Source organism: Bifidobacterium colobi (assembly GCF_018555455.1).
GTDB lineage: Bacteria > Actinomycetota > Actinomycetes > Actinomycetales > Bifidobacteriaceae > Bifidobacterium > Bifidobacterium colobi.
Window position 1 is genome coordinate 1 of the sequence record NZ_JAFEJU010000003.1, and the last position, 57,671, is coordinate 57,671.

Below are 57,671 nucleotides of genomic sequence, written 5' to 3' on the forward strand. Positions count from 1 at the left end.
GCCCACGCCTTAGACAACGCAATCGTCAACGCCATCGAAATCCATGAAATCGATAAACAGCAACCACGCCACGCGAAATCTCGGCCATTCTGACCGACCTAAAACACCACAAAAGTTCCTATAACCCCACTATGCAGCAGCGTCAGACTGCCGAATAGTGCGACGCAAGTCGAGCAGAACGCAAAAGGCCGGCGCTTCAAGCACCGGCCTTATCTGTGGAGCTAGGGGGATTCGAACCCCCGACCCTCTCCATGCCATGGAGATGCGCTACCAGCTGCGCTATAGCCCCGAATGGGTAGACTCATCAGTCATGAATCTGAAGGAAATCATCAACACTGGCCATTGATAACCTCTTCGTGGAGCTAGGGGGATTCGAACCCCCGACCCTCTCCATGCCATGGAGATGCGCTACCAGCTGCGCTATAGCCCCGTTTTCAGTTGTTGACCCGTCGTTCGGACCTCGTATACATTACGACAGAATGAACTATCCGGCAAATCGGCGTGTCGCCAAATGACATTCATGTGATTTGGCGTACGCCGAACCGGATAGTTTTCCTGTATTTTCTTGTGTTTTCAGCGTTCTTTTTCCCATTCATCCGTATCGGCGATGGCCGGACCATGGTTGTAATCCAGCAGCCGCCAACGCGTGGGCTGTCCCTCGATATCCATGGGAACAAGACGCACCCAATGCGCATTACGCATGGAGAGCAGTGAAGCAAAGGTCGGATCGACAGTGCTCAACCCCAGCAAGGTTTGCAGAGTTTGGGAGATCCAAGCTCCATGAGAGAACACAAACAAATCAGTATCCATGCCGGCACGGGTGGACCAATCCTGCAACGCTTCAACGCCGCGTCTGCCTACATGCTCCTTGGCTTCAGCGTGGTACTTCATCTCACCGCCACGATGCTCCATCCATGAACGAAAATCCTCCGGATAACGTTCAGCCAGTTCGCTGACCGCATGTCCATCCCAGTCGCCGAAACTCCGTTCGCGTACACGAACGTCGTCATGGACTTCGGCACCGCCGAGCGCATCAGCGAATGCCTGTGCAGTGGCATGCGCACGAATCAGATCGGAGCATACGATGATGCGGCGATCGGTTTCCGGTCTACGATCCACATAGAGGTCCTTCAGCGCGGCTGCGGTCTGCTTGACCTGCCACTCGCCTACTGCGTCGAGCGGAATATCAACTTGCCCCTGAAGCTTGTGCGCGGCGTTGTACGACGTGCGTCCATGCCGTACAAGGAAAATGGAGCGTACATGTTGCGTTGTCATGAGATACGTCCTTACGTTCGAAGAGGCTCTCTATGCTGCACTCAGTGCAGCACTGGTTGCATGCAAACGCGGCGGGGTGACTTTTCACCGCCGCCGCGTAGGTTTGCTTAATCGACCAAATCGTCGGCGGCATGGTCATGCGCCGCCGTTTCTGGATGCTCGAGTTGCAAATCGATGGACTCGCAATCCTTCCACAGCCGTTCAAGGCCATAGAATTCGCGAGCCTCATCGTGCATCACATGGATGACGAAGTCACCGTAATCGAGCAGCACCCATTGGCCTTCGGTCAGGCCTTCGCGCGAGCGAGCCTGCCGTCCACCGCATTTGAGGTACAGGTCTTTTTCGATTTCCTCGGCCACGGCCAGCACCTGGCGTTCGTTGGATGCGCCTGCAATCATCATGATGTCGGTGATGCCAAGCAGGTCGGCGACGTCGAATGCCACGATATCAGTGGCTTTGATGCGATCGGCGGCTGCGGCAGCCACGCGCACGGCGTTGATGGAATCCTGGAGTGCCGGCATTGATCAGCGCTCCCAGGCGGGCTTCCAGCCCTCGACGTTGTGCTGCGTGTTCTCGGAGTAGACCATCGTGTCGCTGGGCACGGTATGGCGGACCACGGAGCCTGCGCCGGTGGTGACGTTATCGCCCACCTCAACCGGGGCAACGAACAGGTTGCCGGCACCCACGTGGCAGTCGGAACCGATGACGGTGCGGTTCTTGTGCACGCCATCATAGTTGGCGGTGATGGTACCGCCGCCGATGTTGGTGTGGTCGCCGAGCTGGGCGTCGCCCACGTAGCTCAGGTGCGGCACCTTGGTGCCGTTACCGATGTGGGCCTTCTTCATTTCCACGAATGCGCCGGCCTTGGCGTCCTCGCCGAACTCATTGCCCGGACGCAGGTACGTCCACGGGCCGATGTTCGTGCGTGCGCCGATATGGGATTCCTGTACGCGGGAACGCTCGACCACGGCCTCGGCATCCACCGTGGCGTCGATCAGTGTGGTGTACGGGCCAACGACCGCGTCTTCGCCGATTACCGTATGGCCCTGCAGGAAGGAACCGGGCAGAATCGTGGCGTCGCGACCGATCTCAACGTCATCCTCAATCCATGTGGTTTCCGGATCCAAGATGGTGACGCCCTCACGCATCCAACGTTCGCAGACGCGACGGTTGTAGGTCTTGGACAGTGCGGCAAGTTGCACGCGATCGTTGACACCTTCCACGGTCAGCGGATCCGGAGCGGCGAACGCGCCCACCTTACCGGAGGCCTTGGCGGTTTCCAGTGCGTCGGTCAGATAGAACTCGCCCTGGGCGTTGTTGGACTTCAAGCCCGCAATGGCTTCAGCGAGTACGGAAGCCTCGAAGACGTAGACGGAGGTGTTCACCTCCTGCACGGCAAGTTCGCTGCGGTTGGCATCCTTCTGTTCGACGATGCGCAGCACATTGCCTTCACGGTCGCGGATGATACGGCCGTAGCCGGTCGGATCGTCAAGAATCGTGGTGAGTACGGTGGCGCCGTCACCTGAAGCATTATGGAACTCGACCAGCTTACGCAGCGTCTCACTGTCCAGCAGCGGCATGTCGGATGCGGCAATCAGGACCGGACCGTTCAGCTCGCCGGCTTCGGCAAGCTGGGCCATCGCACACTGCACGGCGCGACCGGTGCCGGGAATGTCATCCTGATTGACGATGGTCACATGCTCGTCGTAGGAGCGGGCGGCAGCTGCCACACGCTCAGCCTGGAAGTGCACCACCACGGCAAGGGTGTCGGGGTTCAGAGCCGCAACAGAGTTCATCACCCTGTTCAGGAAAGTCTTGCCGGCAAAGGTGTGCAGCACCTTCGGCTTGTTGGAACGCATACGAGTTCCCTCGCCAGCGGCGAGGATAATGGCTGCTGATAATGCCATAAGTGAGTATTCCCTTCGATTCGGAATAACTGATGCTCTTGCAAACAATCTAAAACAATAGACGGAAAAACAATTGACGGCCACTCGAATGTCGAGTAGCCGTCAATACCATGGTGGCTCGTTTACGGGTGATCGAACGAAAAAATGAACATGAGAAAACCCATGAACACAAGAAACCCGCCTAGCATAGAGGCAAGGATGATGAACACAACCGTTATCCAATCGCTCCACTGCCGTCGGGGCGGAGTTCCCGGGTAGGTAGGTAAACCTTCCTGTGGCGGTTGCGCACTGACCTGTGGCAGTTGCGCACTGACCTGAGGCAGTTGCGCACTGGCCTGTGGCGGTTGCGCACTGACCTGAGGTATTTGCGCCTTGTTGGCCTCTGGAGATTGCGCCCTGACCTCTGGACGGAAAGGTGACGGGCGCCCTTCCACCTCATGCCTACGGCCTTGCCGCCCCTGCGCCCATTTCACGGTGCTTATTACAGCAGGAACGGCCAATACAACTACAAGCAGCAACTGCATCATGATGATCAATGACACGTTGCTCCCCTTCCTGAATGCCGGATCATTGTATACTACTCGGATCCAATATCAAAGATACGACCAGCGTTGCCACGCATGCCAGAAATGTCAAGATTCCACGCACAACACGCCGCTGATGTTTCCATTCCGGCCTTTTTTCGAGTGCCCGATCCAACCAGGAAATCAGAATCGTCGCCGGCAAAAGCACTATAAGCATGGCCAGCCAATCCACGCGTGTAAGCTTCACATGCGCATGCACATGCGTGACCAGCAGCAGAATCATAAGGCTCTTCCCCTATCACGAGCCACCTCTTGACCCTGTAATGGTACGACCAACCCGGAATCATAATCCATAGGAGCCCCGCATGTTCAACGGCCGCATTGGCCGGCGTGTACCTGTTCGGCGGCTTGGTCGGACGCGTCCGTGATCGTGTACTCGGGGAAATCGCCGATATTCTTCTGCAGGTTCGTCCGGTCGCCGCCCAGATATTTCAACGCGTAACTGTTGGCCAGGGCGTCGCTGCTCACGCCGAGCGGCGGATTGGTGGTACGGCAGCGTTTATAGACGAACGCGTGGCCGAGCTCGTGACGGATCACATCCGGATAGTCCGATCGCGTGATCGTCCGCTGCCAGTCGCTTCGATTCCGGTTCATGAAAATCAGGTCGGGTACGGCCGCGCAGTATGAAGCCACGGTGGTGGAATCATCGCCGTCGGAGTCCCTGCAATAGTTGTAGATTTGCTGGTAGTCGTAGTTCAGGGTGAGTCCGGCGGCCTGGGCCAGCCGTTCGCCGGCCTCAAGCCATGTGCCGTCCGCCCCAGCCTGCACGTCCGCGTTCCTGACCTGCTCCTCCAGCGTGTCCACGTCGACGCTTTTCGGCGCTTTTCCGTCGGACTCGTACACGCTGCCGTCGGAGCGGGTGATTTTGACGTTGACCTCCAGATCCTCATGGTTCCGGAACTTGGATTCCAGGGTGTTCACCTCGTTGATGCGCGTCCGGTAGATGTCGTCCAGTTCCGCCTTGCTGGTGGTCATTTCGCAGCCCATGCGCACGGCGGCCCTGCGGTCGGTGAGGATGAGCATGAAATCCTTCACATAGTTCCCGGAATCCTCGTCGGCAGGCAGGTCGAGACTGGTGAAGATCGTGCCCTGGTCGATCATCCGCTGGTATTCGGTGTACTTGTCCTCGACGAGTTTCGAATACGCGACGTATTGGGCGGAGTCCGTGCAGGGAATGATGTCCGCATACCAAGCGGTGTCGGGATTCACCGAGTTTCGCAGGTTCTGCCGGATGCCGTTGACCGCGGTCGCACCGAACACGAGGCCGACGACGAGCAGGATGGTCAGGACCACGGCGATGATGATGCCCGCGTGGCTGCGTTTCGGAGGCCGGTATGGCGGCATGGGTGATCCCACGTATTGGGGTCGCATCCCGTATGGAGCCTGGTAGGGGTTGGCTCCGGGCCGCCCATACTGGGGTTGCGGCCGGTATGGTGGCATGGGATTCCCGTATGGACCGGTCATGGCTTCTCCTTCCGGCCGCTTGACCAATCGCGCACGGATTGCGCGCATGCCGAGCTGCTCGTCGTCGAGTCCGGCCGGATGCGGGATGGCGATGGCCTCGGGGACGGCCCCGTCCACGCGTACGGTCGGTAGTTGATATCAATCATATGCGCATCTTCGCACATAAGCCGCTCATGCTTGGACTGAAATATGGAAAAAAAGCGCGGGGCCTCAGCCGGACCCCGCGCCCTCGTGATGCCGTACGCCCCCGACTTCCAGGAGCTGCGGCTGGCGCTTCCGGGGATGAACCCCGGGCGCCGGATTTCGCTCCCCCACCTGGACTCGAACCAAGACAAAGGGTTCCAAAGACCCGTGTGCTGCCATTACACCATGGGGGAATCGTGGGCGTATTGCAACCCACAAGTGTTCATTTATACCACATGTTCGGCATTTGTCGAATGGCACCGACATGTCGTGCCGCAGTCAACACACGCTCGTGCGTTGCATACTGCGGTTTCAGTGGCATTCAAACACACGCCGGGATCCGGCGCGTCACGCGAACAGGAAGCCTTGCCCGTGATGCTCCGGATACGTGTCGAACAGTTCGGCCACCGAACCATCCTCGAACACGGCACGGATGGCGCTGGCCAGCAGCGGCGCGATGGATAGCACGGTCAGGCCATCCCAGCGCTTCTCCTGCGGAATCGGCACGGTATCGGTCAACACCACTTCGCGTGCGCCGCAGTTCTTCAGACGCTCCACGGCGGGGCCGGACAGCACGCCATGCGTAGCGACCACGGTCACCGACTTCGCGCCGGCATCCTGCAGCACATGGCATGCGCCGGCGATGGTACCTGCGGTATCAATCAAATCGTCGACCAGCACGCAGTCCTTGCCCTTGACATCGCCCACCACACGGTTGGCGACAGCCTGGTTCGGACGGGTGATGTCACGAGTCTTGTGCACGAAGGCCAGCGGGCCGCCGCCTAAACGCTGTGCCCACTGCTCGGCCACGCGAATACGACCGGCATCCGGGGACACCACGGCAACGTTATCCAACTGGCCCTGGAAACGGTCACGGATGTAATCGACCAGTACCGGCATGGCGATGAGATGATCGACCGGGCCGTCGAAGAAGCCCTGGGACTGCGCGGCGTGCAGATCGACCGACATGATGCGGTCGGCGCCGGCAGTCTTGAGCAAATCGAAAATCAGACGGCAGGAAATAGGTTCACGGCCGCGATGCTTCTTATCCTGACGCGAATAGCCGACCAGCGGGCATACCGCGGTAATGGAGCGGGCAGACGCACGCTTCAGCGCATCGATCATGATGAGCTGTTCCATAATCGCCTTATTAATCGGCTGATAGTGGCTTTGCAGTACGAAGACGTCAGCGCCTCGCACCGATTCGGTGTAGCGCACGTACATCTCGCCGTTGGCGAAGTCGTATGCCGTGGTCTCCAGCAAATCAATGCCGAGCTGCTGTGCAACATCTTCGGCCAGTTTCGGATGGATTCTTCCCGTAACGAGAATCAGGTTCTTATCAGGCTTTCCTTCAAGGACTGCGCTCACCATTACTCCCAACGTGTGGTCTCGCTGATGCAAATCACAAGCATAGCTGCTCTTCACGACTGTGGTACACATTGGCGTTGCCTGCCGTTCACTTCACGCTGTGAACGGCAGGCAACGCACCGCTATTCGTAACGGCAGGCAGTCGACGGGAAATCGGCCAGCCACCCAGTCAGTGCTTGCCGGCAATCCAATCGGCGATGGTTTTCTTGACGGTTTGCGCATACAAGTCGGATCCAGCGCTTGGGTGGATGCCATCCGAGCCCAACACTTGTGGATTGGCGCTGACTGCAGCATCCCAGTCCACCAGTATTACGTTGCCGCTATGCTGCGCGGCATAATCCGCCAATACCTGATTGGTGGGGCCAATCCATGAGCGATCTCCGTGCGCGTTCACCAGCACCATCACGCGGTCCGGACCCAACTGGTTGTAGATGTCGTCCAATTGCGCGCTGTTCGCTGCGGTATTAGTGCCCAAACCGACTAAGACCCACTTGCGCAGCGAGCCGGATGCCACATCCGTACGGATAATGCTTGCACCCGCAATCATCGATCGCGATACGGCTGCATCAATCTGGATGTTGGGAAACACATTGGATAATCCTTGCGAAGACGCGAGCATCACCGAATCTCCCACAGCAGTAATCTCATCGCCGGTAGGCATAGTGTACTTCGGCTTGGGAGGCTGAGGCACAGTGCCACGCAGCAAATCTCCGGTCCGCTGTTGCTCCTTTTCCAACTGACGAGCCTGGCTCTCCAACTGGAGTTGCATGGCTGTTTTCGTGGGCGCGTTCATCACTCCATGCACGCAGCCGAATACTGAAGCCACCAGCAGTACGTCCACGATAACCGCACGGATGATGTGGCCGACTGTTGGATTATGGATTGGCAACACCACGAACAGTGCCGACCTCGTGCCGGCCGGCTTCTCCACCAACAGCCACGACATGGTTGTGGCCGCAGCAGTCAGTATTGCGGTCATCACCAACGGCCATGGTCCTGGCACCGGTATCAATTGAGGCGCCAGCGCAAGGGATATGATCCACAACGGCCAATGCCATACATAGATGCCATACGAGTATTTGCCGAGTCCTGCGAGTGGGCGGAACACCATCAGATCCTGCATCCAGGAATCCTGACAAATGGTTCCTGCAATCAGCAGTATCGCGAGCGCACTGGCGATCAAGGTGCCGCCGCGGAAAGCGAAGTCATCCTGCTTGCCTGCGATGGTCAACGCGACCAAAGCAATCAGACTCAGGAATGCAAACACCGGAGCGACCGCGCGATAGATGCTTACGCGCAGCGACTGCACCATCTGCGGTACTGCGATGGGAATGACGCTGCCGTCCGGCGATGGCACTGTGTGAATCGTCTGCGGAATTCGAGGGTGACGCTGTTCGTACATCACCATCAGCCAGGCCAAGGCGATACCGAGCATCAGACCGAAACTATGCGTATCGGTGCCGAAGTACACACGAGTAGGGTCATTGCCAGGCTGGTAAAGCAGCCACATCGCGCCACCGCTGGCCGCAGCCAACAGGAGCGGCAGCATCAACGGCAACAGCATCGATGCTCGGGCGCGCTGAATGAGCCACATGATCCATACGATAAGCGGCACGATCACATAGAACTGCATCAGTACGCCGATGAACCACAGGTGTCGGAACACTTGCGGTTGCATCTGATCAAAATAGCTTTGCCCACTGGCGATGGCATACCAGTTGTAGCACCCCAGCAGAACGGTAATGAGCTGATTGCGAATGCCTACCAGAATATCGCGGTCGAGCAGCCATCCGATGGTCACTATCATCGGCACAAGCAGGAACAGTGCCGGATACAAGCGGGCTGCGCGTTTGGGAATATACCGCTCAAGATTGAGGGAGCCTGTGTCGAACAGCGAGCGCAGCAAGCTCACGCCAATCAGAAAGCCGGACACCGTGAAAAACACGTCGACCCCATAAAAGCCACCCGGCAACAGCTGCTGCTGCGTGTGGTAAAGCACTATGGCAATAATCGCCAAACCTTTGATGCCGTTAAGCCCCACATAACGACTATGAACCGCTGATGACACTGATTTCGTCTCTTGTTTCTTGCTCTCTCAACAAAAATTCCGCTAGGTATTACACCAATAGGAGCGGACAGTGCCGCTTGCGCAGAACACTGTCCAGAGAGCATCGTCAAGTTACTGCTTGTGATATAGGCTCACGCGTTCATATTTCGGCTCACAGCACACGTTGATGCCGAGTTTGCGGTACAGCGCCTCGTCCGTGGACGAGATGATGACGGAGAAGAAGGCATCGCAGCCGCGCAACTGTTCGAGTCCTGCGATGACTCGTGCTGCCACCGGCTTGGTGGCGCTGGTGATTGAGAGCGCGATGAGCGTCTCATCCGAATGCAAGCGTCGGTTCGCACTGTTGAGGTGCTCTGTTTTCAATTGGCAAATTGGTTCGATTGCCGTATCGTCGATGACTTGCTCGGCATCGTCCACTCCGGTGACCGCCTTCAACGCGTGCATGAGCAGTGCGCTGGCGGCACCCAGCAGATCACCGGTTTTGCCGGTGACTACACGCCCGTCCGGCAGCACCATGGCTCCAGCCGGAGCGCCTGTGGCAGCCTCTTTTTCGAGGGCTGCGGCGCGTGCCGGAGAAAGATCCGGAGTGACCGCGGCCTTGTTCATGATTGAACGCAACCGTTCCACTTGTTCCTCGCCGGCACCGGTGCGCTTGAATCGCACCGCGGCATCGAAGTATCGACGTACGATTTCCAAGCGTGCCGCTTCCCGGCATGCCTCGTCGTCCACGATGGCGTAGCCGGCCATGTTGACGCCCATGTCGGTGGGGCTCTGGTACGGGCTCTGCCCCATGATGCGTTCCATCATGGCTTTGAGCACTGGGAACGCCTCAACGTCACGGTTGTAGTTGACGGTGGTGGTGCCGTAAGCCTCAAGATGGAAGGAATCGATGATGTTCGCATCGTCAAGGTCCACGGTGGCGGCTTCGTAGGCGATGTTCACCGGATGGTTGAGCGGCAGGTTCCAGATGGGGAACGTTTCGAATTTCGCGTATCCGGCTTCGATGCCGCGCTGATGCTCGTGGTAGAGCTGGGACAGGCAGGTGGCGAGTTTGCCGGAACCCGGGCCTGGAGCGGTGACTACGACGAGCGGTCGGCTGGTTTCCACGTAATCGTTCTTACCGTAGCCTTCAGCCGACACAATATGTTCGATGTCATGCGGGTATCCGGCGATCGGATAATGCAGGTAGCATGTGACGCCCAACTGGGCGAGACGGTGACGATACGCATCCGCGGCCGGCTGCCCCGCATACTGGGTGATTACCACGGAACCCACGTACAGGCCGTGGGAGCGGAACACGTCGATGAGACGCAGCACGTCTTCGTCATACGGGATGCCGAGATCACCACGCATTTTGGCTTTTTCGATATGGTTCGCGTTGATGGCGATGACGATCTCCACATCGTCCGCCATGCTTTTGAGCATCTGGAACTTCACATCCGGTTCAAAGCCCGGCAACACGCGTGACGCATGGTAATCATCAAACAGCTTGCCACCGAATTCCAAGTACAGTTTGCCACCGAACTGGGCGATGCGCTTGCGAATATTATCGGACTGCAGCTCAATATATTTCTGGTTGTCGAAGCCCTGACGCATAAGGCGACTATCCCTTTCCGAACATCGTCATAAACGCAAGAATTATACCGGAGTCCAAGGAACAACGGGCGCTAGTTTTTGTGTGCAAGAAGCACTTCTTACGAAAAACGAACCATCATCTGATGCGCCGACTCATACAGTGCGTAGCCATCGTTTGATTGCCGCCTGAGGACCAATGAAAAAAGCTATAAGACTTAGGCAATGGAGACAATGGCACCAAAGACGACCATCTCTACGCGAAAGGCTTGTGCTGGGAGGACATGTCACTGGTCGGGCGGGCGCTTGGACACATTCCAGCAAAGTCAAAACCCCTATTGTTGGCTTGTTGACTTCACTGAAGGCAGTCACCGAAGCCCGCAGGCCAGCTTATGGATCATTGAACTCGATAAAAGAGCCTCATCGAAGTTACAGACCACGGCGTGCCCGAACAACTTCGCTAGGAGCTCTCAGCGAAGGCAAAAGGGCAGTCCCGCTCCCGATGCCATCACGCAGATCCTCGCAGCAATGCGCAGCGAAGTCATGCGGCCATAATCTGAGGCAATCGCATCAAAATAGCCAAGATAAAAATAAGAGCTATTCTCAATCATTGTCTGAGCATCAGTATTAAGCCCCTCAGCAAAGGCAGGAGGGCGAAACCTGTCCGAACTGCATCACACTGTCGACTGACGCCGGCTGCCTGATGCAGTCAAATGCTCACTCTGTGCACAGATCCCATCTCAATGTGCTCAAGCTCATCTCTCAGAGAAGCCGAACGGGCACAACATGGTATCTCGGCATTATTACGACGATGCCGTTATCCACGGGAAGTGTTCCATCCGCGGATAACGGCATCTACTAACGCTCCATCAGAGCATTTCAGTTGAATAATCGAATGATGTGTGTGCCCTCTAGGCGCACCGAAGGAAGCGGTACAAAGGTACCGCGACTGAGGAGCAACGACGAGGACACTCCATCATTCGATTATTCCCATTCGATGGTTGCCGGGGGCTTGGAAGTGCAGTCCAGCACCACGCGGTTGATCTGGCGGCATTCGTTGGTGATGCGCGTGGAGATGGTGGCGAGCACGTCGTACGGAACGCGAGCCCAATCGGCGGTCATGGCATCCTCGGAGGACACCGGACGAAGAACAATTGGGGAACCGTAGGTGCGTTCGTCGCCTTGGACGCCGACGGAGTGCACGTCGGCGAGCAGCACGACTGGGCACTGCCATATATCACGGTCGAGGCCGGCCTTGGTGAGCTCTTCACGGGCGATGGCATCGGCTTCACGAAGCAGGTCGAGACGGTCCTTGGTGATTTCACCGATGATGCGGATGCCGAGACCCGGGCCGGGGAACGGCTGGCGCCAGACGATTTCATCCGGCAGACCGAGCTCGGTGCCGATGGCACGTACCTCATCCTTGAAGAGGGTACGCAGCGGTTCGATGAGCTGGAACTTGATGTCCTTGGGCAGACCGCCGACGTTGTGGTGGGACTTGATGTTGGCTGCGCCATCACCGCCGCCGGATTCCACAACATCCGGGTAGAGGGTGCCCTGAACGAGGAACTTGACTTCCTTGCCGCGGGCGCCGGCTTCCTCGAGCACCTGCTGCTGAGCCTTTTCGAAGGTGCGAATGAACTTCTCGCCGATGATCTTGCGCTTGCGTTCGGGCTCGCTAACGCCCTTCAAAGCGGTGAGGAAGTCGTCGGCGGCGTCGACGGTGATCAGACGGATGCCGGTGGCTTCGACGAAGTCATGCTTGACCTGCTCGACTTCGCCCTTCCTGAGCAGACCATGGTCGACGAACACACAGGTGAGCTGGTCGCCGATGGCCTTGTGCACCAGAGCTGCAGCGACTGCGGAATCCACACCGCCGGACAGGCCGCAAATCACTTCTGCGTCGCCGACCTTCTCACGAATCTTCTTGACCTGATCTTCGATGATGGACGATGCATCCCAATCATTGGGCAGAGCTGCGCAGCGGTGCAGGAAGTTCTCGATGAGCTGCTGGCCAAGCGGAGAGTGCTTGACTTCCGGGTGCCACTGCACACCGTAGAGCTTGCGGGATTCATCCGCCATGGCGGCAACCGGGGCGCCTTCCGTGTGGGCCAGCACTTCGAAGCCTTCGGGGGCTTCTTCAACGGCCACACCGTGGCTCATCCACGTGGTCTGTTCGGCCGGGGAACCGTCGAGAATGCCTGCTGCATTATCAACGGTGGCTTCGGTCTTGCCGTACTCACCGAGAGCGGCCTTGTCCACTTTGCCGCCAAGTTCATAAGCCATGACCTGGAAGCCGTAGCAGATGCCAAGCACCGGAACACCAGCATTGAAGACCTTAGTATCTATAGAGGGGGCGCCGGGCTCGAATACGGAAGCCGGACCGCCGGAAAGGATGATCGCCTTTGGATCCTTGGCCAGAATCTCGTCGGCCGGCATGGAATGCGGCACGAGTTCGGAGTAGACTCCAGCCTCGCGGACTCGGCGAGCGATGAGCTGGGCGTACTGGGCGCCGAAATCGACGACAAGCACAGGACCATTTGCCATTGAATTCCCCTAACGTTCATTGAAGCTTTACGTGGGTTGAACATGCACGATTATCACTGGTCAATACGACAACACCGACACGCTTGAATAATGTGCGAAAAACAAACATCTCACACGCCTTCACATTCCCAACACGCCGGTTTATATCACTGCAAAACGAACGTAAAACATCCAACAAAATACTATGTTTTGGCGGAATATCGCGGTTTTTGCAGTATGCAGGCAAAAAACTAATGTTGACAAAGTTAAGGCTTAAACGCACAAATACTGAAATTTCCGCAACAATTTCGAACACACCCGCAAGAAATCGTTCAAAAGTCGTGTTGTCCTCGTACCATGACGAGTGATTGGGAACGGAAACCCTTGGTACCGCAAGGAACCAGGCCCGCGACCGAACAGAAATAATCAATCGCACGATTACCGTGCAGGAGTACAGGAGTACACATGACGAGTCCTGTTATTGGCACCCCTTGGAAGAAGCTCAACGCTCCGGTTTCCGAGGAAGCCCTCGAAGGTGTTGACAAGTACTGGCGCGTTGCCAACTACCTTTCCATCGGCCAGATTTATCTGCGTTCCAACCCGCTGATGAAGGAGCCCTTCACTCGCGAAGATGTGAAGCACCGTCTGGTCGGCCACTGGGGCACCACCCCTGGCCTGAACTTCCTCATCGGCCACATCAACCGCTTCATCGCTGACCACGGCCAGAACACCGTGATCATCATGGGCCCGGGCCACGGTGGCCCGGCCGGTACCTCCCAGTCCTACCTGGACGGTACCTACACCGAGACCTTCCCGAAGATCACCAAGGATGAGGCTGGTCTGCAGAAGTTCTTCCGTCAGTTCTCCTACCCGGGCGGCATCCCGTCCCACTTCGCTCCGGAGACCCCGGGCTCCATCCACGAAGGTGGTGAGCTGGGCTACGCTCTGTCCCACGCTTACGGCGCCATCATGGACAACCCGAGCCTGTTCGTCCCGGCCATCGTCGGCGACGGCGAAGCTGAGACCGGCCCGCTGGCTACCGGCTGGCAGTCCAACAAGCTCGTGAACCCGCGCACCGATGGTATCGTGCTGCCGATCCTGCACCTCAACGGCTACAAGATCGCCAACCCGACCATCCTGTCCCGCATTTCCGACGAAGAGCTGCACGAGTTCTTCCACGGCATGGGCTACGAGCCGTACGAGTTCGTCGCTGGCTTCGACGATGAGGACCACATGTCCATCCACCGTCGCTTCGCCGAGCTGTGGGAGACCATCTGGGACGAGATCTGCGACATCAAGGCAACCGCCCAGACCGACAACGTGCATCGTCCGTTCTACCCGATGCTGATCTTCCGCACCCCGAAGGGCTGGACCTGCCCGAAGTACATCGACGGCAAGAAGACCGAGGGCTCCTGGCGTTCTCACCAGGTGCCGCTGGCTTCCGCCCGCGATACCGAGGCTCACTTCGAAGTCCTGAAGAACTGGCTGGAGTCCTACAAGCCGGAAGAGCTGTTCGACGAGAACGGCGCCGTCAAGGACGATGTCCTGGCCTTCATGCCGAAGGGCGAGCTGCGTATCGGTGCTAACCCGAACGCCAACGGTGGTCTGATCCGCGACGACCTGAAGCTGCCGAACCTCGAAGACTACGCCGTCAAGGAAGTCGAGAAGTACGGCCACGGCTGGGGCCAGCTCGAAGCCACCCGTCGTCTCGGTGTCTACACCCGCGACATCATCAAGAACAACATGCACGACTTCCGCATCTTCGGACCGGATGAGACTGCTTCCAACCGTCTGCAGGCTTCCTACGAAGTCACCAACAAGCAGTGGGACGCTGGCTACATCTCCGATGAGGTCGACGAGCACATGCACGTCTCCGGCCAGGTTGTCGAGCAGCTGTCCGAGCACCAGATGGAAGGCTTCCTCGAGGGCTACCTGCTGACCGGTCGCCACGGCATCTGGAGCTCCTACGAGTCCTTCGTCCACGTGATCGACTCCATGCTGAACCAGCACGCCAAGTGGCTTGAGGCTACCGTCCGTGAGATTCCGTGGCGCAAGCCGATCGCTTCCATGAACCTGCTGGTCTCCTCCCACGTTTGGCGTCAGGACCACAACGGCTTCTCTCACCAGGATCCGGGTGTCACCTCCCTGCTGCTGAACAAGTGCTTCCACAACGATCACGTCATCGGCATCTACTTCGCCACCGATGCGAACATGCTGCTGGCCATCGCCGAGAAGTGCTACAAGTCCACCAACAAGATCAACGCCATCATCGCTGGTAAGCAGCCGGCTGCCACCTGGCTGTCCCTCGACGAGGCTCGCGCTGAGCTCGAGAAGGGCGCTGCCGCTTGGGATTGGGCTTCCACCGCTAAGACCAACGACGAAGCTGAGATCGTGCTTGCCGCTGCCGGCGATGTCCCGACTCAGGAGATCATGGCTGCTTCCGACAAGCTGAAGGCCATGGGCATCAAGTTCAAGGTCGTCAACGTGGTTGACCTGCTCGCTCTGCAGTCCGCCAAGGAGAACGACGAGGCCCTGTCCGATGAAGAGTTCGCTGACATCTTCACCGCCGACAAGCCGGTCCTGTTCGCTTACCACTCCTACGCTCACGACGTGCGTGGCCTGATCTACGATCGCCCGAACCACGACAACTTCAACGTCCACGGCTACGAGGAAGAGGGCTCCACCACTACCCCGTACGACATGGTTCGCGTGAACGAGATCGATCGTTACGAGCTGACCGCTGAGGCTCTGCGCATGATCGACGCCGACAAGTACGCCGACAAGATCAACGAGCTCGAGGCCTTCCGTCAGGAAGCCTTCCAGTTCGCAGTCGACAACGGCTACGATCACCCGGACTACACCGACTGGGTGTACTCCGGCCTCAACACCTCCGAGAAGGGTGCTGTCACCGCTACCGCCGCAACCGCTGGCGACAACGAGTGATGTCACTTCACTGAGGTTGAGCCTAACGGCTTAGCGTGAAAAAGGGCTTGGGATTCGTCCCAAGCCCTTTTTGTATGCGCATCACAACGGCATATGAGGACTTGACAAGAATTTACGCACGGTTCATGCAACGAAAACCAAGGCAAACGCCGGTACAATATTACTTGGTCCCAATCATGTTGATCAAAGGAGACAGACCAAAGTGACTGTAACCCGCGTTTACATCGCCAGTCCCGAAGGCGCTAATGGCCGCAACGTCGTGGCCTACGGCGTGCTCAATGCACTGACCTCAAAATACAAGACCATCGTGTTCCGCCCTGCCGTGTCCAATCACGATGATTTCACTCCCGTGCTGCTGTCCGCATCCAACGCCGGTCTCGGCGTAGCGCTCTCCACCGGCCTAGATGTCCATACGGTTCGCGCCGATAAGGAAACCGCTCGCGGCGACATCATCGGTGCTTTCAACGATGCCATGGACGTCGCCCGCGCGGATGCCGCTCTGATTGTTGGCACTGATAAGTCTCATGTCAATGATCCGACCAGCTACGAATTCAACGCCAACGTGGCCGCCGATCTCAAAGCCGGTGTGTTCCTCGCCGTATGCACCATCGATCGGTGGCCGCATGAGCTCGATGAAACCGTCAAACTGTCCATCGATGGCATGCAGGCAGCCGGAAACCGTGTGCTGGGCATCTTCGTCACCGGATGCGAAACCCGTCATTCAGTTTCCGTCAAGGAAACGCTTGCCAAGTATGGTTTGCCGGTTTGGACGCTGCCGCAGGTCTCGTTCACCGATGAATCCAACAAGACGCTCGCTTTGGATACTTTCCGCAAGTATGCACCCACCGAGGAAGTACTCGCCGCTCTGGACGTGGACTTCAACCCGCCCACTACCCCGTACTCCTTCCAGTTCGGATTGCTCGGCAAAGCCAAGAGCAACAAGAAGACCATCGTGTTGCCGGAAGGTGAGGAAGACCGAATCATTAAGGCTGCCGATTATCTGCTTGAGCGCGAAATCGTCAACCTGATCATCGTAGGCGACAAGGAATCGATTCTTGCCCGCGGCAAGGAACTGGGCTTGAAGTACCTTGAGCGTGCACGCTTCCAGGCTATGGATGATGAGAATATCCTGAAGCCGATGATTGGCAAACTCTGTGAGCTCAGGGCCAAGAAGGGCATGACCGAGGAACAGGCTCGTAAGCAATTGGCGGATGCCAGCTACTTCGGCACGATGCTCGTGGTGCTGGGTTACGCGGATGGTTTGGTCTCCGGTTCGGTGAACTCCACCGCTAACACAGTACGCCCGGCATTGCAGGTCATTAAGACGAAGCCTGGCCAGAAGCTGGTTTCCGGTGCCTTCCTGATGTGCTTCAAGGACCATGTGGCCGTCTTCGCCGACTGCGCCATCAACCTGAATCCGGATGCCGAGCAGCTTTCCGAAATCGCGCTGCAATCCGCCGAAACCGCCAAGGCATTTGGTCTTGATCCGAAGGTCGGTATGCTTTCCTACTCCACGCTCGGCTCTGGCAAGGGCCCGGATGTGGATGTAGTGGAGGAAGCCACCAAGTTGCTGAAGGAAAAGGCTCCCGATCTGCCGGTGGTTGGTTCCATCCAGTTCGATGCCGCCTGGTCCCCCACTGTGGCGGCTACCAAGGCCAAGGGCAATGAGGTGGCCGGACACGTCAACGTGTTCGTGTTCCCGGACCTGTGTGCCGGCAACATCGCGTACAAGGCGGTGCAGCGTTCCTCCGGAGCTCTTGCCATCGGCCCTGTGCTGCAAGGTTTGAACAGGCCGGTCAACGATTTGTCCCGTGGTGCCTTGGTGCAGGACATCATCAACACCATCGCTCTGACCGCCATTGAAGCCCAGTAGCACTGGTAACCACTGTCATTAGCCATTATGCGGCTCTTCATGTATCGAAGAGCCGCATTTTGTAGCAAGTAGCGAGTAATCTAATCAACGGTAACCCGTGTCTCACGGGAACATTCAATTCACAATGGAGGATGCCCACAATGGCGAAAACCGTCCTTGTCATCAATTCCGGTTCCAGCTCTATCAAGTACCAGCTGGTTGATCTTGAATCCGGCGAAGGCCTGGCTTCCGGCCTGGTCGAGAAGATCGGCGAACCGATCGACGGCCACTACAAGCACGAGTACAACGGCGAAAAGCATGAGCTTGAAGAGCCGATTCACGACCACGAGCAGGGTCTGAAGCGCGTTCTCGGCTTCTTCGAGGAGTATGGCCCGAAGCTGTCCGACGCAGGCATCGTCGCTGTTGGCCACCGTGTGGTGCAGGGCGGCTCCCTCTTCCCGAAGCCGGCTCTGGTCACCGACAAGACCATCAACCAGGTCAAGGATCTGGCTGTGCTGGCTCCGCTGCACAATGGCCCGGAGGCCAAGGGCGCTGAAGTCATGCGCGCTCTGCTGCCGGACGTTCCGCAGATCTTCGTCTTCGACTCCTCCTTCTTCTTCCAGCTGCCGAAGGCTGCCAGCACCTACGCGCTGAACAAGGAAATCGCCGACCAGTACCACATCCGCCGCTACGGTGCTCACGGCACCTCCCACGAGTTCATTTCCTCCGTGGTTCCGGAAGTCATCGGCAAGCCGGCTGAAGGCCTGAAGCAGATTGTGCTGCACATCGGCAACGGTGCCTCCGCTTCCGCTGAAATCTCCGGCAAGCCGGTTGAGACCTCCATGGGTCTTACCCCGCTTGAGGGCCTGGTGATGGGCGGCCGTACCGGTGACATCGATCCGGCTGTGGTCTTCCACCTGATTCGTAACGCCCACATGAACGTGGACGAGCTGGATGCCCTGTTCAACAAGCGTTCCGGCATGATGGGCATGACCGGCTTCGGCGATCTGCGTGAGGTCCACCGTCTGGTGGCCGAGGGCAACGAGGATGCCAAGCTGGCTCTCGATGTCTACGTGCACCGCATCGTCAGCTACATCGGCAACTACACCTACCAGATGGGTGGCTGCGACGTGATCACCTTCACCGCCGGTGTTGGCGAGAACGATGATATCGTGCGCAAGATGGTGTGCGACAAGCTTGCTCCGTTCGGCGTCAAGCTGGACGAAGAGAAGAACGCCACCCGTTCCAAGGAACCGCGCGTCATCTCCACCCCGGATTCCTCCGTGGTCATCGCCGTGATTCCGACCAACGAAGAGCTGGCCATCGCCCGCAAGTCCGCTGCCATTGCAGAGGCTGGCGAGGACACCTACGGCAACAAGTTCGCCAAGTGAGCTGACTGTGAATCGCTGATTCACTAAGCTTAAAGCCCTGATGACTCAACCGAATCATCAGGGCTTTTGCATAGCTGCAGGGATTCCTCACGGGTTTGGTAGTCGCTCGACTCAAGCGACAGTGAGAGAACTCTAGCTACTCCCCCAGCATGCCGCTCCACATGCCAACGAAGTCAGGCAATGTCTTACGCGTGGTGGCAACGTTCTTTACGCTGATGCCGGCAATACGCAATCCGAGCATTGCCGCAAACGTAGCCATACGATGATCCGCATACGTTTCCATATCCGCACCGTGCAGTTGTTCGACAGGTACCGGTTCAATGCGCAAACCATCCGGCAATTCTTCAGCCTTGCCGCCAATGCGCGTAATCTCAGCCACCAATGCCGCCAAACGGTTCGTCTCATGACCGCGCAGATGGCCGATGCCCACCATATCCGTCTGGGCATCCGCAAAGACCAGCATTGCAGCCAAGGATGGCGCAATCTCGCCGGCAGCAGTCAAATCAAACGTGCCGAGACCATGAATCTTGCCGTTACCGGTGACTTCACAGTAGCGAACATCATCAATCACCGGGAAGGAAACCGCGGCGCCCATCTGCGCAAGGTAGTCCGGCAACAGACCGCCCGGCTGGGTAGTGGTCTCAGGCCAGTGCGGCACACGCACAGTTCCGCCGGCAATCAATGCAGCTCCGAGGAACGGCGCAGCATTAGACAGATCAGGTTCGACTGTAACCTTATCCGGCAATTGCAGCGCGTGCGGCGCGACAATCCACGTGCGCGTCGCCTCATCCGCCTGCACCTCGCCTCCGGCACCGGTCACATCGGCAACAGTCATCCGAATATGCGGCAAACTCGGGGTCTTCTCCCCCGTATGATTGAGCCTCAGCCCGCCAGGAAGTCGGGAGCCGATCAGCAGCAATCCGGAAATGAACTGGGAGGAGCCGGAAGAATCGATGCTCACCTGAGCGGGATGTGCGGGCAACGATGCCGGTGGTGTAATCGTAAACGGCAATTTGCCGATTTCGCCGTGGTATTCCACCGTGGCACCCAGCTGTTCCAAACCATCCAGCACCGGTTTCATCGGGCGAGCATACGCTTGTTCATCGCCATCGAAATGAACCGGACCATCAGCGAACAACGCAAGCCCCGGCACGAATCGCATTACCGTGCCGGCAAGGCCGCAAAATACGTTCACATTCCCACGGAAACGACCATCTGCAGGCGGCGTAACCGTCACTGTGGTGTCCGTCTGCGCGTCAACGTCGCAGCGTACACCAAGAGCTTCCAGTGCGCCCATCATCAGATCGGTATCTCGCGAGCGCAGCAGCCCTACCAGACGTACCGGCTGCGAACCAAGTGCCGCGAGAATCAGGTAGCGGTTCGACAGTGATTTGCTGCCCGGCACGGTCACTGTGGCGTTCAAGGGTTGTGCGGCAAGCGGTGCCGGCCATAGATTCGAGTGTTCTGTCATAGGAGTCAATGTATCAAGCTTCAGGTATCAAAGAGCGGCTGTGTCCAGCATAGGTACCGGGCACAGCCGCTCTTTCGGGATTCTCTCGCGGGTTATCGCATGAATCAGGCGAGTGCTTCCTTGATGGCGCCGACGAAGTAGTCCAGATCGTCGGGCTTGCGGGAGGTGATGAGCTTCCATCCATTCGCGTCATCGACGGTCAGCTGCTTGTCTACATAGTGGCCGCCTGCATTTTCAATATCAGCAGCAATGTAGCGGCATGGGGAGGCGGTTTTGCCTTCGATCAGTCCGGCGTTGACCAGCAGCCATGCACCGTGGCAGATGGCAGCGATCGGCTTGCCTTCGTGGGCGAATTCCTGTGCCAGGGTGATGGCGTCTTCGTTTACGCGAATGCGGTCGACGTTGCAGGTGCCACCGGGCACCACCAGCAGGTCATAATCGGCGGCCTGCACGTCGCCGAGACGAGTATCCGGGGTCAGTGTCTCGCCCTCGTAACGGTCATGCTGCACGGTTTCGCACGGGTCGAGCGTGGTGGCGGCGAGCGTCACGTCAGCTCCGGCTGCCTTGAGGTCGCGCAACGGACGGGTCAGCTCGGTTTCCTCGATACCCCAGTTGTTGACGATGATCAGCACCTTGGACTGCTCAACAGCCATAGTTCCTCCTTGATTGCAGTGGCGTATGTCCGCATCTATTATGCGCCATCATCGGCTGTTGAGCCAGCAAAGAACATAACGATCAGGTATCGACGCTCAGCGATCGGCAGCGATACGCGATTCGATTTGCGTCTCCTGTGCGCCATCATGCTGTTCCATGCTGCCTTCCATCATTTGGGCGTGCAAAAGCTGTGCTTCCACACGATCTGCTTCGATGGCGGCGATTTGACGAGAGAACACGATGAACCAGCCGAGGAACATGAGTCCGGCGAGCGCCTCCACATTGGTGAGCGTATTGTGTCCCATCATCATATTGGCCCAGAATGCGGCGCACACCAAGGCGGCCAGATCGGAGGCTACCATCACTGCTTTGGAGATGCGCGGCGCGAGCCACGGCAGCAATACGAACAAGAGCAGCATGACGAAGGGCAGGCCTTTGGCGCAAATGTTGTGTAAGAGATTATGCGGTGTGTAGCGGAATGCGCCAATGCCAATGAATGCGAGGCCGGATATGGTGAGCAACGCGGACAGTACGCCGATGCGAAGCATGAAATGCGGGATCATGTAACCGCGATTCGGATCCGTCTTAGTACGGTCGTGCCATAGACGCTGCAATCGTTCAGTGGTGACCAGTTCGGAAATCGCGAAGTAACTGACGATGATGATGCAGGTGCCGGCCAGCATCAACGTGGAGTTGAACATGCGTGCCGCGAACGTGGTGCGATCGCCGAGCTGGGAGAAATTATTGTGATACCAGTACGGGTCGTCGGTGGTGACTCCCGCGGTGACCACACCGGAGATGACGAAGAATGGCAGCAGGCTGGCGATGGTTTTGGCGTTCATCATTTCCGCCTGTACGAAAGTCATGTATCCCACCACTCCGGAGAATCCTGCGCAGACGCTGGATATATAGCCGGCGAAGATCGCATTGCCCATCATGTCGTTGGCGGCGCCCATGAGTGCGAACGAGGAGAGGAATATCGTGGAGCCGTAGACCACGGACAGTGCCACGATTTCCACGATGCGTCGGATGGGAGCGAGCCAGCCGTTCTTGAGATTCAGCGAACGTGATTTGCGTGCGTAGCCAACGATAAAGGAGATCACGCCGCATGCGGCAACGATGCCGGCGCACATCATGAATCGGCGTTGGGTCAGCTGCCAGATGGCCGGCGCGTATTCCATGTACAGGTTCATGGAGATGGCGCCTACAACAGCGCATATGACGAAGGAAATCAGTCCGGAGGTTTCCGAACGCTGATGACGCCCCATGATTTCCCTCGCACCTCCTGTGAGCCGTGAGCCGATATATTGCCCCACGATTTGAGCAGTACATGTCCAACATGCCATTGTATCCCGTGTTGCGGTCCACCCATACTGTACAATGTTGGTTTGTGCTCTGAAGCTGATTCAAGGTTTCACTGCATACGGGCTATAGCGCAGTTTGGTAGCGCGCCTGCTTTGGGAGCAGGATGTCGTGGGTTCAAATCCCGCTAGCCCGACCGAAAGCCCCTACTCCCGCTTGGGAAGTAGGGGCTTCTTGTTATGCATGTGCCGTTGCACTATCGCAAAGGACCCGCTACCGAAGTAACGGGTCCTCACATCTGCCGATAGAACGGATTTACAAGCCCAATGACGGCTTTTCGGGCTTTTTGGCGCTCATCAGCATCATGAAACTGCGCGACTGGGCGGTGATCATGAAGCCTGCCTCATAGCTCAGTTCCGGGCCGTCTGGGTTATGTGTGTCCACAATCAGCTGCCATTTGCGGCCGTATCGTTCATCCGGCAGGGTGAACATGATCGGCTCGTAATGGGCGTTGAAGATCAGGATGAAGTCATTATCGACCATGCGGTTGCCATACCAGTCGACTTCGGGGATGTCCGAGCCGTTCAGGTAGATCATCATGGAGAAGGCATGCGTGTTTTGCCAGTCTTCCATATCCATGATGGAACCGGTGTGGTCGAACCACTCCACCTGTGGAATCTTGTTGGAATCGTCGCCAGGTTCGCGGCCGGTGAAGAAACGACGACGATGCAGCACCGGATGGCTTAAGCGCAGATGGATGAGCTTGGAGACGAACTTCAGCATGCTCTTCTGGTCTTTGTTGAGATTCCAGTTCGTCCAGGAAATCTCATTATCCTGACAATAGGCGTTGTTGTTGCCCTGCTGCGTGCGGCAGACCTCGTCACCGCCACAAATCATCGGGATGCCTTGGCTGAGCAGCAAGGTGGAGAACATGTTGCGCATCTGGCGCTGGCGCAGGTCGTTGACGTCCGGAATGTTCGTGGCGCCTTCCACACCGCAGTTCCAGGAACGGTTGTTGGATTCACCGTCCCGGTTGCCTTCGCCGTTGGCATCATTGTGTTTCTCGTTGTAGCTCACCAGATCGTTCATGGTGAAGCCATCATGCGCGGTGATGAAGTTCACGGATGCCACCGGACGGCGGCCATTGACCTGGTACAGGTCGGAGCTACCCATCAGGCGGGATGCGAATTCAGGCAACGTGGACGGCTGCGAGCGCCAGAAGTCGCGCACAGTATCGCGGAAACGACCGTTCCATTCGGACCAGCTGGATGGGAAGCCACCCACCTGATAGCCGCCGGAACCCAAATCCCATGGTTCTGCGATGAGCTTGACGCGGGAGATGACCGGATCCTGTTCGACGATGTCGAAGAACGCGGACAGCTTGTCGACCTCCTGGAACTGACGGGCCAGAGTGGCTGCCAGATCGAAGCGGAAACCATCCACATGCATTTCCGTGACCCAATAGCGCAGTGAATCGGTAATCAGCTGCAGGGCGTGCGGCGAGCGCATGAGCAGCGAGTTACCGGTACCGGTGGTGTCGAAGTAGTGCATCGGATCGCCGTCCACCAGTCGGTAGTAGGAGGCGTTGTCGATGCCTTTGAAGCTCAGGGTGGGGCCCATGTGGTTGCCTTCGGCGGTGTGGTTGTACACCACGTCGAGGATCACTTCCATGCCGGCACGATGGTAGGCCTTGACCATGGATTTGAATTCATTGACCTGTTCGCCGCGTTCTCCCGAGCTGGAGTAGGCGTTGTGCGGGGCGAAGAAGCCGATGGTGTTGTAACCCCAGTAGTTCGACAGGCCCTTTTCCTGCAGGAAGGAATCGTTGACGAACTGATGGATCGGCATGAGTTCGATGGCGGTGACGCCGAGCTTCTTCAGGTATTCGATGACGCTCGGGTAAGCAAGACCCGCATAGGTACCGCGAATGTCCGGCGGCACATCCATGTTGAGGTTGGTCATACCGCGCACATGGGCTTCGTAAATCACCGAATCGTGGTACGGGATGTACGGATGCTGATCATTGCCCCAATCGAAGTAGGGGTTGATCACGGCGGATTTCATCGTGTGCGCCGCCGAATCGAGATTGTTCATCGACGAATTGTCGTCCGGGCTTTTGAACCAGTACGAGAAGAGGCTTTCATCACCATCGATGTTGCCTTCAATGGCTTTGGCATACGGGTCAAGCAGCAGCTTGTTCGGATTGCAGCGCAAGCCATGCACCGGATCATAGGGACCATACACACGGTAACCGTAGCGTTGGCCGGGCTGAAGTCCGGGAATATAGTTATGCCATACGTAGGAGTTTTGTTCGGTCATTTCAACGCGAGTCTCATTATCATCATCGTCGAAAAGACACAGTTCCACTTTCTGTGCGACCTGCGAGTACAGTGCGAAGTTCACTCCGGCACCGTCATAGCTGGCCCCCAGCGGGTACATTGATCCAGGTCTGATCTGCATATTCCTAGTATCCCACTTTCTTGTGTTACTCAAGTCTGTTGGAGTTGAACGTCAGGAGAACAGCGAGGGTTTGTTCTCATCATCGGCGTGTCTGGCAATCAGGCGACGCAATGCTTCATGTTGAATGGCGATCATCGAATTGGATGCGGTGATTCGCGTGGCCACCAAATCACTCCATGGAATCCACGCGGATTCCACATGCTCATCCGGGTCGAAATGACGTTTCTCCTGTTTGAACGGCCCTAAATGCAGCACCATGATATGCGCCAGCTCATCGGTCATGCCTTCCGAGGAATAGAAGTCACCGACGAAGTCCACGCCCATCGTGTCCTTGTCCGGCACCACGCCGGTTTCTTCGGCTAGCTCCCTCAACGCGGCTTCCATAATGTCTTCGCCCTCGTCCATGAGCCCCGCGGGTAAGCCGTATGCGAACATGTCCGAACCGGCTCGGTATTCACGTTCGATCAGGTATCGATCGGTGGACATGTCATGCACCAGCATCACTACGCAGGGCGCGTGACGCAGCACCTGTCTGCTGATCTCATGCTTGTTGCCCTGCTTGTCGGTCAACGCAAGCGTCATGTCATCCACATGGAAGATGCGGCCCGTGTATACGGTGGCGGTGTTCACCACTTCGGCGGGAACATCCATGTCAATGCCATCCGAACTGGCATTGAGCTTTGTATCAAGCCGATGCTTGAGCTGTTCCTGCTTGCTGCGACCAAACATTACGCTCCTTACGATTGATGATTCAAGCCTGCTGATGCGGTTTGCTGGATTCCACTGTAGCCGTTCATGATTGCTGCGATGTGATGGACAACGTCCATGGATCGGTCGTGTCATGGAACCATTGCACTGTCACCTGCTCACCGGTCGCCTGCTCGATGGCTTGAGGAATATCGCGCACCGCATAGTTGAACCACATGGATTCAATGGCCGCATGCGGCGTGTTGATCAGGTACGGGTGGGTTTGCGCACTCCCCTGCCCCAGCATGATGCCTTGCGCGCGCATTCGGGCTTCATACCGCGCCTGTTCGATGGCATCGGTGGTGGGATGATGCCGCAGATCACTGGTGACATACACGTCCACGCCGGCTTGGCGCACCTCGTTGAACAGTGAGTCTCCCGACCCCGGCAGCACGGCGATGCTCTGAATCTGCGCATCCAAATCACCGCAAACCTGCACGCCGAGTTTGGTGACCATGCCGTGGGCGGAGACTTCATTGAATACGCGCTGAGCGAAATCCTTGAGCCGCATCGGCTCAGGCAAGGTACCAATGCGCCCCAGTCCCACCGGATGCTCGGACTGCGGGTCCGCAATGGGTACCAATGGTCGCTGATGTTCCAGTCCGAGGTAGTCGGCGGCAGCCTGTCCGACTCCGCGCCATGCCGAGTCAGCATTGGTGTGTCCCACCCACAGACCACAACCATGGCTGTACAGTCGGCGTACGATGTCACCGCGGAAGCCGAGTCCTCCGACTTCGTGCACAGAACGGAAGAACAACGGATGATGGGTGATCAGCAGATCCGCTTCGGCTGCTATCGCACGGTCCACGATGGTCGATGTGGGATCGGCAGCGAATACGATTCGGTGCACATCCGCACCCAAATCGCCTACGATGAGTCCGGGTTCATCCCATTGCTCGGCGTATCGAAGCGGATACAGCGTTTCAAGAACGTCGATGACTTGCTTGAGATTCGGCATACGGCTCATTGTAATGGCTGTATACGGGTACCTTGATGACCCGTATGCCGGTGTCGCGTTCTCGTGGCCCATCAGATCCTATGGCTGACCATGATTGACTATGGCTCGCTCTGCATTCGCTCAGTGAGCGGCCAACTGCCAATCCGCGCCCATACCGCAGGAGACGTCCAACGGTACGGCGAGGTCGACGGCGTGTTCCATGGCGTTTTTCACCAGTTCGGTCACCTGCTCGCCTTCGTCCGGCGCGATTTCCACAACAAGTTCATCATGAATCTGCAGAATGATGCGACTGCGTACCTTGGCATCCTTCAGCGCCTGTTCGGCTCGAATCATCGCAATCTTCATGATGTCGGCGGCAGAACCTTGAATCGGCGCGTTCAACGCCGCACGTTCAGCGGCATCACGAGCCACGCGATTCGTTGATTTCAACGCGGGGAAATACCGGCGACGCCCGAAAATCGTTTCGGTGTAGCCCTTCTTGCGAGCGGAGGACACCAGTGATTCCAAGTAATCATGCACCTTGCCGAACGTCTCGAAGTATCGAGCCTTCAGAGCATCAGCCTCACGTGGTGCGATCTTCAATTGCTGCGCCAAACCGAACGTGCTCAGCCCATATGCCAAGCCATAGCTCATCGCCTTCACATGGGTACGCTGGTCGCTGGTGATCTGATCAACTGGCAGTTGATAAACCATGGATGCCACGTACTTGTGGAAGTCGGCACCGGAGCGGAATGCCTCGATCAACGCCTCATCGCCGGACAAATCAGCCATAATACGCAACTCGACCTGCGAATAATCACAGCTCATCAGCGATTCGAATCCCTCACCAGGCACGAAGACGCTGCGAATCTCACGTCCTTGCGCATTGCGGTTCGGGATGTTCTGCAGATTGGGATCGACCGAACTCAACCGGCCCGTTGCGGCAACGGTCTGCTCGAACGTGGTATGGATACGCAAATCCGTTGGATTGACCGCGTCGATCAGCGTCTGCACGATTTGCTTGAGCTTGTTGGTCTCACGGTGGCGCAGCAGCGCTCCCAGGAAACCATTGGCACGCTCGTTGTCCACGGACTTGATATACAGATCCTGCAATGCGGCGGCATTCGTGGTGTACGAACCGGATTTGGTGCGTTTCGTGGGTTTCAACCCCATATCCTCGAACAGCACTTTTTGCAGCTGCTTGGGACTTTGCAGGTTGATTTCCGCTCCCGCATGCCTCCACGCTTCCTCCTGAGCGAAGCGCGCATCCTCGGCGAACTGGTCACGCATACCGGTGAGTCTGGAAAGATCGACTTTGGCACCAGCGTGTTCCATATCATGCAACGTGCGGGATACCGGCAGTTCGATGGCGCGCATCAGCCAATACTGTTCGCGTTCATCCAACACTGGGGCATGCGTCAAGGCAAGCAGGCGAATAATCGCCAGATCCTTGCCCTGCTGTTCACTCGGCTGATCTTCGGGCTGGTCGTCCTCCAGATCAAGCATGCCTTGCGCCGGCTGCTCATCCTCATCGAAATGGATGTCCAGAAAATGCTCGGCCGCCTCACGAAGATCATCGGCATGGAAATCCGGCTGGCTCAGATAACCGGCAAGTTTCGTATCGAACAACGGCAGGCCCATATCCAAGCCGCCTGCCGACAGCATATGCAACAGTTCCTTATAGCCGTGCACGATGGCTGCGCCATGTTCACGATCAAGGAACTGCTGTACCGCGGCAGTCAGTTCATCATTGCTTGGAGTTTCCATAATCGCTGCCGATGATTCGGTGGCGATGGCCAAAGTATGCAGCTTCGCGCGCCCAGGCTTGGCGCTGCCCCATGCCGAGACCGTCCATGCATGCTGTACCGCATCCCCACAGGTGAGATGACGGTCGGTATTCGCGGAATAATCAACGACAGCGAACGAAGCAAGCGCATCCGGTACCGCAATCTCACGGTGATGCGCTTGAACCCATGCGTCGAATTGATCGGCCGACGTGATGCTCACGATTTCAGGTACGTGGAGCGCGTTCGCTTCTTCAGCTGCATCGGTGTCCATATCCGTGCCGTCATGGTCATTACTAGATGCATTGGCACCAGCGGACAGGGAGTTTGCGCTCTTGCCGGTGTTAAAGGTTTTCAGTACGCGGCTCTTGGTGCGCTGACCGAATTCAAGTTCCTTGAACAGGTCGTTGAGCTGTGCCGTATCAACAGCACCGAATCGCAAATCATCCAGGCTTATCTCCAGATCCACGTCACGGACCAGAGCGTTCACCTTGCGATTGAGCTTCACCTGATCAATGCTGGCGCGTAACGCCTCGCCCTTTTTACCGCCAATCTCGTCGGCATGTTCGCAAATGCCATCCAAGGAACCATACTGGTTGATCCATTTGGCTGCAAAACCATCGCCCACACCGGGCACGCCCGGAATATTATCGGCTGTTTCACCGCGCAATGCCGCGAGATCAGGATACTGCTGAGGCGTCACCTTGTACTTGTCTACGATGGCCTCGGGAGTCATATGCTTCAAATCCTTGAAGTGATGACCGGGGTACAGCACGGTGACGTTGTCGTCGATCAGCTGGAAAGCATCACGGTCGCCGGAAAGCACCAGAGTATGGTAGCCCGCCTTGTCTCCCATGGTGGCGAGTGTGGCGATAACATCGTCGCCTTCATAGCCGGGCTTTTCGATGTACGTCACACCCAAAGCGGTCAGCATGCGTTGAATCAGCGGCAACTGGGTGAGCAGTTCCTCCGGCGCGGCATCACGGGTGCCTTTATATTGCGGCAGCATCGTATTGCGGAAGGTACCGCCCTTGACGTCAAAGGCCACGCCAAGCCTGTCCGGCTTTTCCGTATCGATAACCTGTGCCAGCATGGATGCAAATCCCCACACCGCATTGGTGGCCTGACCGTCGGAGGTACTGAAACTATCTACTGGGAGCGCAAAAAAAGCGCGGAAAGCCAACGAATGACCGTCTACTACCAGTAGTGTTTCGTTAGCTGCCGCGCTTGTAGGCGCTTGGATGTCAGCGCTCATCCGTGCTCTGGGGCTTCGGATCGCCATACTTGGCGATGATGGCCAGTGCCAGACGCTTCTTCGGAATGCGCTGATCCATGGAGGTCTTCTGAATCCAGCGGAACGCACCCTGCTCGGAGAAATCAGCCTTGTCCATCAGCAGACCCTTGGCGCGATCAACGAGCTTACGCTCTTCCAGCGTGTCTTCCGCCTTCTTGAGCTTCTCTTCGGCTTCCTTGAGCTGATCTGCAGTCTCGCGCAGCTTCTGTTCGCTGCGTTCCACGTTGTCCAGCAAGTCGTTGATTTCCGCGAAACGGCCCATGGCCACTTCCAGAGTGGGCAGCAGCTTGGATTCCTCGTACGGCTTGGTCACATAAGCCATGGCGCCTGCGCCAGTGGCCTTCTTGACCAGATCAGTCTGGGAGAACGCGGTGAGCATCACCACAGGAGCGATGTTTTCGTCGCAGATGATGCCGGCGGCGGTAATACCATCCATACGCGGCATCTTGACGTCCATGCACACCACGTCCGGACGATACTTACGGGTCAGTTCGACTGCTTCCTCGCCGTTCGCGGCCTGACCAACGACCTCATAGCCGTTGTCTTCCAGCATGGCAACCAAGTCCATACGGTTTACGGCCTCATCCTCGGCTACGACAACAGTGCGAGGAGCATCGGCAGCTTTTTCCTTAGACTCTGCTGGTGCCGTTTCGTCGGCAGCTGCAGCCCTGAGTTCTTCGTCAGTCAGCACCTCGTCCACATCGATGCTTGGTTCTTCCGACCTCTTCCTTGCAGCCATGCCAACCTCTTTCCTGTGAGAAACCTCAACGTTATGGCATAAGCCGTATGCATTCGGCGAATGCCCTGAATAAAGTGCCCTCGGTGGGACTCGAACCCACACTGCGCAGATTTTGAGGCTGCTTCCTCTACCAATTGGGATACGAGGGCGTGCTCAAAGCACTCTTCGAGAGATTAGCATAACATTTCGACCGACGGGGCCAAGACACGCATTTTTCTTCATTTTTTCTTGTTCGGTCAGTTACTGATAATGGCCTCAACCCTTGAATACAGAAAAACAAAACCCTCAACCCGGTACGCGATATCATCCAGCCATGGTTTCCTTTCGCTGCCTCGCGACCACCTATTGCCTACGCGCTCACGTTCAATGTCGTTAACGACTCGAAATGGTGACGCCGGTAAACTCTGCATGACTAGTTCCCGATTGCGTGTGTTGCCCCATAAACTCCGAAAACCATCGGCATACAATGAATGTAGTTTCGATGTATGCCTTTGTGAGGAGGGATTATGAGCAACGAAACATACCGTCAATTTGACCCTTGGCGTCCATCCCCGGTTAAGGAAATCAACCGCAAGCAGATTGTCAAAACCCATTACTTCAACATTGACCATGTGTCGTATGAATCGGCCAAAGGCGGCCAGTTCGACCGATATTGCATCCAAGACAACAGCGGCGACACTGTTGCCGTGCTGGCATTGACCGATGACGGTAAGATTCCTCTGGTCGAACAGTATCGTGTTGCCAGCCATCGTTGGACGCTGGAGATTCCTGGCGGTCATGCCCTTGACTCCGAGCGCCCATTGGAAACGGCGAAGCGCAAGCTGGCCGACGAGGGTGGCTATGAGGCAAAGCATTATGCCCAGTTCACGCGATTCCTCAATACGCCAAGCTATTCCACCCAGCACACCGCCATCTTCTTTGCCACTGGTCTGACTCCCGTGTCGCGCCGAGCCATCGGACCGGAGACACCGCGATCTGAAGTCCGTCTGGTCAGTGTTGATGAAGCCTATGAGATGATTTTGAACGGCACTATCGTGGATGCCAAGACCATTGTTGCCATTCTTCGCTTGAAGAGCGGCAGCTTGGATCATCTGAATGACTGAATGATTACCGCTGTGATTACCGCTGTGCAGATGAACGCATAATAATCGTCCGCGGATCTGCTGTAGCGCGATGTAAAAAGCCCCCATCCATAGCGGATGGGGGCTTTCATTATCTACGATCTGCTATCGCAGCACGACCAAACGAATCAGTCGCAAGCGCCAACAGTGTGGACGTAGATGGAGTCGGTGCGGCCCGGCTGGTGATCGCCCTGAGCGGAGCTCAGGATCACGATCTTGTCGCCGTCAACAACCTTGCCGGCGTCCTTGAGGATCTTGTCGGTGAAGACCATGAGATCCTTGCGGGACTTGTCGTGGTAGTCTTCCTCGGTCAGGAAGGCCTCGGTGCCCCAGGACAGAGCCAGCCAGTGGTAGGTGTGCTCGTTGTTGGTGATGCCGTAGATCGGGGCGGCCGGACGCTCGCGGGAAACGCGGTGCACGGTGGAACCGGTCTGGGTGTAGGCGACGATGGCCTTGGCGTTGAGCTTGTCAGCCAGATCAACGGCAGCGGAGGAGACAGCGCCGGTGGAGGACATGTCGAGGTTCTTGAGCTCCGGGATGCGATCGAAGCCGTGATCGGTGGCGTAGCCGGAGATGCGAGCCATGGTGTTCACGGTGACGTCCGGGTACTTGCCGACAGCGGTCTCGTTGGAGGTCATGGTGGCGTCGGCACCGTCGAGGACGGCGTTGGCGCAGTCGGAAGCCTCTGCACGGGTCGGGACCGGGTTGTTCACCATGGAGCCGAGGACCTCGGTAGCCACGATGACCGGCTTGGCGTACTGGCGAGCCAGCTCGATGATGCGCTTGGTGGCCAGCGGAACCTCTTCCAGCGGGCACTCAACGGCCATATCGCCACGAGCGGCCATCACGCCATCGAAGGTCTTGACGATGTCTTCGAGGTTCTCCAGAGCCTGCGGCTTCTCGATCTTGGCGACGATCGGGATGCGACGGCCTTCCTCGTCCATGATTTCGTGAGCGCGGTCGATATCGGTGGCGAAACGCACGAAGGACATGGCGATGATGTCGGCACCGGTGCGGATGGCCCAACGCAGGTCGGCCTCATCCTTCTCGGTCAGAGCCGGCAGGGAGACGGCAACGCCCGGCAGGTTGATGCCCTTGTGGGAGGACACGGGGCCAGCCACAACGACCTTGGTGTACACGTTGTTGCCCTCGACCTTGGTGACCTCCAGACGGACCTTGCCGTCGTCGATCAGGATCGGGTCGCCCGGATGGCAATCGCCCGGCAGACCCTTGAAGGTGGTGGAGGTGATGTGCTCGTCACCCTCGATGTCGTCGGTGGTGATGATGAATTCCTGGCCAAGCTGAAGCTGGACCTTGTCCTCGCCTTCGGCGTTCTTCTTGAACCAACCGCAGCGAATCTTCGGGCCCTGCAGATCAACGAGAGCGGCGACGTTGCGACCGGTTTCCTTGCTGGCCTTGCGCACGTTGTTGTACACGCGGAGGTGATCTTCAGGAGTGCCGTGGGAGCGGTTCAGACGAGCAACGTCCATACCAGCTTCAACGAGCTTGAGAAGGTTGTCGTAATCCTCGGTAGCGGGACCGATGGTGTCTACGATCTTGGCTTTACGCATGAATGCCTGCCTATCTTTCAATTTGGTTCGAGGCACGAAGCCTCAACTTGCCGAGCAATAGTCTACTAGCGCTCACCGACGCATGACAAGTTTTTTCGCCGGTGTGTTGTGAGCGTTCACAATGTTGCGCTCATTGGGTTTCAGAGCGTTGAATTCCTCGTGAAATCAGGCCTTTTCGCTCTTTTCCATGCTCTTCATCTTGACAACGGACGCGATAGCCGCGCCTCCAATTGCCACTACAATCACAGCCAGCGAGAGCCAAGTAGGAATCTCCGGCACCCAGTGCACGCCATGACCGCCGTTGATGAACGGCAAGGTGTTGCCATGCAACGCCTCCATCACCAGCTTGACGCCGATGAAGCCCAACACAATGGACAGACCTGCCGGCAAGTAGACCAGCTTGTCCAGCAAAGCACCAAGCAGGAAGTACAGCTGCTGCAAGCCAAGCAATGCGAACACATTGGAGGTGAAAACGAGGAACGGATCCTTGGTCAGACCAAAGATTGCCGGAATCGAATCGAACGCGAACATCACATCCGTGGTGCCGATGGTCAGGAACACAATCAGCATCGGGGTCCAGTAACGCACACCGTTGCGCGTGGTGCGCAGCTTTTCGCCATCATATTCATCAGTGATTTTGATGACCTTGCGCAGCGTACGAATCAGACCGTTTTCGTGGTACTCCTCATCGTCATCACCACCGACAACCAGCTTGATCGCGGTGTAAATCAGGAAAGCGCCGAAGATGAAGAACACCCAGGTGAAGCGGGAGATCAGCGCGGCACCAATCAGAATGAACAGGCCGCGGAAGATCAGTGCGATGGTAATACCCACCGAGAGCACATACTTCTGAATCTTCTTCGGTACGGCGAAGTTCGACATGATGATGACGAACACGAACAGGTTATCGATGGACAGCGAGTACTCAGTCAACCATCCGGAATAGAACTCGATGGCGGGCTTGGATCCGGCGAAATACCAGATGCACCCGCCGAAGATCAGCGCCATGACCACAAAGAATGCGATATGCTGCACGCATTCCTTGGTGGACGGCACGTGAGGTCGCCGTCCTATAACAAACAGGTCGACGATGAAGAACAGCGCGAGCACCACAAACGTGGCGATTTCAAATGCAAGAGGGGTTTCTGCCATGATTCACTACCCTAACTTATGTAGTTGACGGCATTGAGTTAGCTGTACGGTTTGCGGGGCTTTCCCGAATTTCTCTCACTGAGCATCGCTCAGTGAGAGAAATTCGGGAAAGCCCCGCTTATCACGACGCTATCGCTGCCCGCTGCTGAAAGCCTCACTTATTTGCTTCCGTCATTTGCCGCAGTTCCTTTTTGAGGTCGCGAATTTCGTCGCGCAAACGGGCCGCAAGCTCGAATTGGAGCTGTTCGGCGGCGGTATGCATCTGTTCGGAAAGCTGACGAATCAGGTCGGCGAGATCCTGTGCGGGAAGCCCGGCCTTCAAAATCTCCTCATGCCTCTTATCGGCCTCCTCCGCGTTCATGGTGGGTACGCCAAGATGCGTATTGCCCGCCTTGCCGGCGTTGCGATACCCGCCTTCAAGCAGAGTCTGCGTATCCACATCCTCTTTGGCGAGCATATCGTTGACGTCGCTGATCTTCTTGATCAGCGGCTTCGGGTCGATGCCATGCTCCTTGTTATAGGCGATCTGCTTGGCGCGACGACGATCGGTTTCGTCAATGGCCTTGCGCATGGCCTCGGTGGTTTCATCGGCGTACATGATCACAGTGCCGGAAACATTACGGGCGGCACGACCGATGGTCTGAATCAACGAACGATATGAGCGCAGGAAGCCTTCCTTATCAGCGTCCAAAATGGCAACCAATGAGACTTCAGGCAAATCCAAACCCTCGCGCAGCAGGTTGATACCCACAATCACATCAATCTTGCCTTCACGCAGCATACGCAACAGCTCCACGCGCCGCAGCGTGTCCACATCAGAATGGAGATACTCGACCTTGATGCCACGTTCCAGCAGATAATCCGTCAAATCCTCAGCCATCTTCTTGGTGAGCGTGGTCACCAATGCTCGCTCGTTGCGAGCCACGCGTGCTTTGATCTCATCCAACAGATCATCGATTTGTCCTTCAACCGGACGCACATCGATCTTCGGATCCAACAGCCCGGTCGGACGAATGATCTGCTCCACCACCCCGTCGGACAGTCCCAATTCGTAATCACCGGGAGTCGCGGACAGATATACCGTCTGACCGACTCGCTGCAGGAACTCCGGCCATTTGAGCGGACGGTTATCCATGGCGGACGGCAATCGGAAGCCATGCTCCACCAACGTGCGCTTACGCGACGCGTCACCCTCATACATGGCGCCGATCTGCGGAACAGTCACATGGGACTCATCAATAACCAGCAGAAAATCATCAGGGAAGAAATCAAGCAGCGTATGCGGCGGCGTACCCGGCGCGCGGCCGTCGAAATGCCTTGAGTAGTTTTCAACACCCGAGCAGACTCCCACTTGGGTGAGCATTTCCAAATCATAGGTAGTGCGCATATTGAGGCGCTGCGCCTCCAGCTCCTTGCCTTGCTTATGCAGCTCGGCCAACCGTTCGTCAAGTTCCTCGCGAATGGTTTTGAGCGCGCGCTCCATACGGGCGGGACCGGCTACGTAGTGGGATGCCGGGAAGATATGCACCTCGTTCTCTTCAGCAATCTCGTCGCCGGTCAGCGGATGCAGTGTGGAGATGCGATCGATTTCGTCGCCGAAGAACTCGATGCGCACCGCAAGTTCTTCGTACACCGGAATGATCTCCACCGTGTCGCCACGCACACGGAAAGTGCCGCGGGTGAAGGCGATATCGTTGCGCTTGTACTGCATGGATACAAACTGGCGCAGCAGATCGTCACGATTGATCTCCTGCCCCACTTTGAGCAGCAACATGCGTCCGGCGTATTCCTCCGGTGTGCCCAAACCGTAGATGCAGGAGACCGTGGCCACCACCACGCAATCGCGACGAGTCAGCAAGTTCGCTGTTGCCTGATGACGCAGTCGCTCCACATCGTCGTTGATGTTGGAGTCCTTCTCGATATAGGTATCGGTTTGCGGAATATAAGCTTCCGGCTGGTAATAATCGTAGTAGGACACGAAGTAGCTGACGGCGTTGTCTGGCATCAGCTCACGAAACTCTGCGCATAACTGTGCAGCAAGCGTCTTATTGGGTTCGATGATCAGGGTGGGGCGTTGCAGACGCTCGATCAGCCATGCGGTGGTTGCGGTTTTACCGGTACCGGTGGCACCCATCAGCACCACGTCGTTCTCACCGTTTTCGATGCGCTCGGCCAGCTCCTCGATGGCTTGTGGCTGATCGCCGGCCGGCTTGTACGGTGATTTGACGACGAATGGCTTATTGGCACGCTCGATATTGAATCCCATGCGGCCATAATAAGCACTGTAGGTTTTCCAACACAAAATGTAGGTTTTTCAACCCTGACTGACGGATACCTATCACTGACTGACGGTTATATAACAAAATCCGTTATAAATCCGACAGTCAACGTTCAAAAACCGTCAGTCGGGGTTAGGAATCCTACAGTTTCGGCTGCTAATGCAACTCGGTGAGGAGACACTGGTAGATCTCATCCACTTGGGCCATCATCTTGGTCATTGGCTGGGCGGAATCAACGACGAAGTCCGCAATCGCCCTACGCTCGGCTTCGCTGGATTGATGACGAATGCGGCCTTCGGCTTGTTCAAGGCTCATGCCGCGCTCTTCGATCATGCGATCAAGCCGCATGCACACCGGAGCCTCGACGGTAATAATGTGGTCGAAGCTGAACGGAATGCTGTCAATAACTTCGGCGAGCAACGGAACATCGTGAATGATGATGTCCGAAGAACCGCACGATTGCTCCTCATGTGCCGCCAGTTGATAGATCAACGGATGCTCGATGGCATCCAATCGCTCGCGAGCTCCTGGCTCGGCATCCTGTCCAAAGACATGCTCGGCCATCCATGCCCTGTTCAGGCTGCCATCGGCGAGCAGCGAATCCGGTCCAAAAAGCCGCACAATGGCATCCAACGCCGCTCCCCCGGGCTCTACAATCTGGCGCGCCAGCTGGTCATAATCAACGACATGCGCGCCAAGCTCAGCAAGATGTGCAGATACCGTGCTTTTCCCGGCCGCAATACCGCCCGTCAGTCCTACGCGTAGCATATTCACCCGACCCTTTACCGTCGCCTTGTAGTTGCAATGTATTATATCGATACACCTACGTACCCGGCATGAACCGGCTCCCGTAACAGCCATTCGAAATACCTCGCCGCAACGTATTCAACTGCCTTCCCCTGTATGTATACTGACAACCATGTTTTTTGAAATCGCTCTTGGAAGATTCCTCAAGCAACTTGCAAAAATCAAAGGCACTGGCGGCTCCGCTTTCCCGGGCCATGTGCTGGAGCAAATCGACCCCGACTTCATGAAGAAAGCCCTTTCTCAGGTTCGCAAGGGCATCGTGGTGATTGTCGGCACCAATGGCAAGACCACCACTTCTCGTCTAATCGCCGAAATCCTTCGTGCGCACGGCTATAAGGTGTTCAACAACCCGACCGGTTCCAACTGGATTCGTGGCGTGAACTCCTCGCTGCTTGATTACCTCAGCCCCTTCGGCAAGCTCGATGCCGATTACGCTGTGGTGGAGCTTGACGAGGGTCACTCCAACCGCTTCATCAAGCACGTTACGCCGAACTGGTGCGTGGTGCTCAACGTGCAGCGCGATCAGCTGGACCGCTTCGGCGAGCTTGATGCCACCGCTCAGTTGCTGCGCAATGTGGTCGCCAGCTGCGACCGTGGCGTAACGCTTAACCATGACGACGAGCGTATCGCCGCTCTGTCCGATGCCGCCAAGGTACCGGTCTCCTACTTCCGTCTGGCAGATGATCTGAAGTCCCTGTTCCCCTCGGACAGCCAGCTGTACGATTCGATCATCGGCGAGTCCGATGACGACGCGAACAAGGAAGACAAGCATCAGTCCGCCGATGACGTTGAGCTCACCGCCGTAGGCGACCAGAAGGCCACCTTCACCATTGACGGCAAGCCCTTCGAAACCGCTGTGGGCCTGGAAGGCGCCTACAACCAGCAGAACGCCGCGGCTGCCATCGCCGTGACCAAGCGTATGCTCGGCTCCAAGCTCAACCTGAGCAAGGTGAGTGAGGCTCTGGCCTCCATGACTCCGGCATTCGGTCGTGCGGAACGCGTGATGTACAAGGGCCAGCCTCTGGAACTCATTATTGTGAAGAACCCGGCAGGCTTCCGCGTGGCGTTGAACTCCTTCGCCTCGGATGGCTGGGCCACCATGACCATCAACAACGACACCTACGCCGATGGCCGTGATATGAGCTGGATCTGGGATGTGGATATGTCTCCGCTGCGCGACAAGGGCGTGCAGATGGTCGCCGGCACCCGTGCCGAGGAGATGGCACTGCGTCTGGCATATGAGGATGTCCATGTCGATGCCGTCGAGCATGACTTCCTCGAGGCGTTCCATCACTTCTGCGACGCACATCCGAACGAACCCAAGCGTATCTACGGTTCCTACACTGGCACGCTGGGCATTCGCATCAAGATTCTTGAACCGGAACTCGGTCTGGAATCCTCCGGTATCGGCATCGTGGATTGGGAGTGAAGCATTATGGCAAATACTGAATCGCAAAATCGACCCATTGACGTTCTGCTCCTCTACCCCAAGGAGCTCAACATTTACGGTGATTACGGCAACACCCAGGTGATTCGCCGTCGTCTCGAATGGTACGGCTACGAGCCGAACCTCATTATCTACGAGGGCGGCGATCTGCCTGAGAACATCGATATGGTGCTGGGCGGTGGCGGTCAGGATTCCGGTCTGAAGGCCATTTATCCTGATCTCAAGTCCAAGGAAGACCAGTTCAAGGCATTGGCTGAGGCCGAGGTGCCGATGTTGACCATCTCCGGTCTGTACCAGATGTTCGGCAAGTCCTTCCCGCTCGGAGGCGAAACGTTGGAAGGCCTTGGCCTGCTTGATGTGACGACCAAGGAAGGCGCAGAAAAGTTCGACGGCAATGTGTTCGCCGAATCCGAGCAGTTCGGCACCATCATCGGCTATGAAATTCACGAGAACCTGAGTTTCGTGGGCGAAGGTTCCAAGCCATTGGCCGAAAAAGTGACCAAGGGTACCAGCAACAACACGATCGACACCACTGAGGGCGCCATCAACCATCATGTGATTGGCACCTACCTGTACGGTCCGTTGCTGCCAAAGAATCCCGCCATCGCCGACTTCCTTATCAAGGCTGCCTGCGTGCATCGTTATGGTGCGTTTGAACCGGCTATCCAGCCGGCTAATCTCCCGGTGGCAAAGCTCACCGAGGAAGCTCGCAAGGTGGCGCTGACTCGTCCGTGATACGGCATTGATAATCGCGCAATAAGGCCCCGGTTTTCTCCAGATGACACTGGTGAAAGCCGGGGCCTTTTGTGTATATCATCCGGTGCGATGAAATCCCAGGATATGCCACCGCAACGATGTGGTACCACAGCTATGGGTACAGCAATAAGAATCGCTAGATACGACCAGATACGAAACGAGGCGGTGCATATCACCCATAAGGATGATGTGCACCGCCTCGTCAGCGATTCACAGAACCGTTAGGCTCGTGGCAAACTCACTTGCCGAGCAGCTGGTCGCGCAGGGCGGCGAGCTGATCGGAATCGGCGAGGGTGCCGGTAGCCGGAGCGGCGGAAGAGTAGTTGGAGGTCTCCTCGACCGGCTTCTCTTCCTTCTGGCCCTGACCGTCGGCAGCAGCGGACTCGGCTGCGTTGGCCAGTTCCTTGGCGACGAACTCCTTGTGCTCTTCCCACAGTTCGTGAGCGGCAGCGTACTGGGATTCCCATTCCTCGCGCTGCTTCTCGTAACCAGCGATCCACTCGTTGGTGTTCGGGTCGAAGCCTTCGGGGTACTTGTAGTTGCCCTGCTCGTCGTACTCGGCCGGCATGCCGTAGATGGCCGGATCGAAGTCCTCGGAAGCCGGGTCAACGGAGTCGTTGGCCTGCTTGAGGGACAGGGAGATGCGGCGACGATCGAGATCGACGTCGATCACCTTGACGAACACGGTCTCGCCCGGCTTGACCACAGTCTCCGGGTTCTCGACGTGACGGTTGGCGAGCTCGGAGATGTGCACCAGGCCCTCGATGCCGTCTTCGACGGAGATGAAGACACCGAACTGAACGATCTTGGTGACCTTGCCCTTGACGATCTGGCCAGGAACGTGGGTGCGAGCGAAGCGCTGCCACGGATCTTCCTGGGTTGCCTTGAGGGACAGGGAGATGCGTTCGCGATCGAGATCGACGTCGAGCACCTCAACGGTGACCTTGTCGCCGACCTTGACAACCTCGGACGGGTGATCGATGTGCTTCCAAGACAGCTCGGAAACGTGGATCAGGCCGTCAACGCCACCCAGGTCAACGAAGGCGCCGAAGTTGACGATGGAGGACACAACGCCCTCACGGATCTGGCCCTTCTTGAGCTGGGAGAGGAAGGTCTCACGGACTTCGGACTGGGTCTCCTCGAGGTACTGACGACGGGAGAGGACCACGTTGTTGCGGTTCTTGTCGAGCTCGAGAATCTTGGCCTTGATCTTCTGGCCGATGTACGGGGAGAGATCGCGGACACGACGCATTTCGACGAGGGAAGCCGGCAGGAAGCCACGCAGACCGATGTCCACGATGAGGCCGCCCTTGACAGCTTCGATGACGGTGCCCTCAACAACGCCGTCAGCTTCCTTGATCTTCTCGATGTCGCCCCAAGCACGCTCGTACTGAGCACGCTTCTTGGAGAGAATCAGTCGGCCTTCCTTGTCTTCCTTGGTGACGACAAGGGCTTCAATCTGGTCGCCGACCTCGACAACCTCGTCAGGATCAACGTCCTTCTTGATGGAAAGTTCGCGGGAAGGAATCACACCTTCGGTCTTGTAGCCGATGTCCAGGAGAACTTCGTCGTGATCGATCTTAACGACGGTGCCCTCAACCAGATCACCATCGTCGAAGTTCTTGATGGTGGAATCGACTGCCTTGATGAAGTCCTCTTCGGTGCCGATGTCGTTGATGGCGACCTTGGTGACTTCAGTGTTGTTCTCTGCCATGTAAATATATGGTTTCTAATAGTGGATGGATAATTACTCGATATTCAGTTATGCTTGTACGCCTTTTCAGGCATACAAGCATTCAGAATACAGAGAGCTATAGCCAAATATCATTACTGGCGAACAGCGTGTCGTTCCGCCATTTCCACCACATTGGCAAGCAGCATGGCACGGGTCATGGGTCCCACACCTCCCGGGTTCGGGGTGTACGCGAAGGCCTTGTCGTAGCATGCCTTGTCCACATCGCCCTTGATACGGTAGCGTCCGGCTTCCTCGTCATAGACACGACTGACACCGACATCGACCAGTACAGCGCCTTCCTTGATCTTATCCGGAGTGACGAAGCCCGCCGAACCCATGGCTGCCACAATCACATCGGCGCGACGCATATGGTCAACCACATCCTTGGTACCGGTGTGGCACAAGGTTACCGTGGCGTTGACTGCATTGCGCGTCAGCATCAGACCGATGGTACGGCCGATGGTGATGCCACGGCCCAGCACGCACACCTCCTTGCCGTTCAGATCAATGTCGTAAGCCTTCAGCAGTTCGATGACGCCACGCGGTGTACACGGTAGCGGCGTTGAGATGTCGCCGCGCACATGCAGCACCAGCTCACCAAGATTGTAGGGGTGCATGCCATCAGCATCCTTGGCCGGATCGATCAGATCGATGATGGCGTTCTGATTGATGCCCTTGGGCAGCGGCAACTGGACGATGAACCCATTGCATGCCGGGTCCTCGTTCAGTTCCTTGACCGCTTGGGCAATCTGCTCGAACGAAGCATCCGCCGGCAGTTCCTTCTTCACCGAATTGACACCGATTTCCTTGCAATCCGCGTGCTTGCCAGCCACATATTTCACAGAACCGGGGTCCTCCCCCACCAGTAGTGTGCCAAGTCCAGGGACCACGCCTTGCGCCTTGAGTCGTTCAACGCGCTTTGCCAAATCAGCTTTGATGTCGGCAGCGACCTGCTTGCCGTCGATTCGTGTAGCCATCGAAGCCCTTTCTCAAAAATGTTTCGGTGAACAGTTTCGAAACGATAGACTATCGTTGAAATGAATCGGATTTGTATCTCACGATGAAGAAGGCTTGTTATGAGGACTCGATGTGCACGACTGATGCGATTCGCCGCTGCCTCAATCAGTGCGATGATGCTGTTTGCCGCTGCGGCCTGCGGCTCGCAGACCTCTTCCGAACAGCCGGCCCAAACAAACCCCGGCACCACTTCCCAGCAGAAGGCGACAGGCCCTATCACCGTGGTGTCGTCAATCAACCAATGGGGCTCGCTCGCCGCCGAATTGGGCGGCGACGATGTGAAGGTCACATCCATTGTGAATACGACTAATGTGGACGCCCATGATTTCGAGCCGAAAACCTCCGATATCGCCAAACTGTCCAAAGCGCAGATCGTGATCGCCAATGGCGCGGGATATGATTCCTGGGCCACGAAGGCTCTCGGCAAATCATCGTCTCTGGTGTCCGCCGCTTCCGTGGTCGGCGCGATGGAAGGCGATAATCCGCACCTGTGGTTCTCCAAGGATGCCCGCTCCGGTATGGCCGAGGCCATCACCGACGCCTACATCAAGGCATTGCCCAGTAAGAAGAAGGATTTCCAGCAGCGTCTCAAAACCTGGCAGCAGGGCGAGAAATCTTTGGAGAAGTGGACCGGAGACTTCACCAAGAATCATAGCAAGCTTACTTATGCGGCCACCGAGCCCGTGGCCTACTATCTGATGGCCGATCTCGGTTTCGATGACGCCACTCCCAAGGGTTATGCGCAGTCCGTGGCATCGGAGGGCGAATCCGCGCCGGCCGATCTGCAATCGTTCCAGCAGCTGATTGAAAAGCGCAGCATCGACGTGCTGATCAACAACACCCAGGAAGCCAGCGATGCGACCAATATGATCACCGGCACCGCCGGCCGTTCCGATGTTCCGGTGGTGGACGTTTCGGAGCAGATGCCCGAGAAGGCTGAAAGCCTGAACGCATGGATCAACCAGCTGGTCAATACGATCATCGATGCGGTGGACCCCTCATACGGATGTGAGGCAAACGAGGATTCCGAATCCGCCGATGGCACTGACGAGGCTAATGGCGCCGATGACACCGCCGACGCAGACGGCAACGGCAGCGCTGACGGCACACAGAACACCGAGAACGGCGATGCCGATACCGGCGCATCAGGCACCGATGCCACCGAGCAACAGGACGGTTCGGATACCGCAACCACACAATCCGACAAGGACAGCACCCCGAACTTCATCCGTGAATGCAAGGCATCCAAATCCAGCTCACAGCAGTCGGATACGTCTTCGAATGACTCGGACTCTTCCGATTCGAGCCAGGAGCCCGACACCAAGCAACCCGATCCGGGCAAGTGATTGCGTCGCAGGTTACAGCACAGATTACAGCGCACTCATTATTGAGAACGATTGTCAGCATCATTTGCCACAATCGTGCGGTATGAGCATGAATTCCGAGTGCATCGTCTTTCAGGATGCGGCCGTCAAACGCGGCGACCACGTTATCTGGCAACATGGCACCTTTAGCATTCCCTATGGGTCGGTTACCGCCATCGTGGGCACCAACGGCGCCGGCAAGACCACGATGATGAAAGCCGAATTGGGTTTGCTGCCCCTAGCGGCAGGCTCATTGCATGTGCTCGGCAAACCAGCCGGCGAAGCGAACCATCGTATCGGTTACGTACCGCAAAGCTACGTGGCGAACGTGGATTCCAATCTCACCGCCGAGCAATCAGTGTTGCTAGGGCTGACCGGAACACGGTTCGGCATCCATCCAGTGACCCGTGCGCAGCGCGCCAAAGTAAGGGAAGCGATGGAGTTCATCGGCATCGCGGACAAAGCCAAGTATCGCCTTTCCGAACTTTCCGGCGGCCTGCGCCAACGTGTGGCCATCGCCCAGGCACTGGTCTGCGACCCCAAGCTCCTTATGCTCGACGAGCCATTGGCGAATCTTGACCTGGCCAGCCAGCGCGCCACCGTACACGTACTCGCCCGGCTGAACAAGGAATTGGGCATGACCATTCAGGTGGTGGCCCATGACCTCAACATGCTGCTGCCAATCCTGACCGGTGCCGTGTATCTGTTGGACGGCCACCCACACTATGCGGATATGGGCAAGGTGCTTGATTCCGATTTGCTCACGCACCTTTACGGCACTCAGGTGCAGGTGGTCACCACGCCGCAGGGCGATATGTTCGTGACCCCCACCCCCGACGAGCCCGAGAATCAGCCGCTTGATATGCATTCCGCCAAGGAAGTGGCCGAACTGCATCATCATACGCATGGCACTGGCAATGCTCATACCCGCTAGAACTGGAAAGAACAGTCATATGAATGCCATTGATTTTTCGTTTGACCCGGAATGGATGAGCACGCTCAGCGCGCCGTTCATGATGAACGCTTTCGTGGCTGGCTTGTGCATCGCGCTGGCCGCCGGTGTCATGGGCTATTTCACCATCGCCCGCCGCTCAACGTTCGCCGCACATGCGCTGGCTCACATCGGACTGCCTGGTGCCACCGGCGCCGTACTGCTTGGCTTGCCGGTTTCGCTCGGCATGGGTGTGTTTGCCCTCGGTGGCGCGTTGGTAATCGGCGCGCTCGGCAAACGCGTATCCGAACGAGAAATCGCCACCGGTACCGTGCTGGCTTTCGCCACTGGCCTTGGTTTGTTCTTCGCTAGACTCTCCAGCTCCGCTTCGCAACAAATGCAATCCATCTTGTTTGGATCGATTCTGACGATTACCGATGGGCAAATCATCGGTTTCGCCATCTTCGATGCACTGCTGCTGATCCTGCTCGCCATCATCTACCGTCCGTTGCTGTTCAGCTCATTGGACGAGCAAGTAGCTCAAGCCAAAGGCGTGCCCATCGGACTGATGAACGTGGCCTTCATGGCCATCATGGCCGGCGTCATCACCATCGCCGTCCCCGCCGTCGGCACATTGCTGATTTTCGCATTGGTCATCACCCCCGCGGCCGCAGCCAATATTCTGGCAGGCTCTCCGCTGAAAGCCATGATCATTGCCAGTGCACTGTGCCTGATCTCCATCTGGGCCGGCCTTGTGCTCTCGGCAATGTTCCCCGCTCCCCCAAGCTTTATCATCGTGACGATCTCCACGCTGTTCTGGGCTATTGCCAAAGGTGTTGAAGCGCTGAAGTCACGCTGATCAGCGCACTGCGACCAGGGCATTGGCGATGGCGGCAATGCCCTCACCCCGGCCGGTAAATCCCATATGATCGGTGGTGGTCGCCGTCACGGAGACGCGACAGCCTACAGCTTCGGAGAGTGCCTGTTCGGCTTCCGCACGGCGTGTGCCGATCTTCGGACGATTGCCGATGATGACCACTGATGCCGAAGAAGGCTCATAGCCGTGTTCCCGCAGCACGGCCACGGTTTCGCGCAGCATATCACCACCGTGCATGCCGGCGCCATGAGCGGTGGCCCCCACGCCGAACAGCGATCCGATATCGCCCAGACCAGCGGCGGAGAGCAGCGCATCAATCAAAGCATGCGCGGCCACATCACCGTCGGAGTCGCCTTCAATGCCCTCATAGCGGGCGGCAGCGGCAGCATCGGCACCTTCGGGAACCGGCCAATGAAGACCGGCAACCCATAGAGGGCGACCGGTTCCCGCCACAGCGAACCGATGAGCATCGAACCCCTGTCCAATCAACAGACCTGATTGCGTCGTAGCCATATCTCCCCCATTACCGGCTGTGCACACGATTATTGCGTCATCCAACTCCGCACAATCACGCACAAAGCGAGAACGCGTCAATATGAAAATCCCGGCTCATCGTTGCGGATGGCCGGGAATCATCGATCACTTCTTCTTGGACTTCTTTTCTGCAGCGACGCGAGCCAGCGTGTCGGCCGCAGCCTCTTCAGGCTCCTCGGTGTGATGCTTCTCATCACCAGGCTGAGCAGGCTCATAACCAAGGTTCACATCGAGCAGACGCTGAGCCTCAGGCTCGTCGATCTTCTCGCTCAACGCGATTTCGGAGGTAAGAATGGCACGCGCCTTGGTCAGCATGCGCTTCTCGCCGGCGGAAAGACCATGCTCGTCCACATCACGCTGCGCCAGATCACGCACAACCTCGGCAATCTTGTTCACATCACCGGTGGCGATCTTCTCCACGTTCAGCTTATAGCGACGAGACCAGTTCATCTCCTTCTCGATGATCGGGGTACGCAGAATCTCGAACACCTTGGCCACCTCGGACGCCGACACGATATCGCGCACGCCGACCTTCTTGGCATTGTCCACCGGAACATTGATGACCAGACCATCTGAAGACAGGACAGAAAGCTGCAGGTATTCGCGCGTCACACCTTTGACCGTCCGCTCGGTGATGGCCTCCACCTTTGCTGCACCATGACGTGGATAGACGACCATATCGCCGACTTGATAAGACATGTATCCTCCGAGAACTGACGGTTCACACACAAAAACTCGAATAATTGTGCCACCAAGTATGGACTGATGATATTGAGAACGCTCACATTCATCAACACCTCAGAAAAAAGCCAAAAATTCGATATATTTACCGCGTTAATACGGCGTTTTCAACTCGCACGCACGTAGACTTTTGCGCATGGATACTGAAAAGAAGATCAAAGAAGATACCATCACCGTGCCTGTTGCTCAGGGCGATCTCGACGCTGTGAGCAACGCCGAATTCTACAACCCCCACGAGGTTCTCGGCGGCCATCTTGGCATCGGCAAGCATGCCGACACCGTGACCATTCGTGTCCTGCGCCCGCTCGCCAAAGCGGTCACCATCATCACCCAGGATGGCGAATACCCGATGCGTCATGAATACAACGGCGTATTCGTCACCACCGTGCCGGCTGCCGGTGACGCCAAGAATCCCGCAGTGCCCGACTACCGTGTGCGCACCGAATGGGAAAGCGGCGAAGTCGTTGTGGAAGACGATCCGTACCGTTACCTGCCCACGCTCGGCGACATGGACACCTACCTGTTCGGCGAAGGCCGTCACGAGAAGCTCTGGGAAGCGCTGGGCGCACATGTGCTGCGTTACGACGATCCGATGGGCTCCGCCAACGGCACCCCCGGCGAGCAGCTGGTCGGCACCGCCTTCTCCGTCTGGGCTCCGAACGCCCATGCCGTGCGCGTTGTCGGCGATTTCAACGGATGGGACGGCCGTCGTACCGCCATGCGCGAACTCGGCTCCTCCGGCGTCTGGGAGATCTTCATTCCGGGCGTTGAAGCCGGCGAGCATTACAAGTTCCATATTCTCAACGCCAACTACCAGTGGGAGATGAAGGCCGATCCGATGGAGCGTCAGCACGAGGTGCCGCCGAACACGGCATCCATCGTGACCGACTCGCATTACGAATGGCAGGATGACGCATGGATGGCCCATCGCCGTGCCACCAATCCGACCGACGGCCCAGTGTCCATCTACGAGGTGCATGCCGGCAGCTGGAAGCAGGGCTTGACCTACCGTGATTTGGCCAAGCAGCTGGTCGACTACGTCAAGCAAGAGGGCTACACGCACGTGGAGTTCATGCCGCTGGCCCAGCACCCGTTCTCCGGTTCCTGGGGCTATCAGGTCACCGGCTACTATGCAGTCGACTCCCGTCTCGGCTCCCCCGATGATTTCCGTTACCTGGTTGATCAGTTCCATCAGGCCGGCATCGGCGTGATCATGGACTGGGTGCCCGCCCACTTCCCGAAGGACGCATTCGCTCTGGGACGCTTCGACGGCACCCCGCTGTATGAGGATCCCGATCCGCTGCGCGGCGAACACCCGGACTGGGGCACCTATGTGTTCAACTTCGGCCGCCGTGAAGTGCGCAACTTCCTTGTGGCCAACGCACTGTTCTGGCTCGAGGACCTGCACATCGACGCCCTGCGCGTGGATGCCGTCAGCTCGATGCTCTACCTCGACTACAGCCGCGAACCCGGCCAGTGGAGGCCGAACATCTATGGTGGTCGCGAGAACCTGGAGGCCATCGACTTCCTCAAGGAAGCCACGGCAACCGCATACAAGAACAACCCCGGCATCATGATGATCGCCGAGGAGTCCACCGCATGGCCGGGCATCACCGCGCCGACCAGCGCCGGCGGCATTGGCTTCGGCTTGAAGTGGAACATGGGTTGGATGCACGACACCCTTGAGTACCTGCATGAGGAGCCCATTAACCGCAAGTGGCACCACAATGAGATTACGTTCTCCATGGTGTACGCCTACTCCGAGCATTACGTGCTGCCCATCAGCCATGACGAAGTGGTGTACGGCAAGGGATCCGTCTACGGCAAGATGCCGGGCGACGGCTGGCAGAAGCTGGCTGGCGTGCGCTCCTTGTTCGCCTACCAGTGGGCTCATCCGGGCAAGAAGCTCTCCTTCATGGGCAACGAACTGGCACAGTGGGGTGAGTGGGATCACGACGCCTCCATTGACTGGGATAGCTTGAACTGGAAGGAGCACCGCCAGATTCAGAAGTTCGTGGCCGACCTTAACGCGTTCTACAAGGCCAATCCTGCCCTGTGGAGCCAGGACTTCGACCCTGCCGGCTTCCAGTGGCTCACCAGCGACGATGCCGATCACAACACGCTGAGCTTCTTGAGAATCGGTTCCAAGGGTGAGACCTTGGCCGTCGTGGTCAACTTCTCCGGTGAAGCATGGTCCGACTATCAGGTGGCGCTACCGACCGGCGGCAAGTGGACCGAGGTGTTCACCAGCGATGACGCCCAGTACGGCGGCTCCGACATTCACAACGGCACCTTCGAAGCCGAGGAAGGCGAATACCATTCGCGTCCGTTCTCGGCAAAGATCACCGTTCCGGCTCTCGGAGTTGTATTCTTGAAGCCAGAAGACTGAACGAGTCAACCGGCTGAAAGGTAACTGTTTCTATGCTCAATACCACAGCACGTCAGAACACTGCGGCACGTACGGTGCTGGTGGTGGAGGACGAGCCTACGCTCGCCACCGCCATCGCCCAGCGTATTACCGCTGAAGGTTGGAATGCACGTGTGTGCGGTGACGGCGCTTCCGCCGTGCAAGCGGCTTCCCAGCTCAGGCCTGATCTGGTCATCATGGACATCATGCTGCCGGTGATGGATGGGCTGGAAGCCACCAAGCGTATCGTCGCCGAACGCCCTGTGCCTGTGCTTATTCTCACCGCTCGTGATGATGAGACGGATAAGGTAATCGGGCTTGGAGCAGGCGCGGATGACTATATGACCAAGCCGTTCTCCATGCGTGAGCTGATTGCCCGCTGCAAGGCGCTGTTGCGCCGCGTGGAGCGGGCGAAGGTCATCGCCAAGAATTCCGAGAACGAGAAGATTCTCGATTTCGGTTCCATGGTTATCGACCCCGCACAGCGCATCGTTACCGTCAACGGCGAGCAAGTGCATCTGACGCCCACGGAGTTCGATTTGCTGGCCACGTTGGCACGCCGTCCAAAGTCCGTGCTGACGCGTGAAAAGCTGCTCGAAGAGGTTTGGGACTGGGTGGATGCATCCGGCACCCGTACCGTGGACAGCCATGTCAAGGCGTTACGACACAAGCTTGGCGCGGATATGATTCGCACCGTACACGGTGTGGGTTACGCGTTCGAACCCCCGAGCGAGTGATGAGCAAACCCAAAACAACACGGAAATCCCGGCTTGGCGTGTTCGGCGTCAAGCCGGTTGATTTATTCTCCTCCCTGAAACTGGAACTCAGCGCACTGATTGTATGTGCTACGGCCATCGCGTTCGCCATGTGCTGGTTCCTATTGAAATTCGGATGGTCCGGCTGGATTGCCATGCCGCAGACCCTTGTGGTGGCACTCAGCATCACGTATTTCTTCTCGCGTGGCATTACAGCGCCATTGCGCCAGATGCGTGATGTTGCGGAGGCCATGGCTGATGGCGATTACACGGTTCGCGTCACCATCGACCCATCTCGACATGATGAGGTGGGCCAGCTCGCCCGTTCATTCAATGAGATGGCGGAAGAGCTGGAACATGCCGATAGGATGCGGCTCGACATGGTTGCCAATGTGAGCCATGAACTACGCACCCCTGTTTCCGCTTTGCAGGCCATGGTCGAGAACATGGCCGATGGCGTCACCGAACCGACACAGGCCAATCTGGAGAGCATTCTGACGCAAACGCAACGGCTCTCCGATCTCATCGCATTCCTGCTTGATTTAAGCCGTATGGAAGCCGGAGCCGCCAGCCTCAATATCGAACGCTTCAACGTGGCCGAATTCCTTGATGAAACCGTGGAACCGTTGGCCATCACCGATGGCGGCCATGCGCATGATATTCAGATGCAGGTGCCGGAAGACATCATGATGGAAGGCGATCAAGATCGCTTGCGCCAGCTCTTCACCAATATCATCGCGAACGCATTGAAACACTCCCCTGACGGCACCACCGTGCTTATTGAAACCCATGAGGATGCCAACAATGGCACCGTGGTGACCAATGTGGTGAATTTCGGTTCGCAGATTGCCGCAGCGGATCGCTCTGCCATTTTCCGTAGGTTCGTCAAAGGCAAATCCGGGCCGGGAACCGAATCCGGAGGTACCGGATTGGGATTGTCCATCGCTCGTTGGGCGGCTCAGCTGCATGGCGGCAACGTCAAAGTGGTTGACGATCAGCGCGGCGCTGATTTTGAGATCACACTGCCCAAATACCATATTTCAGAACGCTGAATCCTCATCCACAATCACATCCGCAAGCGCCAGCGCGCCTACTACTCGGTATCCGGCTCTCCGGCATACCTGCGCGCACTGGCGCATCGTAGAACCGGTGGTGATGATGTCATCGACCAGAATGACCGCCGGATGGTTGTCATAGTCGCGGCTTTCAGCGTATTGCGGAGCCAGACGTATGTTCCCGCCAATGCGGCTGGCTCGTTGTGCAGCCGATATCTGCTGCACCGAACGGCCCGCCGAAGCCATGTTGCGCAGCATGGGAGCCATTGTGGCATCGATGCCCTGCTGACACAACGTATCGGCAACGGCTTGCGCCAAAGGCAGCGTATGCCAGCGTCCACGCTTGCGCATGGAACCTCGCGACGAAGGCAGCGGCACCACCAATACGGAGGCTGCCGTGTTGTTGCACATCTCACCGATAGGTGTCCGCATGGTCAACGCAGTCATAATTGAGGCGAATGCAGCATCAAGTTCCACGTCGTCGTGATCCTTCCACGCCAATATCGCATGACGTACCGCCCCTTGGTATATGGCTGAAGCCCATGCCGGCAACGGCTCAGCTCCCCGTACACCCCGCCCCGCCGTCAGATCACGAATCCGGCAATAGGAGAATCGGCTCATACATTCGGGGCATAGTACGGCATCTGGCATATCACAGCCAGCGCATCCGCGCGGGAACAGCACATCGCGCACTGCGTCCATTGCGCAACGCACACCGGTCAGCAACCCTCGGCTTTCCGTCATCGACACCGAGCTGCGCGAGAGGAAAGTCATGAGCGGGTCTTTATCTCAGGAATACGTGGAATACGCTCCAGCACCGCATCCATGAGTTCTACGGTGTCGCTGGGATCGCGCACAGCCATGCCTCGAGCACCGGCCTCAACCGCCGGATAATCGTTACCGCCTTCACTCATACGGTCACCAACGAATGTGATGTCCGCGACTGTTATGCCGAGCATATCCGCCAGTTTGCGCACCGCATAGGCTTTATCAATGCCATGCTTGCTCACGTCTACACTGGAGTATCCGCCGGTGCGTACGCGCAGTTCCGGGAAATCCTCACTCACCAGGGCACTCAACGCCCGCTTCTTGCTATCATCCGGATCCCAATGCTGTTTGACTTCCACCGGCGCATACTGACCCAATGCGGAGAAGGTGATCTGGCTGCCACGATTCTCGATGCGGGGCCCCCATACCCGTGATTCCCATAATCCGAGCTCTTTGGCGTGGCGTTCGAGACTTGATTCAATAGCCGAAACCGTCGGCTCATCCAAATCATGCGCATAAACGAGCTTCCACTGCCCCTGCTGCCATCGGTAGTACCGTGACCCGGATGTAGGCATCACATGCAGATTACGCTTATCGGCACGGTCGTTGAGCACATCCAGCACCTGCATGGTGACTACGGCCATACTGCCGCCTGAAATCAACGCCACTGGCATTCGCGCCACCAGTTCGCTGAAGCGCTCGATCATATCGGGTTTCATCGGCTGCTTGGAACTCGCCAGCGTATTGTCGAGGTCGAACCCGAAAATCCGCGTCGTGGCGCACAGTTCGTCCATATCAAGTGTTCTCCATGATTGCACGAACATTCGCCGGTCCTCCTTGCTGACGAGATCACGCCAATGCTCCCATCGTATCGCATAATGCCTTCGCCTTGTCCTATGGTGGGAGTCATGCTTCAGCCACCTTGGAACGAGAGAGTCTACAGAAACCGTCATGGTCGTGGTATGCGTACCCCGATGTTCGGTATTCGACTGCCACGATACCGTACCCGTACCGGTATGTTCGACGACATGGTGGCCGCCCAGATTCGTCGATTGAACGAAGCCTGGCCTGACCTAATCCAGCCATTGCAGTTTGCTGTGGAAGATGTTCCCCCATCTGATCCCGTACCGTGGCAGGTCAATCCGAATATGGCTTCGCAATGCTTCCCGGCATCGCATGGCATTCCCGCCCGAGTGGTGCTGTATCGCATGCCTATTCAGACTGAGGCTCGCACCAAAATGGAACTGCAGTTGGCCATTCGCGATGAAGTGGTAGCCCGCGTTGCCGAACTGTATGGGCGCAGGCCAGAGGAAATCGATCCGGACTGGGGATTCTGATCGTACGCTCCAGCCTGCGACTCAGCGAATGGCCTACTCAAGCTGCTCAACGAACCGAGTCGCGCAGCTAACGCACGATGGCGGGATTGCTACGTGCCCACACATGCGAAGTGACCGGCATCAACGCTCTGGATTCGATTGTGGCGAGACCCGCCATCTTACCGTTGCCAAGATTATCGTGACCGACGCGAACATTCCATACCACCTTGGTTGAATCATCATCCAAGGTGAGCACTTTCACTGCGGTGCCATCCCCATCGAATTCATCCAAGGCGAGTGTCTGCGCAGCGTTGGCCCCGAGTGTGATTTCCTCGGATCCCGCGTCCTTGCCGTCGGCGGAGTAGGCGTGCACGGTAACAGTGCGGCCGCTGTTGGATGTGTTCGCCAATGAAATCACCGCGTTCACATCATCGGGAATCACCACAGCCGAATACTTGGCTGATGCCGCAGCATTAATCAAGGCAAAGTCAGCCTGTTGGCTCTCCCCCGAACGCGTGGCTTTGGCGCTGAGCCAAACCTTGTCTTCGGCAGTGGACATCACACCCAGCGCATTATCAGGAGCCTTGCCTAAATCAACGACCTCGACCTTGCCTGCGGACACCGTAACATCCTTGGCATGCACCAGACCCTGCTTGGTAATCCAAGACAATGCGGTGCTGGTGTCCACGCGGGAGAACACATAGGCGTTCACTTCATCGCCGGCGGACACCGATGGAATCACCGACGCATTGGAGGAAGCTGGAAGCGGCAGTGCAAAATCAGAGCCCTTGGAAGTCAAACCATCCATAACCACAGTGCGCACCACAGCTGCGATCGGCGTCTCCTTGCTGGATACCGTCACGTACAAAGCATCCTGATCGGATACCGAAGCCGACAAATCAAGGGAGGACTCCCCCTCGGCCGGCACAGACAGCGAGGACTGCGTGGACAATGTCAGCTTCCCCGCCTGCTTGGAGCCCCAGATCGACAGGTCCACGGTGGTCGGCTTGGTGGAAGGATTAGCGACAATCAGCTGCTGCGTGGTACCCGTAGCCGTACCTGACAACAGGAACGACTGGCTCAATGTAGGCGAAACGCAGGTGGCGGCGGATACGCCTTTCAGGTCGCCGTCATCGGCCCACGAGGCGATGGCACCAGTGGCGCCAGTGCCTTCGGAAGCCTGAAGCATACGCGTGTCCATCAAACGGGAGCCGTCGACATCCTGGGCACCGGTTTTGACATCGGCGTTATCCGTCAGATCAGTGTCCTGCAAAGTCACATCATTACTGCTGGAGCTTCCCAGCGCGGACACGGTGGACGTGTATACGGAACCGAACGCCGCATACCGTGCCTTGGTACTCAAATTGCCCACCGTGGCTTGGAATGCGCTATCTCCATAAGTGCCGGTATCCGCCAATCCCATGGGAGCCGGGCAATACATTTCGGCTTGCGTGGGGCTGACGCTCTGATCCATGGCATCATCGGTACCTTGAACCGAATCCACCCATGACGATGGACCGGGAATGATGAACAGTGCGATCAACGCGGCAACCAGAATGATGGTGGAGATCGTAGCGAGCACGATATTGGTCACGCGCCTTGCCCCAGACGACATATGCTTGCTCATGCTTCCTCCTCCAAACCGGATGACAGCCTACGGCGCGGAGCGGCCACCAGGCAATAGAACACCATGATCACACCGAGGCAGACCAGCCACGCATAACGCCATGCGCTATGCTGCGTCCGCTGCTGCCAGGACGTATCAACGTTCTGATCATTCGCATTGCGCAACGTCAATCGGTAATAGCTGCCCGCGTCTGTGGACACCAAGGACTGGGTGCCATTGGATGCCGCGATATTGGCAGTGAGCTGCTCATACGGCGACGATGCGGTGTTGGCCTGACCATTGGCGACCACGTAAATGCCGCCGAATCCCAGTGCGCTGATGTCTTCGATGGCTTGCGCATCCGGATTCGACAACAGTGCCGCGCATGCCTTGGCAAGCTTCTGATCGATGGCATCATGCTCGCCATCCACAAGCCTTGCCCGGGCGATGGGCGAGCTGTCGATCAGATCGCCGCGCGAAGTGCGCATCACCGAGTAGTCCACCGCCGTTCGGGTTTGCGCGCTAATGGCCAGCACACGGTGATCGGCTCCGGAAGCCAGGTAATCATCCGTGACCATCGGCAGACCGGCATCGGAAACGCCAAGACCCTCGTCAGCATGCCGTTCAAGTCCAAACCAGCATTGCACGACCACACAGCAGGCGAGCACGACGGCCAGAACAGCACGACCGGCCACAATCGCATGGCGTGAGTAGTCGGTTTTGTTTCCGGATTCGATGGCTGTATCAGCTTGCGCCAACGACAGATGCAACGGATGGAATCGTTTCACCGCGCCGCCGGCAACCAGGCATACGCACGACAGGAATCCCATAATCATCAGGAGATTGCCCGGCTGTGCCGATCCGGCAATCGCGCCGGATGCATCAAGGGCGATGGCCACACGAGTCGAAACCATGGAAAGCAACGCGCCGCAAACAATAACCACCCACATGAGTCGAGATGCTCGCAACGCGAACGGCAGCACCAGTGAAACGACAGCCAACAGTGTGATGACGGCGAACAATACCGCCAAAGCGATGTCTGCAAATGTGCCCGACTGCAGGTTCCACCCCAAGGCGCGCTCGGTGGTCTCCAGCAGACTCAAGGACGCAGGCTCACCATTATTGGACGAAGCCGGCATCATGACATCGCCGAATAATTGCCGCCATGCCCCCTCATGGGCGTATCGGATCGAGTTGACCAGCGTGGGAGCCACAACGAAAGCCGACGGCAGCGGAATCAACAGCAAGGCGGAGCGCTTACGACGCACGAACAGGAAGAAGACCAGGAACGCTACAATCAATGCCAGCAACAGCTGCGGTTCCGCAGCTACCACAGGGATGAAGCACAGGGATGCGAGCGCCGCTGCCTGCACGGATGTGCGCGGCTTCAGCGGATCTTCCGTATGATACATGCCCACGGCGCGGAAGACGAACGCAAATGCCGCCGGCAGGAAGACCAATACCGTGAGCATCGGCAGATTCGCTTGCGCATACCATCCGAACATCACGCCCGTGGATGCCCATAACAAGCCGCCAAGCACACGTACCACATCGGATCTGGTGAAAATACCCGCCAGCGCCCAGAACGAGAGCGCGCTTAACGGAGCGGCAGCGAACAGCATCAGGGCAAGCGCCACGCTCACGTGGCCGAACGTCACCAACGAGGTGACCATCAACACCATCAGCCATGGGGTTGGCGGCGCAGGAATACCAGTGCCGGCGCCGAACACCCACAGCGTGGTGGCGGACTGCGCCAATTGCTTGAACGTGGCACCAGTCGGCAGCAAATAATTCGAATACAATGAGCCGCCAGAGAACGCCGCGCGGAAAACCTGCCAGTAGGTCAATACGATCGCGAGGAAACATGCCAACGCCATGCACAATGCCGCGACCCAGCGTCGAATCAACCGTGTTTTCAGATGTGCGCGTTCCAAAGGGCTGAGCAGCACCATACCCTGCTGCGCCTGGAAGGCATCCCTACGTTCATGGAACTGCCTGATCTGCTCGCGGTCCGCGCTCAGTACGCCCAGCGAGCTCATGGACACCTTGCTCTGGCGCGCCACCAGACGGCGCGAGCGCATGGCACCGGGAATCGAGGTCAGCGCCAGCCAAGGCAGACACAGTTGGATCAGAGCCTGATATGGCTGCTTTCTCAGCAGCAATGCGATGGTCACGCCAAAACTGCGAATCACACGCCACAGCCATACGGCAATCCATGTGGACATATGGAGATCCGTGTACAGGTAGCGCTGTTGTGATCGCGCGATGGCCAATGCGGCATTGTTGGCATGCTCATGCTCCAACGCCTCGCCGCCACGCGTACGGACACCTTCATAACGGGCACGGCGGTGGGCGATTTCAGCCTGCGGCACAATCACCACTCGTCCGCCGCTCAGGCATACGCGACGGCAGAAGTCCACGGATTCGCTGTACGTGGTCATCCAAGGATTGATGGTCAGTCGTTTGAATTCGTCAAAGGCGACCAGCGCACCGGCGAGCGAGACGGCGAACACGTCCTGGCGGCCGTCATACTGCTCCTGATCGGGCTCGCCATCCACTACCAGCGAATGTACGGCATGCTTGCCGGCATACATGCCCACTTCATGAAGCCGTTCATCTTCCCAATCGCTTTGCTTGCATCCCAGCACACTGGCACCGGGGGCGTTGCGCCAGGCTTCCAGCAGATGTTCCAGACACGAGGCATCAGCCGGACGAGAGTCGTCATGCAACAGCCACAATGCGCGCGTCGATGCGGGCAGTTCGGCGTACTGCAACGCCTTGGTCACGGCATCGCCGAACGACCTCGCACCCTTGGCGCGCACGATCTGGATACTCACCTGCTTGGCCTGCGGCACCTGCAGCACCGGGCCGGACGGCGAGGGAATGACCTCGAACGAGGTTTTCACCGGCT

At 57.4% G+C, this 57,671-nt stretch carries 43 protein-coding genes and 5 tRNA genes (1 of these 48 running past the window's edge); 14 read left to right on the forward strand and 34 right to left on the reverse strand.

Features of this window, described 5'->3' with window-relative positions:
• Positions 1-216: 216 nt before the first annotated feature.
• From JS530_RS04670 to guaA, 13 genes are all read right to left on the reverse strand, one after another.
• Positions 217-289: transfer RNA gene (locus JS530_RS04670), tRNA-Ala, on the reverse strand.
• 68 nt (positions 290-357) lie between these two features.
• A tRNA-Ala gene (locus tag JS530_RS04675) sits at positions 358-430 on the reverse strand.
• Between the two features lie 143 nt (positions 431-573).
• Entirely contained in the window at positions 574-1,275 is a 702-nt protein-coding gene (locus tag JS530_RS04680; RefSeq protein ID WP_214376052.1) for a histidine phosphatase family protein, read from the reverse strand.
• A 107-nt stretch (positions 1,276-1,382) separates the two neighbouring features.
• On the reverse strand, positions 1,383-1,796 hold the full coding sequence (rsfS, locus tag JS530_RS04685; protein ID WP_214376053.1) for a ribosome silencing factor: 414 nt from the start codon (positions 1,794-1,796) through the stop codon (positions 1,383-1,385).
• 3 nt (positions 1,797-1,799) lie between these two features.
• Positions 1,800-3,182: a bifunctional UDP-N-acetylglucosamine diphosphorylase/glucosamine-1-phosphate N-acetyltransferase GlmU gene (gene glmU, locus JS530_RS04690; RefSeq protein ID WP_214376054.1), complete on the reverse strand. Its 1,383-nt coding sequence runs from the start codon at positions 3,180-3,182 to the stop codon at positions 1,800-1,802.
• A gap of 122 nt (positions 3,183-3,304) precedes the next feature.
• On the reverse strand, positions 3,305-3,724 hold the full coding sequence (locus JS530_RS04695) for a hypothetical protein (protein WP_214376055.1): 420 nt from the start codon (positions 3,722-3,724) through the stop codon (positions 3,305-3,307).
• A 25-nt stretch (positions 3,725-3,749) separates the two neighbouring features.
• A complete protein-coding gene (locus JS530_RS04700) occupies positions 3,750-3,989 on the reverse strand; it encodes a hypothetical protein (RefSeq protein ID WP_214376056.1) in 240 nt (79 codons plus the stop codon).
• Between the two features lie 86 nt (positions 3,990-4,075).
• Positions 4,076-5,230, reverse strand: coding sequence for a hypothetical protein (locus tag JS530_RS04705; protein WP_214376057.1), 1,155 nt, complete (start codon positions 5,228-5,230; stop codon positions 4,076-4,078).
• Between the two features lie 306 nt (positions 5,231-5,536).
• Positions 5,537-5,607, reverse strand: a tRNA-Gln gene (locus JS530_RS04710).
• Between the two features lie 154 nt (positions 5,608-5,761).
• Positions 5,762-6,784 carry a ribose-phosphate diphosphokinase gene (locus JS530_RS04715; protein WP_214376058.1) on the reverse strand — a complete coding sequence of 341 codons (1,023 nt, stop codon included), beginning with the start codon at positions 6,782-6,784 and terminating at the stop codon, positions 5,762-5,764.
• Positions 6,785-6,950: 166 nt separating this feature from the next.
• Positions 6,951-8,849, reverse strand: a complete 1,899-nt coding sequence (locus JS530_RS04720; RefSeq protein ID WP_214376059.1) for an acyltransferase family protein — start codon at positions 8,847-8,849, stop codon at positions 6,951-6,953.
• A gap of 111 nt (positions 8,850-8,960) precedes the next feature.
• Entirely contained in the window at positions 8,961-10,445 is a 1,485-nt protein-coding gene (locus JS530_RS04725) for a DUF1846 domain-containing protein (protein ID WP_214376060.1), read from the reverse strand.
• A 960-nt stretch (positions 10,446-11,405) separates the two neighbouring features.
• Positions 11,406-12,968 (reverse strand): glutamine-hydrolyzing GMP synthase, encoded by a 1,563-nt coding sequence (gene guaA / locus JS530_RS04730; protein ID WP_214376061.1) that lies wholly within the window; start codon positions 12,966-12,968, stop codon positions 11,406-11,408.
• A 444-nt stretch (positions 12,969-13,412) separates the two neighbouring features.
• Between guaA and JS530_RS04735 the strand changes: the two genes are divergently transcribed.
• From JS530_RS04735 to JS530_RS04745, 3 genes are all read left to right on the forward strand, one after another.
• Positions 13,413-15,890, forward strand: coding sequence for a phosphoketolase (locus JS530_RS04735; RefSeq protein WP_214376062.1), 2,478 nt, complete (start codon positions 13,413-13,415; stop codon positions 15,888-15,890).
• Between the two features lie 202 nt (positions 15,891-16,092).
• Positions 16,093-17,763, forward strand: coding sequence for a phosphate acetyltransferase (gene pta / locus JS530_RS04740; RefSeq protein WP_214376063.1), 1,671 nt, complete (start codon positions 16,093-16,095; stop codon positions 17,761-17,763).
• A 140-nt stretch (positions 17,764-17,903) separates the two neighbouring features.
• Complete coding sequence (locus JS530_RS04745; protein ID WP_214376064.1) at positions 17,904-19,133, forward strand: acetate/propionate family kinase; 1,230 nt, start codon at positions 17,904-17,906, stop codon at positions 19,131-19,133.
• Positions 19,134-19,269: 136 nt separating this feature from the next.
• Here the strand turns inward: JS530_RS04745 and aroA are convergent, their stop codons facing one another.
• From aroA to JS530_RS04760, 3 genes are all read right to left on the reverse strand, one after another.
• Positions 19,270-20,604 (reverse strand): 3-phosphoshikimate 1-carboxyvinyltransferase, encoded by a 1,335-nt coding sequence (gene aroA / locus JS530_RS04750; protein ID WP_214376065.1) that lies wholly within the window; start codon positions 20,602-20,604, stop codon positions 19,270-19,272.
• Positions 20,605-20,708: 104 nt separating this feature from the next.
• Positions 20,709-21,257 carry a type 1 glutamine amidotransferase domain-containing protein gene (locus tag JS530_RS04755; RefSeq protein WP_214376066.1) on the reverse strand — a complete coding sequence of 183 codons (549 nt, stop codon included), beginning with the start codon at positions 21,255-21,257 and terminating at the stop codon, positions 20,709-20,711.
• Positions 21,258-21,353: 96 nt separating this feature from the next.
• On the reverse strand, positions 21,354-22,526 hold the full coding sequence (locus JS530_RS04760) for an ABC transporter permease (protein WP_214376067.1): 1,173 nt from the start codon (positions 22,524-22,526) through the stop codon (positions 21,354-21,356).
• A gap of 156 nt (positions 22,527-22,682) precedes the next feature.
• Here JS530_RS04760 and JS530_RS04765 point away from each other — a divergent pair.
• Positions 22,683-22,756: transfer RNA gene (locus JS530_RS04765), tRNA-Pro, on the forward strand.
• Between the two features lie 119 nt (positions 22,757-22,875).
• Here JS530_RS04765 and glgX read toward each other — a convergent pair.
• The 6 genes from glgX to JS530_RS04795 all read right to left on the reverse strand — a co-directional run bounded on the left by glgX (position 22,876) and on the right by JS530_RS04795 (position 30,670).
• The gene (gene glgX, locus JS530_RS04770) at positions 22,876-24,999 is read right to left on the reverse strand and encodes a glycogen debranching protein GlgX (protein WP_214376321.1); all 2,124 of its coding nucleotides are present in this window, start codon (positions 24,997-24,999) and stop codon (positions 22,876-22,878) included.
• 72 nt (positions 25,000-25,071) lie between these two features.
• On the reverse strand, positions 25,072-25,749 hold the full coding sequence (locus tag JS530_RS04775; protein ID WP_214376068.1) for an NUDIX hydrolase: 678 nt from the start codon (positions 25,747-25,749) through the stop codon (positions 25,072-25,074).
• Positions 25,750-25,813: 64 nt separating this feature from the next.
• Complete coding sequence (locus JS530_RS04780; RefSeq protein WP_214376069.1) at positions 25,814-26,725, reverse strand: Nif3-like dinuclear metal center hexameric protein; 912 nt, start codon at positions 26,723-26,725, stop codon at positions 25,814-25,816.
• Positions 26,726-26,845: 120 nt separating this feature from the next.
• Complete coding sequence (gene polA / locus JS530_RS04785) at positions 26,846-29,770, reverse strand: DNA polymerase I (RefSeq protein ID WP_425350852.1); 2,925 nt, start codon at positions 29,768-29,770, stop codon at positions 26,846-26,848.
• Positions 29,733-30,521 carry an ANTAR domain-containing response regulator gene (locus JS530_RS04790; RefSeq protein WP_214376071.1) on the reverse strand — a complete coding sequence of 263 codons (789 nt, stop codon included), beginning with the start codon at positions 30,519-30,521 and terminating at the stop codon, positions 29,733-29,735. The genes polA and JS530_RS04790 overlap by 38 nt, the downstream gene beginning before the upstream one ends.
• Positions 30,522-30,596: 75 nt before the next feature.
• Positions 30,597-30,670, reverse strand: a tRNA-Leu gene (locus tag JS530_RS04795).
• A 357-nt stretch (positions 30,671-31,027) separates the two neighbouring features.
• Between JS530_RS04795 and JS530_RS04800 the strand changes: the two genes are divergently transcribed.
• A complete protein-coding gene (locus JS530_RS04800) occupies positions 31,028-31,624 on the forward strand; it encodes an NUDIX domain-containing protein (protein ID WP_214376072.1) in 597 nt (198 codons plus the stop codon).
• A gap of 146 nt (positions 31,625-31,770) precedes the next feature.
• Here the strand turns inward: JS530_RS04800 and pyk are convergent, their stop codons facing one another.
• The 4 genes from pyk to coaE all read right to left on the reverse strand — a co-directional run bounded on the left by pyk (position 31,771) and on the right by coaE (position 37,412).
• A complete protein-coding gene (gene pyk / locus JS530_RS04805; RefSeq protein ID WP_214376073.1) occupies positions 31,771-33,213 on the reverse strand; it encodes a pyruvate kinase in 1,443 nt (480 codons plus the stop codon).
• 165 nt (positions 33,214-33,378) lie between these two features.
• Positions 33,379-34,365, reverse strand: a complete 987-nt coding sequence (locus tag JS530_RS04810) for a TerC family protein (protein ID WP_214376074.1) — start codon at positions 34,363-34,365, stop codon at positions 33,379-33,381.
• 154 nt (positions 34,366-34,519) lie between these two features.
• Complete coding sequence (gene uvrB, locus JS530_RS04815) at positions 34,520-36,631, reverse strand: excinuclease ABC subunit UvrB (protein ID WP_214376075.1); 2,112 nt, start codon at positions 36,629-36,631, stop codon at positions 34,520-34,522.
• A 169-nt stretch (positions 36,632-36,800) separates the two neighbouring features.
• The gene (coaE, locus tag JS530_RS04820; protein ID WP_214376076.1) at positions 36,801-37,412 is read right to left on the reverse strand and encodes a dephospho-CoA kinase; all 612 of its coding nucleotides are present in this window, start codon (positions 37,410-37,412) and stop codon (positions 36,801-36,803) included.
• Between the two features lie 151 nt (positions 37,413-37,563).
• Between coaE and JS530_RS04825 the strand changes: the two genes are divergently transcribed.
• Both JS530_RS04825 and JS530_RS04830 read left to right on the forward strand, forming a co-directional pair.
• The gene (locus JS530_RS04825) at positions 37,564-38,880 is read left to right on the forward strand and encodes a Mur ligase family protein (protein WP_214376077.1); all 1,317 of its coding nucleotides are present in this window, start codon (positions 37,564-37,566) and stop codon (positions 38,878-38,880) included.
• A 6-nt stretch (positions 38,881-38,886) separates the two neighbouring features.
• Entirely contained in the window at positions 38,887-39,633 is a 747-nt protein-coding gene (locus JS530_RS04830; RefSeq protein ID WP_214376078.1) for a type 1 glutamine amidotransferase, read from the forward strand.
• Between the two features lie 259 nt (positions 39,634-39,892).
• Here JS530_RS04830 and rpsA read toward each other — a convergent pair whose 3' ends face one another.
• Complete coding sequence (gene rpsA / locus JS530_RS04835; protein WP_033890373.1) at positions 39,893-41,368, reverse strand: 30S ribosomal protein S1; 1,476 nt, start codon at positions 41,366-41,368, stop codon at positions 39,893-39,895.
• A 113-nt stretch (positions 41,369-41,481) separates the two neighbouring features.
• Positions 41,482-42,366, reverse strand: a complete 885-nt coding sequence (locus tag JS530_RS04840; RefSeq protein ID WP_214376079.1) for a bifunctional methylenetetrahydrofolate dehydrogenase/methenyltetrahydrofolate cyclohydrolase — start codon at positions 42,364-42,366, stop codon at positions 41,482-41,484.
• Positions 42,367-42,465: 99 nt separating this feature from the next.
• Between JS530_RS04840 and JS530_RS04845 the strand changes: the two genes are divergently transcribed.
• The 3 genes from JS530_RS04845 to JS530_RS04855 all read left to right on the forward strand — a co-directional run bounded on the left by JS530_RS04845 (position 42,466) and on the right by JS530_RS04855 (position 45,560).
• On the forward strand, positions 42,466-43,752 hold the full coding sequence (locus tag JS530_RS04845; protein ID WP_214376080.1) for a metal ABC transporter solute-binding protein, Zn/Mn family: 1,287 nt from the start codon (positions 42,466-42,468) through the stop codon (positions 43,750-43,752).
• Between the two features lie 82 nt (positions 43,753-43,834).
• Entirely contained in the window at positions 43,835-44,704 is an 870-nt protein-coding gene (locus JS530_RS04850; protein ID WP_214376081.1) for an ABC transporter ATP-binding protein, read from the forward strand.
• A 19-nt stretch (positions 44,705-44,723) separates the two neighbouring features.
• The gene (locus JS530_RS04855; protein WP_214376082.1) at positions 44,724-45,560 is read left to right on the forward strand and encodes a metal ABC transporter permease; all 837 of its coding nucleotides are present in this window, start codon (positions 44,724-44,726) and stop codon (positions 45,558-45,560) included.
• Here the strand turns inward: JS530_RS04855 and ispF are convergent, their stop codons facing one another.
• Together ispF and JS530_RS04865 are read right to left on the reverse strand one after the other, a co-directional pair.
• Positions 45,561-46,091 carry a 2-C-methyl-D-erythritol 2,4-cyclodiphosphate synthase gene (gene ispF / locus JS530_RS04860; RefSeq protein WP_214376083.1) on the reverse strand — a complete coding sequence of 177 codons (531 nt, stop codon included), beginning with the start codon at positions 46,089-46,091 and terminating at the stop codon, positions 45,561-45,563. It abuts the gene before it with no gap.
• A gap of 126 nt (positions 46,092-46,217) precedes the next feature.
• The gene (locus JS530_RS04865; protein ID WP_100494228.1) at positions 46,218-46,811 is read right to left on the reverse strand and encodes a CarD family transcriptional regulator; all 594 of its coding nucleotides are present in this window, start codon (positions 46,809-46,811) and stop codon (positions 46,218-46,220) included.
• A 178-nt stretch (positions 46,812-46,989) separates the two neighbouring features.
• On the opposite strand from JS530_RS04865, the gene glgB reads away from it, so the two are divergent.
• The 3 genes from glgB to JS530_RS04880 are packed head-to-tail and all read left to right on the forward strand — an operon-like array spanning position 46,990 to position 51,067.
• Positions 46,990-49,242 carry a 1,4-alpha-glucan branching protein GlgB gene (gene glgB / locus JS530_RS04870; RefSeq protein WP_214376084.1) on the forward strand — a complete coding sequence of 751 codons (2,253 nt, stop codon included), beginning with the start codon at positions 46,990-46,992 and terminating at the stop codon, positions 49,240-49,242.
• 32 nt (positions 49,243-49,274) lie between these two features.
• Positions 49,275-49,997 carry a response regulator transcription factor gene (locus JS530_RS04875; protein ID WP_214376085.1) on the forward strand — a complete coding sequence of 241 codons (723 nt, stop codon included), beginning with the start codon at positions 49,275-49,277 and terminating at the stop codon, positions 49,995-49,997.
• Positions 49,997-51,067: a sensor histidine kinase gene (locus JS530_RS04880; protein ID WP_214376086.1), complete on the forward strand. Its 1,071-nt coding sequence runs from the start codon at positions 49,997-49,999 to the stop codon at positions 51,065-51,067. Before JS530_RS04875 ends, JS530_RS04880 begins: the two co-directional genes overlap by 1 nt.
• On the opposite strand, the gene JS530_RS04885 is transcribed toward JS530_RS04880, so the two are convergent.
• Positions 51,056-51,772 carry a ComF family protein gene (locus JS530_RS04885; protein ID WP_214376322.1) on the reverse strand — a complete coding sequence of 239 codons (717 nt, stop codon included), beginning with the start codon at positions 51,770-51,772 and terminating at the stop codon, positions 51,056-51,058. The two genes, JS530_RS04880 and JS530_RS04885, sit on opposite strands and share 12 nt — an antisense overlap.
• Before the next feature lie 68 nt (positions 51,773-51,840).
• The gene (locus tag JS530_RS04890; protein ID WP_214376087.1) at positions 51,841-52,662 is read right to left on the reverse strand and encodes an HAD-IIB family hydrolase; all 822 of its coding nucleotides are present in this window, start codon (positions 52,660-52,662) and stop codon (positions 51,841-51,843) included.
• An 84-nt stretch (positions 52,663-52,746) separates the two neighbouring features.
• Between JS530_RS04890 and JS530_RS04895 the strand changes: the two genes are divergently transcribed.
• Complete coding sequence (locus tag JS530_RS04895) at positions 52,747-53,175, forward strand: metallopeptidase family protein (protein ID WP_214376088.1); 429 nt, start codon at positions 52,747-52,749, stop codon at positions 53,173-53,175.
• Positions 53,176-53,242: 67 nt separating this feature from the next.
• On the opposite strand, the gene JS530_RS04900 is transcribed toward JS530_RS04895, so the two are convergent.
• On the reverse strand, positions 53,243-54,781 hold the full coding sequence (locus JS530_RS04900) for a DUF5719 family protein (protein WP_214376089.1): 1,539 nt from the start codon (positions 54,779-54,781) through the stop codon (positions 53,243-53,245).
• Positions 54,778-57,671, reverse strand: partial view of a glycosyltransferase family 2 protein gene (locus JS530_RS04905; RefSeq protein ID WP_214376090.1) — the 3' portion only. It continues 217 nt past the right edge of the window; only the last 2,894 of its 3,111 coding nucleotides appear in the window; the start codon falls outside the window, past its right edge; the stop codon is at positions 54,778-54,780. Before JS530_RS04905 ends, JS530_RS04900 begins: the two co-directional genes overlap by 4 nt.

Coding starts and splice junctions, on each gene's coding strand:
- JS530_RS04680 (WP_214376052.1), bottom strand. CDS start 1,275: ATGACAACGCAACATGTACGCTCCATTTTCCTTGTACGGCATGGACGC.
- rsfS (WP_214376053.1), bottom strand. CDS start 1,796: ATGCCGGCACTCCAGGATTCCATCAACGCCGTGCGCGTGGCTGCCGCA.
- glmU (WP_214376054.1), bottom strand. CDS start 3,182: ATGGCATTATCAGCAGCCATTATCCTCGCCGCTGGCGAGGGAACTCGT.
- JS530_RS04700 (WP_214376056.1), bottom strand. CDS start 3,989: ATGATTCTGCTGCTGGTCACGCATGTGCATGCGCATGTGAAGCTTACA.
- JS530_RS04705 (WP_214376057.1), bottom strand. CDS start 5,230: ATGACCGGTCCATACGGGAATCCCATGCCACCATACCGGCCGCAACCC.
- JS530_RS04715 (WP_214376058.1), bottom strand. CDS start 6,784: ATGGTGAGCGCAGTCCTTGAAGGAAAGCCTGATAAGAACCTGATTCTC.
- JS530_RS04725 (WP_214376060.1), bottom strand. CDS start 10,445: ATGCGTCAGGGCTTCGACAACCAGAAATATATTGAGCTGCAGTCCGAT.
- guaA (WP_214376061.1), bottom strand. CDS start 12,968: ATGGCAAATGGTCCTGTGCTTGTCGTCGATTTCGGCGCCCAGTACGCC.
- JS530_RS04735 (WP_214376062.1), top strand. CDS start 13,413: ATGACGAGTCCTGTTATTGGCACCCCTTGGAAGAAGCTCAACGCTCCG.
- JS530_RS04745 (WP_214376064.1), top strand. CDS start 17,904: ATGGCGAAAACCGTCCTTGTCATCAATTCCGGTTCCAGCTCTATCAAG.
- aroA (WP_214376065.1), bottom strand. CDS start 20,604: ATGACAGAACACTCGAATCTATGGCCGGCACCGCTTGCCGCACAACCC.
- JS530_RS04755 (WP_214376066.1), bottom strand. CDS start 21,257: ATGGCTGTTGAGCAGTCCAAGGTGCTGATCATCGTCAACAACTGGGGT.
- JS530_RS04760 (WP_214376067.1), bottom strand. CDS start 22,526: ATGGGGCGTCATCAGCGTTCGGAAACCTCCGGACTGATTTCCTTCGTC.
- glgX (WP_214376321.1), bottom strand. CDS start 24,999: ATGTACCCGCTGGGGGCCAGCTATGACGGTGCCGGAGTGAACTTCGCA.
- JS530_RS04775 (WP_214376068.1), bottom strand. CDS start 25,749: ATGTTTGGTCGCAGCAAGCAGGAACAGCTCAAGCATCGGCTTGATACA.
- JS530_RS04780 (WP_214376069.1), bottom strand. CDS start 26,725: ATGCCGAATCTCAAGCAAGTCATCGACGTTCTTGAAACGCTGTATCCG.
- polA (WP_425350852.1), bottom strand. CDS start 29,770: ATGGCGATCCGAAGCCCCAGAGCACGGATGAGCGCTGACATCCAAGCG.
- JS530_RS04790 (WP_214376071.1), bottom strand. CDS start 30,521: ATGGCTGCAAGGAAGAGGTCGGAAGAACCAAGCATCGATGTGGACGAG.
- JS530_RS04800 (WP_214376072.1), top strand. CDS start 31,028: ATGAGCAACGAAACATACCGTCAATTTGACCCTTGGCGTCCATCCCCG.
- pyk (WP_214376073.1), bottom strand. CDS start 33,213: ATGCGTAAAGCCAAGATCGTAGACACCATCGGTCCCGCTACCGAGGAT.
- JS530_RS04810 (WP_214376074.1), bottom strand. CDS start 34,365: ATGGCAGAAACCCCTCTTGCATTTGAAATCGCCACGTTTGTGGTGCTC.
- uvrB (WP_214376075.1), bottom strand. CDS start 36,631: ATGGGATTCAATATCGAGCGTGCCAATAAGCCATTCGTCGTCAAATCA.
- coaE (WP_214376076.1), bottom strand. CDS start 37,412: ATGCTACGCGTAGGACTGACGGGCGGTATTGCGGCCGGGAAAAGCACG.
- JS530_RS04825 (WP_214376077.1), top strand. CDS start 37,564: ATGTTTTTTGAAATCGCTCTTGGAAGATTCCTCAAGCAACTTGCAAAA.
- JS530_RS04830 (WP_214376078.1), top strand. CDS start 38,887: ATGGCAAATACTGAATCGCAAAATCGACCCATTGACGTTCTGCTCCTC.
- rpsA (WP_033890373.1), bottom strand. CDS start 41,368: ATGGCAGAGAACAACACTGAAGTCACCAAGGTCGCCATCAACGACATC.
- JS530_RS04840 (WP_214376079.1), bottom strand. CDS start 42,366: ATGGCTACACGAATCGACGGCAAGCAGGTCGCTGCCGACATCAAAGCT.
- JS530_RS04845 (WP_214376080.1), top strand. CDS start 42,466: ATGAGGACTCGATGTGCACGACTGATGCGATTCGCCGCTGCCTCAATC.
- JS530_RS04850 (WP_214376081.1), top strand. CDS start 43,835: ATGAGCATGAATTCCGAGTGCATCGTCTTTCAGGATGCGGCCGTCAAA.
- JS530_RS04855 (WP_214376082.1), top strand. CDS start 44,724: ATGAATGCCATTGATTTTTCGTTTGACCCGGAATGGATGAGCACGCTC.
- ispF (WP_214376083.1), bottom strand. CDS start 46,091: ATGGCTACGACGCAATCAGGTCTGTTGATTGGACAGGGGTTCGATGCT.
- JS530_RS04865 (WP_100494228.1), bottom strand. CDS start 46,811: ATGTCTTATCAAGTCGGCGATATGGTCGTCTATCCACGTCATGGTGCA.
- glgB (WP_214376084.1), top strand. CDS start 46,990: ATGGATACTGAAAAGAAGATCAAAGAAGATACCATCACCGTGCCTGTT.
- JS530_RS04875 (WP_214376085.1), top strand. CDS start 49,275: ATGCTCAATACCACAGCACGTCAGAACACTGCGGCACGTACGGTGCTG.
- JS530_RS04880 (WP_214376086.1), top strand. CDS start 49,997: ATGAGCAAACCCAAAACAACACGGAAATCCCGGCTTGGCGTGTTCGGC.
- JS530_RS04885 (WP_214376322.1), bottom strand. CDS start 51,772: ATGGACGCAGTGCGCGATGTGCTGTTCCCGCGCGGATGCGCTGGCTGT.
- JS530_RS04890 (WP_214376087.1), bottom strand. CDS start 52,662: ATGTTCGTGCAATCATGGAGAACACTTGATATGGACGAACTGTGCGCC.
- JS530_RS04895 (WP_214376088.1), top strand. CDS start 52,747: ATGCTTCAGCCACCTTGGAACGAGAGAGTCTACAGAAACCGTCATGGT.
- JS530_RS04900 (WP_214376089.1), bottom strand. CDS start 54,781: ATGAGCAAGCATATGTCGTCTGGGGCAAGGCGCGTGACCAATATCGTG.